The organism is Mesorhizobium sp. M1027 (assembly GCF_040318745.1).
Classification (GTDB): Bacteria; Pseudomonadota; Alphaproteobacteria; order Rhizobiales; family Rhizobiaceae; genus Mesorhizobium.
Genome location: NZ_JAMYMW010000004.1, coordinates 342,883 through 386,657, shown reverse-complemented (window position 1 = coordinate 386,657; position 43,775 = coordinate 342,883). Strand labels below are relative to the sequence as shown.

41 protein-coding genes and 1 tRNA gene (1 of these 42 running past the window's edge) are annotated in these 43,775 nt (G+C 62.3%); 21 read left to right on the top strand and 21 right to left on the bottom strand.

Annotated features, from left to right (window positions below):
• Positions 1 to 424 precede the first annotated feature (424 nt).
• A complete protein-coding gene (locus tag NKH50_RS10935; protein ID WP_352878548.1) occupies positions 425 to 790 on the top strand; it encodes a VOC family protein in 366 nt (121 codons plus the stop codon).
• Between the two features lie 76 nt (positions 791 to 866).
• Here NKH50_RS10935 and NKH50_RS10930 read toward each other — a convergent pair whose 3' ends face one another.
• A complete protein-coding gene (locus tag NKH50_RS10930; protein ID WP_352878545.1) occupies positions 867 to 1,340 on the bottom strand; it encodes a hypothetical protein in 474 nt (157 codons plus the stop codon).
• 107 nt (positions 1,341 to 1,447) lie between these two features.
• On the opposite strand from NKH50_RS10930, the gene NKH50_RS10925 reads away from it, so the two are divergent.
• A complete protein-coding gene (locus tag NKH50_RS10925) occupies positions 1,448 to 2,332 on the top strand; it encodes a sigma-70 family RNA polymerase sigma factor (protein WP_352878542.1) in 885 nt (294 codons plus the stop codon).
• 150 nt (positions 2,333 to 2,482) lie between these two features.
• Here the strand turns inward: NKH50_RS10925 and ggt (NKH50_RS10920) are convergent, their stop codons facing one another.
• The 8 genes from ggt (NKH50_RS10920) to NKH50_RS10885 form a co-directional block, all read right to left on the bottom strand.
• Positions 2,483 to 4,075 carry a gamma-glutamyltransferase gene (gene ggt, locus NKH50_RS10920; protein ID WP_352878539.1) on the bottom strand — a complete coding sequence of 531 codons (1,593 nt, stop codon included), beginning with the start codon at positions 4,073 to 4,075 and terminating at the stop codon, positions 2,483 to 2,485.
• Between the two features lie 21 nt (positions 4,076 to 4,096).
• A complete protein-coding gene (locus NKH50_RS10915) occupies positions 4,097 to 4,816 on the bottom strand; it encodes an ABC transporter permease (protein ID WP_352878537.1) in 720 nt (239 codons plus the stop codon).
• A complete protein-coding gene (locus NKH50_RS10910; RefSeq protein WP_502906847.1) occupies positions 4,813 to 5,526 on the bottom strand; it encodes an ABC transporter permease in 714 nt (237 codons plus the stop codon). Before NKH50_RS10910 ends, NKH50_RS10915 begins: the two co-directional genes overlap by 4 nt.
• 69 nt (positions 5,527 to 5,595) lie before the next feature.
• Positions 5,596 to 6,441, bottom strand: coding sequence for a transporter substrate-binding domain-containing protein (locus NKH50_RS10905; RefSeq protein ID WP_352878574.1), 846 nt, complete (start codon positions 6,439 to 6,441; stop codon positions 5,596 to 5,598).
• 83 nt (positions 6,442 to 6,524) lie between these two features.
• Positions 6,525 to 7,232: a GntR family transcriptional regulator gene (locus NKH50_RS10900; protein WP_352878531.1), complete on the bottom strand. Its 708-nt coding sequence runs from the start codon at positions 7,230 to 7,232 to the stop codon at positions 6,525 to 6,527.
• A 508-nt stretch (positions 7,233 to 7,740) separates the two neighbouring features.
• The gene (locus tag NKH50_RS10895) at positions 7,741 to 8,115 is read right to left on the bottom strand and encodes a VanZ family protein (RefSeq protein ID WP_352878528.1); all 375 of its coding nucleotides are present in this window, start codon (positions 8,113 to 8,115) and stop codon (positions 7,741 to 7,743) included.
• A 640-nt stretch (positions 8,116 to 8,755) separates the two neighbouring features.
• On the bottom strand, positions 8,756 to 9,022 hold the full coding sequence (locus tag NKH50_RS10890) for a DUF6894 family protein (RefSeq protein WP_352777886.1): 267 nt from the start codon (positions 9,020 to 9,022) through the stop codon (positions 8,756 to 8,758).
• Between the two features lie 102 nt (positions 9,023 to 9,124).
• Entirely contained in the window at positions 9,125 to 9,316 is a 192-nt protein-coding gene (locus tag NKH50_RS10885) for a DUF3606 domain-containing protein (RefSeq protein WP_254820019.1), read from the bottom strand.
• Between the two features lie 418 nt (positions 9,317 to 9,734).
• Here NKH50_RS10885 and NKH50_RS10880 point away from each other — a divergent pair, with 418 nt between their 5' ends.
• The 3 genes from NKH50_RS10880 to NKH50_RS10870 all read left to right on the top strand — a co-directional run bounded on the left by NKH50_RS10880 (position 9,735) and on the right by NKH50_RS10870 (position 11,133).
• Positions 9,735 to 10,034: a DUF1236 domain-containing protein gene (locus NKH50_RS10880; RefSeq protein WP_352506214.1), complete on the top strand. Its 300-nt coding sequence runs from the start codon at positions 9,735 to 9,737 to the stop codon at positions 10,032 to 10,034.
• Between the two features lie 136 nt (positions 10,035 to 10,170).
• On the top strand, positions 10,171 to 10,620 hold the full coding sequence (locus NKH50_RS10875) for a hypothetical protein (protein WP_352878523.1): 450 nt from the start codon (positions 10,171 to 10,173) through the stop codon (positions 10,618 to 10,620).
• Positions 10,621 to 10,791: 171 nt separating this feature from the next.
• Positions 10,792 to 11,133 (top strand): hypothetical protein, encoded by a 342-nt coding sequence (locus NKH50_RS10870; RefSeq protein WP_292663955.1) that lies wholly within the window; start codon positions 10,792 to 10,794, stop codon positions 11,131 to 11,133.
• Between the two features lie 90 nt (positions 11,134 to 11,223).
• Here NKH50_RS10870 and ggt (NKH50_RS10865) read toward each other — a convergent pair whose 3' ends face one another.
• The 3 genes from ggt (NKH50_RS10865) to NKH50_RS10855 all read right to left on the bottom strand — a co-directional run bounded on the left by ggt (NKH50_RS10865) (position 11,224) and on the right by NKH50_RS10855 (position 16,749).
• Positions 11,224 to 12,960 (bottom strand): gamma-glutamyltransferase, encoded by a 1,737-nt coding sequence (gene ggt, locus NKH50_RS10865; RefSeq protein ID WP_352878520.1) that lies wholly within the window; start codon positions 12,958 to 12,960, stop codon positions 11,224 to 11,226.
• A 279-nt stretch (positions 12,961 to 13,239) separates the two neighbouring features.
• Positions 13,240 to 14,532, bottom strand: coding sequence for an L-rhamnose catabolism isomerase (rhaI, locus tag NKH50_RS10860; RefSeq protein WP_352878517.1), 1,293 nt, complete (start codon positions 14,530 to 14,532; stop codon positions 13,240 to 13,242).
• A 114-nt stretch (positions 14,533 to 14,646) separates the two neighbouring features.
• Positions 14,647 to 16,749, bottom strand: coding sequence for a bifunctional rhamnulose-1-phosphate aldolase/short-chain dehydrogenase (locus NKH50_RS10855; RefSeq protein ID WP_352878515.1), 2,103 nt, complete (start codon positions 16,747 to 16,749; stop codon positions 14,647 to 14,649).
• A gap of 187 nt (positions 16,750 to 16,936) precedes the next feature.
• Here NKH50_RS10855 and NKH50_RS10850 point away from each other — a divergent pair, with 187 nt between their 5' ends.
• The 7 genes from NKH50_RS10850 (at position 16,937) to NKH50_RS10820 (ending at position 24,235) form a co-directional block, all read left to right on the top strand.
• Positions 16,937 to 17,746, top strand: coding sequence for a DeoR/GlpR family DNA-binding transcription regulator (locus NKH50_RS10850; protein ID WP_352878513.1), 810 nt, complete (start codon positions 16,937 to 16,939; stop codon positions 17,744 to 17,746).
• A gap of 54 nt (positions 17,747 to 17,800) precedes the next feature.
• A complete protein-coding gene (rhaS, locus tag NKH50_RS10845) occupies positions 17,801 to 18,796 on the top strand; it encodes a rhamnose ABC transporter substrate-binding protein (protein WP_352878511.1) in 996 nt (331 codons plus the stop codon).
• 83 nt (positions 18,797 to 18,879) lie between these two features.
• Entirely contained in the window at positions 18,880 to 20,421 is a 1,542-nt protein-coding gene (locus NKH50_RS10840; protein ID WP_254820008.1) for a sugar ABC transporter ATP-binding protein, read from the top strand.
• Entirely contained in the window at positions 20,418 to 21,395 is a 978-nt protein-coding gene (locus tag NKH50_RS10835; protein WP_352702254.1) for an ABC transporter permease, read from the top strand. The genes NKH50_RS10840 and NKH50_RS10835 overlap by 4 nt, the downstream gene beginning before the upstream one ends.
• A 145-nt stretch (positions 21,396 to 21,540) precedes the next feature.
• Complete coding sequence (locus NKH50_RS10830) at positions 21,541 to 22,551, top strand: ABC transporter permease (protein WP_352878508.1); 1,011 nt, start codon at positions 21,541 to 21,543, stop codon at positions 22,549 to 22,551.
• Positions 22,551 to 22,868, top strand: a complete 318-nt coding sequence (gene rhaM, locus NKH50_RS10825; RefSeq protein ID WP_352470130.1) for an L-rhamnose mutarotase — start codon at positions 22,551 to 22,553, stop codon at positions 22,866 to 22,868. The genes NKH50_RS10830 and rhaM overlap by 1 nt, the downstream gene beginning before the upstream one ends.
• Positions 22,865 to 24,235, top strand: coding sequence for an FGGY-family carbohydrate kinase (locus NKH50_RS10820; protein WP_352878506.1), 1,371 nt, complete (start codon positions 22,865 to 22,867; stop codon positions 24,233 to 24,235). The genes rhaM and NKH50_RS10820 overlap by 4 nt, the downstream gene beginning before the upstream one ends.
• 36 nt (positions 24,236 to 24,271) lie before the next feature.
• Here the strand turns inward: NKH50_RS10820 and NKH50_RS10815 are convergent, their stop codons facing one another.
• Together NKH50_RS10815 and galE are read right to left on the bottom strand one after the other, a co-directional pair.
• Positions 24,272 to 25,522: a D-amino acid dehydrogenase gene (locus NKH50_RS10815; protein ID WP_352878503.1), complete on the bottom strand. Its 1,251-nt coding sequence runs from the start codon at positions 25,520 to 25,522 to the stop codon at positions 24,272 to 24,274.
• A 43-nt stretch (positions 25,523 to 25,565) separates the two neighbouring features.
• Complete coding sequence (gene galE / locus NKH50_RS10810; protein WP_352448657.1) at positions 25,566 to 26,561, bottom strand: UDP-glucose 4-epimerase GalE; 996 nt, start codon at positions 26,559 to 26,561, stop codon at positions 25,566 to 25,568.
• A gap of 265 nt (positions 26,562 to 26,826) precedes the next feature.
• Between galE and hemA the strand changes: the two genes are divergently transcribed.
• Positions 26,827 to 28,104, top strand: a complete 1,278-nt coding sequence (hemA, locus tag NKH50_RS10805; RefSeq protein ID WP_352448656.1) for a 5-aminolevulinate synthase — start codon at positions 26,827 to 26,829, stop codon at positions 28,102 to 28,104.
• A gap of 32 nt (positions 28,105 to 28,136) precedes the next feature.
• Here hemA and NKH50_RS10800 read toward each other — a convergent pair whose 3' ends face one another.
• A complete protein-coding gene (locus NKH50_RS10800; protein WP_352566442.1) occupies positions 28,137 to 29,303 on the bottom strand; it encodes a pyridoxal phosphate-dependent aminotransferase in 1,167 nt (388 codons plus the stop codon).
• 111 nt (positions 29,304 to 29,414) lie between these two features.
• On the bottom strand, positions 29,415 to 29,837 hold the full coding sequence (gene mscL / locus NKH50_RS10795) for a large conductance mechanosensitive channel protein MscL (protein WP_352566443.1): 423 nt from the start codon (positions 29,835 to 29,837) through the stop codon (positions 29,415 to 29,417).
• A 231-nt stretch (positions 29,838 to 30,068) separates the two neighbouring features.
• Between mscL and NKH50_RS10790 the strand changes: the two genes are divergently transcribed.
• On the top strand, positions 30,069 to 33,557 hold the full coding sequence (locus NKH50_RS10790) for a PAS domain-containing hybrid sensor histidine kinase/response regulator (protein ID WP_352566445.1): 3,489 nt from the start codon (positions 30,069 to 30,071) through the stop codon (positions 33,555 to 33,557).
• 3 nt (positions 33,558 to 33,560) lie between these two features.
• On the opposite strand, the gene NKH50_RS10785 is transcribed toward NKH50_RS10790, so the two are convergent.
• A complete protein-coding gene (locus tag NKH50_RS10785) occupies positions 33,561 to 34,223 on the bottom strand; it encodes a response regulator (RefSeq protein WP_473556440.1) in 663 nt (220 codons plus the stop codon).
• Positions 34,224 to 34,343: 120 nt separating this feature from the next.
• Positions 34,344 to 34,775 carry a hypothetical protein gene (locus tag NKH50_RS10780; RefSeq protein ID WP_352488240.1) on the bottom strand — a complete coding sequence of 144 codons (432 nt, stop codon included), beginning with the start codon at positions 34,773 to 34,775 and terminating at the stop codon, positions 34,344 to 34,346.
• A gap of 125 nt (positions 34,776 to 34,900) precedes the next feature.
• Here NKH50_RS10780 and NKH50_RS10775 point away from each other — a divergent pair, with 125 nt between their 5' ends.
• Positions 34,901 to 35,251: a DUF952 domain-containing protein gene (locus tag NKH50_RS10775; RefSeq protein ID WP_352488239.1), complete on the top strand. Its 351-nt coding sequence runs from the start codon at positions 34,901 to 34,903 to the stop codon at positions 35,249 to 35,251.
• Complete coding sequence (locus NKH50_RS10770; protein ID WP_352488238.1) at positions 35,248 to 36,324, top strand: quinone-dependent dihydroorotate dehydrogenase; 1,077 nt, start codon at positions 35,248 to 35,250, stop codon at positions 36,322 to 36,324. The genes NKH50_RS10775 and NKH50_RS10770 overlap by 4 nt, the downstream gene beginning before the upstream one ends.
• 3 nt (positions 36,325 to 36,327) lie before the next feature.
• Here NKH50_RS10770 and NKH50_RS10765 read toward each other — a convergent pair whose 3' ends face one another.
• Entirely contained in the window at positions 36,328 to 37,752 is a 1,425-nt protein-coding gene (locus NKH50_RS10765; protein WP_352488569.1) for an MATE family efflux transporter, read from the bottom strand.
• Positions 37,753 to 37,802: 50 nt separating this feature from the next.
• Between NKH50_RS10765 and NKH50_RS10760 the strand changes: the two genes are divergently transcribed.
• On the top strand, positions 37,803 to 38,705 hold the full coding sequence (locus tag NKH50_RS10760) for a histone deacetylase family protein (RefSeq protein ID WP_352878497.1): 903 nt from the start codon (positions 37,803 to 37,805) through the stop codon (positions 38,703 to 38,705).
• A gap of 62 nt (positions 38,706 to 38,767) precedes the next feature.
• Here NKH50_RS10760 and NKH50_RS10755 read toward each other — a convergent pair whose 3' ends face one another.
• Positions 38,768 to 39,070, bottom strand: a complete 303-nt coding sequence (locus tag NKH50_RS10755; RefSeq protein ID WP_254816341.1) for a DUF6460 domain-containing protein — start codon at positions 39,068 to 39,070, stop codon at positions 38,768 to 38,770.
• Positions 39,071 to 39,163: 93 nt separating this feature from the next.
• On the opposite strand from NKH50_RS10755, the gene NKH50_RS10750 reads away from it, so the two are divergent.
• A tRNA-Gly gene (locus tag NKH50_RS10750) sits at positions 39,164 to 39,237 on the top strand.
• A gap of 314 nt (positions 39,238 to 39,551) precedes the next feature.
• On the opposite strand, the gene NKH50_RS10745 is transcribed toward NKH50_RS10750, so the two are convergent.
• On the bottom strand, positions 39,552 to 40,541 hold the full coding sequence (locus NKH50_RS10745; RefSeq protein ID WP_352482475.1) for a LysR family transcriptional regulator: 990 nt from the start codon (positions 40,539 to 40,541) through the stop codon (positions 39,552 to 39,554).
• A 316-nt stretch (positions 40,542 to 40,857) separates the two neighbouring features.
• Here NKH50_RS10745 and chvE point away from each other — a divergent pair, with 316 nt between their 5' ends.
• The 3 genes from chvE to mmsB form a co-directional block, all read left to right on the top strand.
• Positions 40,858 to 41,922, top strand: a complete 1,065-nt coding sequence (chvE, locus tag NKH50_RS10740; protein WP_023719486.1) for a multiple monosaccharide ABC transporter substrate-binding protein — start codon at positions 40,858 to 40,860, stop codon at positions 41,920 to 41,922.
• Between the two features lie 99 nt (positions 41,923 to 42,021).
• A complete protein-coding gene (mmsA, locus tag NKH50_RS10735; protein ID WP_023719487.1) occupies positions 42,022 to 43,554 on the top strand; it encodes a multiple monosaccharide ABC transporter ATP-binding protein in 1,533 nt (510 codons plus the stop codon).
• A protein-coding gene (mmsB, locus tag NKH50_RS10730; protein ID WP_292659525.1) for a multiple monosaccharide ABC transporter permease crosses the window boundary here: on the top strand, positions 43,551 to 43,775 show its start. 1,068 nt of this gene lie beyond the right edge of the window; only the first 225 of its 1,293 coding nucleotides appear in the window; the start codon lies at positions 43,551 to 43,553; its stop codon lies off the right edge, out of view. The genes mmsA and mmsB overlap by 4 nt, the downstream gene beginning before the upstream one ends.

The window sequence follows — 43,775 nt, the reverse complement described above, 5'->3', positions numbered from 1 at the left end:
CACGGCATCAACACCTCCCGGCAAAAACCGAAAAGTGTTACCTATGTGTCCGGTACAAATCGTCACCTATGTCTCGGGCCGCTCACCGGTCCATTCTGGACACATAGGTTACGGTTTATACCGGAGACATAGGTAACACTTTTGGCCCGAAAGGGTTTTGGAGTGGTTCGAGCCTACATGTCTCATCGTCGAAATAGCCCAGATCATAGTCCACGAAACTGACCAGCCAGATATGGTCCTCGACCTGTTTGATGCAGACGGTCTGGCCTGCGAAGACCTGGCCGAGGTTGATCTTCTTGTCCAAAAACCTCATCCGACTTTTTCGGCTGGCATCCAGAAAGCCCGCTTCTGCACTCAGCTCCACCGACAGGGAAACCTTTGCCGAAGTTGACTGTTGTAGCTCCAAGACAGAGGAGAAGGTTGAATGGCTTCCGTCCGATACATCGTTGCGGACGTCGATGAGGCGGCCGCATTCTATCGAGACTATCTCGATTTCAAGATCGAAATGCACAATCCGGGCAAGTTCGCCGCGCTGCTGCGTGACGACTTGACGCTGTATCTCAGTGCCCCAGGTGCGGGGAGCGGTGGTCAGGCGGGCGGCGATCCGAAGCCGGGCGGGTGGAACCGATTTATGATCGTTACGAAGGGACTCGATGTGCTCATTGAGCGGTTGCGTCGGGCTGATGCAAGATTCCGCGGCGACATCAGCGACGGCGGTGCCGGTCGCGCCATCTTGCTCGAAGATCCATCGGGCAACGTGATCGAGCTATTCGAGTTCAAGAAGGACTGAGCTTGGACAAATAGCTGGTGGTTGAGCGAATACGAATTCCCGCGATCAATGTGGATGGCCCCGCTTTTGCGAGTTATTACGCCATAGTTCGACCCAGAACCACGCAGAGGAGCGCGAGCCCAAGCACGGCCGTAGTCACGAGGTTGACCCTTTCGGCTTTGGCGATTGCTGTCGCCACGTCGCTGCCCTGGTCTCCTGTTGCAGAGCCCCGGATGTTCCTGACCAGGTGGACCCACTTCCTCTCGGCGATCCGATTGGCCGATGCACCGAGAAACAGCGCCAGTATTGCCAAGCCTACGCTGAGCGTCGTCCACACGCCGCGGGCAGCGGCCACGTACATCCATACGCCGGTCGCAACCGTCAGAAAGGCCAAGACGGCGTAGAAGGGGCCGGTGCCGTAGCGCCGCGCGAGCGTCTGCAGGAATCCGACGCCGGACGGCCCCGCTTGAACGACGGCGGGGCCTATGACCACCACATAAAACACGGCTGCGCCGAACCAAGTCCCGAGCAAGGCAACAAAGATCGGAATCAGTGGGTTGGTCGGTTCCATGATGATATCTCCTTTGTCTCACCCCAAGCCGTTGAAAGGGGAGTTGTCACATCGGATGAGCCTCCTCCGTCATCACTGTGACGGACAGCGATGGGAAAATGTGACAGATGGAACCGGATCAATGGCTGGCAGAGCGCTTCGAAGCTGACCGCACGCGTCTGCGGAAGGTTGCATACCGCCTGCTCGGTTCATCGACAGAGGCCGACGATGCAGTGCAAGAAGCGTGGCTGCGCCTCAGCCGCTCAGATGCCCGGAGCGTCGACAATCTTACCGCTTGGCTCACTACTGTCGTTGCGCGCGTCTGCCTTGACATGCTGCGGGCGCGCAAATCACGCGCGGAGACTCTGCAGGCGCTCTCCGCGTGGGGCGCGGATTCGGGAGACGCCGCGGACCTCGACATGGAATTAGCGATTGCCGATTCGGTCGGCCTTGCGTTGAGTGTCGTACTCGAAAAGCTTGCTCCTGCCGAACGTGTCGCCTTCGTGCTGCACGACGTCTTTGATGTGCCCTTCGAAGAGATTGCCCCTATCGTCGGCCGCACCCCGGTCATGGCGCGGCAACTGGCAAGCCGAGCTCGTCGTCGCATACGGGGTCAGCCCACTGTTTCCGCTGCTGAATTGAACGGGCGGCGGCGGCTTGTGGATGAGTTTCTTAACGCAGTTCGTTCCGGCAACATTGATGCGATCGTGGCCCTCCTCGACCCGGACGTCGTTATCCGTGTTGATTCGTCTGCGGCTCCTGACGGAAGAGCGGTGGAAGCACATGGGTCCACAACAGTTGCGAGGGGGGCTCTTGCCTTCGCGGCACGTACGCAATTCGCGACGCCAATGCTTCTGAACGGGGCGCCAGGGATTGTTGTGGCGCCGACCGGACGTGCGCGATATGCACTGACGATAGACGCGGCAGGGGAGAAAATCCGAGCCATTGAAGTGATCGGCGATCCCGCTCGCCTGAGTCAGATCGATTTTGCCACGCTCAATTCACCAGATTAGCACAAGTCGCGACTTATGATTTGTCGCTACATTCAGCTGCCTGCCGTTGTCGATGGCGTGCGAGAATTATCTGGACCATGGCGCCGGCGACGCCGGTCAAATGTCGATGAAAAACGTCTTCGGCATCTCGGATCCCGCTCTGGCCACAACCTACAGACCGAGGGCGCAGCCGTCCTTGCGCGGTTCAGAACCGCCCAGCAGGGTCCCGTTTGCCCAATCGATGCGAATGGCCTGCGCACCTCCGATCGGGTCCGTGGCAGGAATGATTTCGAAACCGCGTCGGCTAAGTTCAGCTAGGGTTTCGCCAGCGAGCCCGTGTTCGGCCTGGACCTTCATCGTGCCGCTGACGGGGGCGATCCGCGGCAGATCGATCGCCTCCTGCAGATCCATCCCGAAGTCGAGCACTTTCGTCAGCAGGTGCGCATGGCCCATTGCCTGGTAGTAGCCACCCATAACACCGAAAGGCATTTCTGCCCGGCCGCCTCTCGCAAGCATCCCGGGTATGATGGTATGCAAAGGTCGCTTGTTCGGTGCCACTGCATTAGGGTGCCTGGGGTCAAGCGAAAAGCTTTGCCCGCGATTGTGCAAGACGACACCGGAGCGTGGCGAGACCAGGCGCGAGCCAAAGCTGTCGAAGACCGAGTTGATGAAACTGACCGCATTGCGATCCTTGTCGACAACCGAAATATAGACCGTGTCGCTGTGCAGCGGCATATCGAACGCCGGCAGATCCGCGCGGGCGCGCTTTAGGTCAATCATGCCGGCCAGACGATCGGCCCAGGCATTCGACAACATGTCGGCCACCGGGACCTCGGACGCGTCGGGATCGGCGACGAGCAGGTCACGCGCGGCGTAAGCGAGGCGTGTTGCTTCAATTTCCAGGTGAAGCCGGTCCGCAGATTGCGGATCGCCGTGGGCTTCGAAGCGCGAGAGGATGTTTAGAATCAGCAGCGCGATCACACCCTGGCCATTCGGCGGACATTCGAACACATCGTAGCCTCGAAACGCCGTGCTGATCGGGGTAACGTACTCGCCTGTTGCCGAGGCGAAATCTTCGAGTGTGTGCAATCCGCCGAGCCCACGAAGATAGGCGACCATGTCTTCGGCCACAGGGCCAGTGTAGAAGGCCTCTCGTCCCTTCTTGGCGATCAGCCGCAGCGTTGCAGCCAACTCAGGCTGGCGATGCACTTCGCCAACGCCTGGCGCGCGGCCGTTTGGCAGGAAAATCCGTTTCGCCGTAACATCAGAGGCCAGAAGTTCTTCCTCCAACGCCCAGTCACGATGGACCCGCGGTGAAATGGCGTAGCCTTCCTCGGCGAAACGTATAGCGGGGGCCAGGATTTGATCGAAGGGCATATGCCCGTGATCAGCGTGCAATCTGGTCCAGGCATCGATCGCCCCCGGGATGGTGACGGAGCCAGGAGAATTACGGGCCACCTCCGCCATGCCACGTTCAAGGAACCAGTCAATTGTCAGGGCGGCGGGTGTCCTGCCCGATCCGTTGTAGGCGATGACCTCGCCGGATCCGTTTCGCGACAGAAGAGCGAAGCAGTCGCCTCCAATGCCGGTCGAGGCTGGCTCGACGACACATTGCACCGCGCAGGCTGCGATGGCGGCATCCATGGCGTTGCCGCCGGCCGCCATGATCTCCACCGCCGTCAGGGTCGCCGACGGATGAGAGGTGGCGGCCATGGCCTCGCGTGAAACGACAACCGAGCGCGTTGGTTTCTCAAAATTTCGCATGCTATGCCCTTCTGGTCGTGCTCAAGAGGCGGCGTCGCTCATCGTCGAGGGGCGGTGCCGCAGATGCCGCGACATCCAGTATTCGAGTGCCGCCAAGGCACGGATGATCGCGAAGTTCAAAGTGAGATAAATGGCGCCCGCGCAGATGAAGACTTCAAAGGCGCGGTAGGTCTGGGAGATCAATCCCTGGGCAATTCCAGTCACCTCCATCAAGGTCACGATGGAAGCCAGAGACGTGCCCTTGATCATGAGGATGATTTCATTGCCGTAACTCGGCAGCGCCTGGCGAAAGGCCAGCGGCAGGATAACGTGCCGATAGGTCAAACAGGTGGACAGGCCGACAGACCGGGCCGCCTCGACAAGGCCGCGTGGCACCGATTGAATCGCGCCGCGGAGGATTTCGCTGCCATAGGCGGTGGTGTTGAGTGTCAGCGCGATGATTGCGCACCAGTAGGGTTCGCGGAAAACGGCCCATAATCCAATTGCCGACAGTTGGTGCCGGAACTGACCAAGGCCATAATAGGTCAGAAAAATCTGCACCAGCAGGGGCGTCCCCCTGAACACGGCAACGAAGCCACGGATCGGCAGGACGACGAAGGGCGATTCCGATTGCTGGGCAAGCGCCAATGTGGCGGCAAGAACGAAGCCGGCAACGATGGAAGTCAGGGCCAGTTCCATCGTGAGCGGCAGGCCGGCGAGTAGTTTCGGCAGGATTTCGAGGAAAAACCTGAAATCTATCATGCCGACCGGACGCGCCACGGCGCCTTTCGTTCCAGACGGTAAAAGGCATTGCCCGTGACGGAAGCGATAGCCAGATAGAGCAAGGCTGCAGCAATGTAGAAGATGAACGGTTCACGGGTCGAACCGGCGGCGATCTGTGCCTGGCGCATCAGTTCAACGAGGCCGATTACCGATATCAGCGACGAGTCCTTCAGAACCAATTGCCACACATTGCCGAGGCCTGGCAGCGCGTATCTCACGAGCTGGGGAAAAATAACCTGGCGCAGCCGCTGCAGCCGATTGAGACCAAGCGCGCAAGCGGCATCGTGCTGTCCCTGGTCGATGGCGAGGTAAGCCCCTCGATAGACCTCGGCTTGATAGGCGCCCGAGATGACCGCGATAGCCAAGGTTCCAGTGGCGAAGGCCGGAACGCCGACGAATCCGGACCCTCCCAGGCTATGACCAAGCGAGGTCAGGGCGACACTACCTCCATAGTAAAGCAGATAAATGGTCAGAAGGTCGGGCACGCCCCTGAAAACCGTGCAATAGCCAACGGCCAAGAACCTTAGCAGTTGGGAGTTGTAGAGACGCCCGGCCGCTGCCAGCCCGCCAAATACAGCGCCAAGCGCAAAGCCCAGCACAGACAGGAGCACTGTGACCGAGGCCGCCATGAGAAGAGCAGCCCCCCAACCTCCGTTCTGGAAACCAAGCAGCCGGAATGCGTCAACCATTGATACCCCCGGCAGGACGAACGGCTCAGCTCCGGAACGGGTCAGGAATGGCCGTTCGCCGGCAAGCGCCTACTTGACTGGAGTGACGTCGCTCTTGAGCCATTTAAGCGACAGGGTTTTGATCGTGCCGTCGGCGATCGCGGCGTCGATGGCGCCGTTGAGCATGTCTTTCAGCTTGGTGTCCTCTTTGCGGATCCCTGCCCCGGAGCCAAGACCGAAGAGACCCCCGACAAATCCTGGTCCCGCAAGCGTATAGTCGCTGAACTCCGGTTTGCTCAGCGTGGCAGCCAGCGCTGTCTGCTGTGCGAAGAGCGCGTCGATGCGACCCGCGGCGAGATCGAGATCGTGTTGCTCGGTGGTCTTGTATTCGCGAATCTCGGCGACGTCCGAGAAGTATTTTTTCACAAATTCCAGGTTTGCCGTCGCAGCCTGAACTCCAATGATCTTTCCCTTCAGCAATGGCCTGAGCCTGTCGATTGCCGCCTGCGCAGAGGCTTCATTGTCCAGCTTGAACCGCTCGTTGGAAATGCCGAGCTTGCCCAGTTCGCTATCCTTGGCGACCGCGAAACCTGAGGGATCCACCGCATATGGCTGGGTAAAATCGATGACCTTCAGACGTTTTTCAGTGATGAACATGCTCGCCATGATCACGTCGAACTTGCCGACGGTCAGCGCGGGGATCATGCCGTCCCAATCCTGTGCGACTATCTTGCACTCGATCTTCATTCGCCCGCACAGATCATTGGCGAGATCGACCTCGAAGCCGTCCAGTTTGCCGTCGGCCGTTGTGAAGTTCCAAGGCGCGTAGGCACCTTCGGTGGCAATGGTAATTGCCTTTGGCGTTTCTTGTGCGACAGCGGCCTGGACCAGGCCGAACAGGACCGACGCAATGGCTGCGATGCGGCTAATTTTCATGTCAATCTCCTCTTTTGCCGGTATGGCAGTTCCCTTTCGTCGTGCCGGATTGTCTTCCGGCTTCAACGATTTAGATGGTATTCCTAGCGGCGGCCGGGACTTGCAAAGCTAGCCAGAAGCGGCGCTGTCTCGACGATATGATCCCGCATGACGATCTCTGCCTTGCCGGCATCACCTGATCGCAACACCTCGATCAGGATCTCGTGCTCGGCGCGCGCGCTGGCGGGTTTGTCGACATAGTCGAACCAGATGCGCAGGTAGGGCTCGATCACGACGTGCAGGCTGGCAATCTGCCGGACCAGCTTGGGTCTGTTGCTCAATTGGCAAATCTGCAGATGGAAGGCCTGATGGCGCACGACCCAGTCGCTGCTGCCGGTCTGGCTGGCGCGCTCCATCCGGTCGAGCTGGCGTTCCAGTTCTTCAAGCACTTCGACATCGATGTGCGGCATGGCAAGCCTCACCGCCAGCCCTTCGAGCACTGAGCGTATTTCAAAGGTTTCGTAGATCTCATCGAGGGTAAGCCCGGCGACGATGCAGCCACGGTTCGGGCGAATGACCACAAGACCTTCCGCGGCCAGTTGGCGGAATGCTTCGCGAACCGGCATGCGGCTCATGCCGATTTCCGTCGCGATCTCTTCCGGGATCAGCCGGTCCCCGGCCCGGTAACGCCCCATCCTCAGGGCCCGCTGAATGTGGCGATAAGCCTCCTCCTCGGCGGTCGTGATACCCAACGGCTCGATTGCGTCTGCTGCCACGTCCTTGGTCCGCTCAAAGCGTATCTGTGTATCCACTTATCCAGTTGTCGAGACCTGTGTCAAGCACCGAAGCTTGCGCGCGTTAGAATTTCTGTTGTGAGAATAAGCACTTGATCGGGGAAATCGGGCAAGCGCACCGTGGTGAGCTAAGCCGCTGATCGGCCGCTTTTCGACGCCCGCGCGTCGGAAACCTTCAACGCCACCGAACTTTACAAAAAGGCCCGCCGCTCCATTTGCGAAGCGGCGAGGCCCCATATTCGGGGACGATCGCCGGAGTGTTCCCCGGCATTGCTTCCAGTGCAATTCAGGTGCCAGAATTGTTGACCCAAAACGGGTCACCGCACCGGAGGCGCGAGCGCGGACATTCCGCGATCACGCTACTGCCGCGCATCGCCATTCCTGCTACGTTATTTTGCGGCGGACCTGATTTTTCCGCCTGGCCGGCGCTCGATCAGGCAACTTACCCCAACGCGCCCCCCAGTGGCGCCGGCCATTTTCACAACCTTGGAGCGCGGGTGCGCCGGCGCCGTTGAGCTGTCAGCACCTATGGCAATCCGCCAGCGAGCCGCTTTGTCCAGCCTGCAACCATCAGTCCGCACGCAATTCCCACGCAGTCGGCAACCCAGTCGAACAGATCCGGGTCGCGCCCTATCAGTTGCACGGCCTGAAGCCCCTCGATCGCTGCGCCCGTGAGAACGAGCAGTACGATCAGCTTCGCCTTGCGTTCCGGCCAGCCGAGACTTCCGAGAGCCGCCAGGACGACGAAGGCGGCGGCGTGATTGAGCTTGTCGTGATCAAACGTGAAAGCCAGGCCAAGACCCAGCAGGAACTGCTCCGGCAAAAGGGCGAACAGCAGAACGCCGGCAAACGCGGCCGGAAAGGCAATCCTTGCCACGATCTGATAGGAATCCAGGCGCAACAAGGATAAAATGGCCTTTCGTCCGAAATCTGCGGGGGAACACCACCGGCCAGAGCGAGCGCGGCGTCCAATTTCCGCCGTCGGGGCGTCCGGTGCATCGTCAGAATGAATGAATGCCTCGGGTCAGCCGCTGCACAGGCGGGCTCGTGGCGAGTGCAATAGGCCAGCGGCAGCTTCCGCGATCACGCAATTCCCTGCCGCGCTGACCCGGCTACTATCTGGCTGCGGCGGACCTGATTTCCGCTTGGCCGGCGCTGCGTCGGGGCACCTCACCCATGCCACACGAATCGGCGCCGGCCAGAATTCCACCGATTGCGCACAGCGTCAAAAGCCCGCCGCCCTGTCGGACGACGGGCTCCGTTGCCTGGGCGCCAGGGCGCCGCGGTAGCGATTGATGCTACGAATGCTCCCGCAGGTCTCCAATATGCTGCTGCCGAACGGCGTTGCGCATCGGCTAAACAAACGAAGCCCGCGCCTCTGGCGGAGGGCGCGGGCCGACCGGGTTTGCACCCCGATCTGCAGCAGAAACCCGGGAGGTTCCCGCTGCTTAGGATAACAATTAGAGACTTCTAATGTTCCAGTCTAGGGAAGATGCGGCTGCACCAGAAACCTCATGGTCGGCGCGATAACGATCGAGGCGTCAGTTCGTGCGCAAGTCGATCTGGAAAATACGCTCGTCGAAATGCTGCGTTTCGACGGCAAAGGTCAAAGCCACTTCGAGGACCATACCGCCACGGTCGTCCCGGACCTTGACTGCAATCCTGCGGTGAGGAAGGCCATCCCTGGCCATCTCGGCCAATGTGCGAAGGGCTTCTTTCCTGACCAGCGGGAAATCGTCATATAAGGTTCCCTGATCGTCGGAATAGACGATTCCGTCTTCATCGGAATCAAAGAAGTAGTGGGGCATTGCGCTTGGCCGAAGCTCGGCATCCGGGCACGTTGTCGGCAGATGGCCGCGATCTCGGCCAATCGCGATCAGTGCCTCTCCACCGTTGGCTTCGCCGCCATCTCACTTGCGCTCGCGCAATGCCTTCACCGCCTGCGAGAGGATCATCCGGTCGCCGCCGGTCCTTTTGATCAGCTTGCTCACCTGGCTGGGCGAAACACCATTTTCCCGCGCGAAATATTCGACCTCGTAATACTCATCCACCGAAACACGCTTGCGGTCGCTGAAGTCTCGCTTGCTCTTGTCGTCGGCCATTTCTGTTCTCCTCGCCCCTTCTCTTCGCTTCCGGGGGTCAGCTTTGACGCACGCAGCAATTTGAGGTTTCGCTCGCCACAAAGTGACGGGCGAACCTATCGGCGCAGGAAGGGACAGGCTGCGCAGCTGTCGGGTTCGATCGGAGTGGAACAGCCAAGATCGGTGCGAGCAACCGTCGACTTTTCCATGGAATCCTCCCGGCACGTGCAGCCCGAAACGGCCACGCGCCGCCACGGTTCCGGGTCACGCGGCAAACCCACCCTTTGCGCGCACGGATCAGACTTAGGTCCTGCGGTAACACGTCGGTTGGTCCCTGCCGGGCAGGACCGAAGCCCCGTCGACGGAACGTTTTCAGCTGCCTTCCGTTCGAGTGAGCCTTGGCGTGAAGAGCGGACCGAGTTCGCAAAGGAGACGATCCATGAGAATGCATTTTTCCACCGCAGTGGCGGGATTTCTGCTGCTGGCAGGCGTCGGAGCCGTTGCGGCGCAAGACGTCGTCATCGAGCCGGAGCAGGAAACGGTCATCAAGGAGTATGTGAAGAAGCAGCCGCTGGCCTCGGTGAAAATCCCTGGGGTGGAGCTCAATATCGGCTCAACGCTTCCCGATACAGTCGAGCTTCATGAAGTCCCCAACGTCAAATACCGCTATGTCGTCGTCGACAACCGCACCGTCGTCGTCGATCCCGGCACGCGCAAGATCGTCAAGATCATCGAGTGAGGTGAAAATTCAGGCAGCCGTCACCCGCCGCTCAGAATGAGCGGCGGGTGACGTTTGCGTTAGGCGGCTCCGCGGCGTCGTCGCTCGGCAGGAACCCGCCGTACATGGACGGCCGGGGGCCTCACAGGCAGTTTCAATGCGAACAATCAGCAGACTTTTCGATTCCCATGACCAGGCGGCGCGTGCCGTCGAAACGCTTCAGGCGGCAGGAATTGCGCGCCACCAGATCAGCGTCATCGGACCCTACGATGATGAAATCGGCGCCGTGTTGCGCGGTCCAGGCAGCGGTGCCGCCCTTGGCGCGGCGGCGGGTTTGTTGGCCGGCCTCGGCGCCTTTGATATCCCAGGCATCGATCCCGTCGGCGCGGGATGGCTGGCATCTGCCCTCGTCGGTGCAGCCTTGGGCTGCGTTGCCGGCAGGCTTTTCGACACATCGTCCGATAGCGGCAAGCAGCCAGGCAAGCCGGATTCCGCACAAGGTGTGATCCTGGTGCTGGCGCATGTCGATGAAAGACAGGCCGACACCGCACAGGCGGTGCTTGGAGCTTCCGTTCAGGCAACGCAGTCTTTGGCCAGGGCGGCCTGAACTCCTGCAAAGCGCTTGACCAAGCCGCACAGCGGGGCGATCAAGGCACGCACCCAAAAATCTCTGGCAAGCCGCCGCCAGAAAGTGTTGAACACCGTGCCGATCACATTCGGCGAGCGGTTGCGCTCGGCGAGGCTTGATGATTTGCTGTCGGTTTGCGGAGAACGAATAATGCATGAGCCTGTCGGTCAAGACGAATATGGGTCGACCAGCCCGTTCGATCCGGACGATCTGTCGAGGTTGAACGCAATCGGCCCGAGCGCCGGCAGCAACGATTTCGAAAAATACGCCGTCGCCGTGATCATCGTGTTCGGCGCTCTGATCATCGGCGGCCTGATGGCTGCGGGCTTGAGCTTCGGGCGCCGCAGCACCTTCTTTTTCGCCCTTGGCGGCGCCACCGCGGCATGGATATCCGGCAATGCGCTTCTGCTCGACCGGCCGCGCATCTATGCGCTGTTCGTCGGCATCGCGGCGCTGATGCTGATTGCGTCGACGATCGCGCTGGTCACCTGAAGCAAGGCGCAATCTTCTTGTTGACCATGATCTTATCCGAAACCGGTTCCCACTTTTTGCTGCGCTGACCCTTCGGTTCGGGATCATCGTCTAATACCCGATGGCCTCGCCGGCTGCGGCGCGGCTGTCGATGGCGCCATTGTAGCGGGCGCCGCCACCTTTCTCGATTTCCGCCAGGCTCTTGCCGCCGACCAGGATGCCAGCCGCCTGGCCCCAGGTCGTGTCGGCAATATCGAGGCGGTAGCCCATGCCGGTAAGCAGCTTTTCAGTATCCGGCGACAGGCCGAAGGGTTCGATATAGACCGTGTCGGGCAGCCATTGGTGGTGGATGCGCGGCGCGTCGATCGCCTCCTGGATGTTCATGCCGTGATCGATGACGTTGACGATCGCCTCCAGCGTGATGGTGATGATGCGTGAACCGCCGGGGCTGCCGATGACCATGAACGGCTTGCCGTCTTTGGCGAGGATGGTCGGGCTCATCGACGACAGCGGCGTCTTTTTCGGCGCGATCGCATTCGCCTCGCCCTGGACCAGGCCATAGAGATTGGGTACGCCGGGTTTCTGCGTGAAGTCGTCCATCTCGTTGTTGAGCAGGAAGCCGGTGCCGGCGGCGACGACGCCGGCGCCGAAAGAGCCGTTCAGCGTGTAGGTCACCGCGACGGCGTTGCCGTCCTTGTCGATGATCGAATAATGCGTCGTCTCGCTGCTCTCGCCAAAGCCCTTCGGCATCAGTTCCTGCGACACCTCGGCCCGGAACGGATCGATCTTTTCGCGGATTTCCCTGGCGTAATTCTTGTCGAGCAGTTTTGCGACCGGATTGTCCACGAAGCCGGGATCGCCGAGCGCCGAATTGCGGTCGACATAGGCGTGGCGCATCGCCTCGACCATGACGTGAACCGTCTCGGCCGAACCGGCACCTAGATAGGACAGCGGGTAGAACTCAAGCACGTTGAGTATCTCGCAGATGATGACGCCGCCGGAGCTTGGCGGCGGCGAGGAAATGATCTCGTAGCCGCGATAATTGCAGGTCACCGGTTTGAGCTCGCGCACGGCATAATTTTCGAAATCCGCCTTGGTCAGAATGCCGCCCTTCTCGCCGCTAGCCTTGACGATGGCGTCGGCGATCGCACCTTTATAGAAGGCATCCACGCCGCGTTCCGAAATCGCGGCAAGCGAGGCCGCGAGATCGGTCTGGATGAGGCGCTCGCCGACGGCATAGGGCTTGCCGTCCGGCTTGAGGAAAATGGCGGCCGCCGCTGGGTCCCTGGCCAGCCGCTCGGCGCCGCCCAGGAGCGAGGCCACATCGCCCTGCTCCAGCACGAAACCGTCCTTGGCATAGCGGATAGCCGGCGCCAGCAAATCCTGCCGCGTCAGCGTGCCGTATTTCTCCCGCGCCATCTCGAAGCCGACCACCGAACCGGGCACGCCGACCGCCAGATAGCCGTCGAGACTGGCGCCCTTTACCGGCTTGCCGTCCTTGTCGAGATACATGGTTTTGGTCGCGGCGAGCGGCGCGCGCTCGCGGAAATCGACGAAGGTCGAACGGCCGTCCTTGAAGCGGATGGTCATGAAGCCGCCGCCGCCGATGTTGCCGGCGGTCGGGTAGACGACAGCCAGAGCGTAGCCGACAGCGACCGCTGCATCGACCGCGTTGCCGCCCTTCTTCAGCACCTCGACGCCGACTTCCGACGCCAGATGCTGGGCGGTCACCACCATGCCGTGCTCGCCCTTCGCCGGCTGCGGCGAGGCGGCAAAGGCGAGGAACGGCACGAAGGTCAGGGTGAGGGAAAGGGTGACGGCGATTAGGGTTTGGCGGGTGTTGTGCATGGCCGTTCTCCGAGGCGTGGGTTGGCCTAGGAAACGCGCTTGGAGAGGTTGAGTCTACTGACATTAATGGGAAGATACGGCGACGCTTGCACCTTCTATCGACACCATTCATGGCACCCATTCATGGCGGAGAGGAACCCAAGCTGAAATGAAGCCACGATCCAACGCTGACAAGCAATTTTGTTCTTGCTTTGTGCCGGCAGCTATGCTACTAATTTGGGTATGGTGCTATTTGGCTCCAACGACCCGCCTCAGGCGGGTTTTTCATTTTCACCAGCATCAAACAATCCCGCCGCCGACGCTCGCCACCGCCGGCCGTTCCGCTGCAACCTTCGCCCGGTAGCCGGCGGCGCGGTAGGCGGCGACCGGATCGATGGCGCCGCCTGTCTTCAGCCGTGCCGTGGCAAGTATCGGCTCGACATCGGTGCGATAGGCTATCTTCAGCGCCTGCGTCGCCATCAGCGCGTCGTTGGTATCCTGGAAGCCTTCGAGCGCCCTGCGGTCGACCAGCAGCGCCTGCGCATAGGCGCGCTGCACTTCTATCGCCGACAGCATCAGGCTTTCGATCGGATCGGTGATGTTGTGGCTCTGGTCGAGCATGTGGGCCGGATCGAAGCCTTCGGAGCCTGAAAGCTCGGCATCGACCAGTTCGTTGAAGACCAGAAAGAGGCGGTAGGGATCGATCGAGCCGGCGTCGAGGTCGTCGTCGCCATATTTCGAATCGTTGAAGTGGAAGCCTCCGAGTTTTTTGAACTGGATCAGCCGCGACACGATCATCTCGATATTGACGTTGGGGGCGTGATGGCCGAGGTCGACCAGGCAGAACGCCTTGTCGCCAAGCTCTTTGGCGATGATGTAGTTGGTGCCCCAATCCTGCACGACGGTCGAATAGAAGGCCGGCTCGTACATCTTGTGCTCGGTGAACAGCTTCCAGTCGTCCGGCAGCCCGGCATAGATCTCCTTCATCGCGTCGATATAGCGCTCGAATGCCTTGGCGAAGTTGACCTGGCCGGGGAAGTTCGAGCCGTCGCCGATCCACACCGTCAGCGCTTTCGAGCCCAGCGTCCTGCCGATCTCGATGCATTCGAGGTTGTGCTCGACCGCCTGCCGGCGTGTTGCTGCATCGGCATGTGACAGCGAGCCGAATTTATAGGAAAGCTTCTGGTCGCTGGCGTCGGAGAAGGTGTTGGAGTTGATGGCGTCGAAGCCGAGACCGAAGCGGGATGCCGCCTGCTTCAGCCGGTTCGGATTGGCCTTGTCCCAGGGAATATGCAGCGAGACGGTCGGCGTCGCCTGCGTCAATTGCCGGATGACGGCGCAGTCCTCGATCTTGTCGAAAATGTCGCGCGGCTCGCCGGCGCCGGGAAAACGGGCAAAGCGGGTGCCGCCGGTGCCGACGCCCCAGGACGGGATCGCCACGGCGAATTTCTCGACCTTGTCTCTGACAGCGTCGATGGCGATGCCGCGGCGGTCGAGGCGCTCGCCGAGAGAGTCGTAATCGCGCTTGAGGTCGGCGTTGCGCGCGGCATTATGCTTGTCGACGAGGTCGACGGAGATGATGGTTTCGGACATGGTTCCTCCCAAATGCGTTCGGTTGGCGCTGCCCCTTATCCGCCTGCCGGCACCTTCTCCCCGGGGAGAAAGGTAAAGCTCCGGCCTCGGCGCCAACCCCTCAAAGACGGTCGCTTATCGCGTAAAACTCTGCGCGTTGCCGGCGTCGACGTTGATGATGTTGCCGGTCGATTTTGCCGACATATCGGAGGCGAAGAAATAGATCGCTTCGGCGATGTCCTCTGGGAATACCGAGCGCTTCAGCATCGAACGCGAGCGGTAATGCTCCTCGAGATCGTCGGTCGACATCTTGTAGGCGGCGGCGCGCTGTTCCTTCCACTCGCCGCTCCAGATCTTCGAGCCGCGCAGCACGGCGTCGGGATTGACGACATTGACCCTGATCTGTGCTTCCGCGCCTTCCAGCGCCAGGCAGCGCGCCAGATGGATCTCGGCGGCCTTGGCCGTGCAATAGGCGGCGGCGTTGGGCGATGCGGCAAGCCCGTTCTTGGAAGCGACGAAGACGACGTTACCGCCGATCTTCTGCGCCCGGAACAGCCGGAACGCTTCGCGCGAAACCAGGAAGTAGCCGGTCGACAAGATGTCCATGTTCTTATTCCACAGCGCCAGCGTGGTTTCCTCGATCGGCGCCGAGGAAGCCAGGCCGGCATTCGAAACGAGGATATCGATGCCGCCGAATTCGACAGCCGTCTCGGCAAAGCCGGAGATCACCTGGTCCTCGGACGTGACGTTGATGACGACGGGCCGCACGAAATCCTTGCCATAGGCCTTGGCAAGCTCGTCATTGGCGCTGGCAAGGGCTGCTTCGTCGATGTCGGCCAGCACGACGCAGGCGCCTTCGCGCAGCAGCCGGTTGGCGGTGGCCCGGCCGATGCCGCCGGCGCCGCCGGTGACCAGCGCGATCTGGCCGGCAAGGGCCTTTGGTTTCGGCAGGCGCTGCAGCTTTGCCTCTTCGAGCAGCCAGTATTCGATGTCGAAGGCTTCCTGGTCGGGCAGGCCGACATAGGCCGACACCGTCGAGGCGCCGCGCATGACGTTGATGGCGTTGACGTAGAATTCGCCCGAAATGCGCGCCGTCGCCTTGTCGCCGGCGAAGGTGAACATGCCGACGCCGGGCACCAGATAGACGACGGCGTTGGGATCACGCGCCGGCGGCGAATCCGGGTGCTTGCAGCGGTCATAATAAGCTTGATAGCCGACGCGATACTCCGCCACGTCATCGGCAAGACGGGCAATGACGGCATCGACATCGGGATTTTGAGGGTCGAACTCGATGACCAGCGGCCGGATCTTGGTGCGCAGGAAATGGTCTGGGCAGGACGTGCCGAGTGCCGCCAGCGGCCGCAAATCCCTGGAATTGACGAATTCGAGCACGGCAGGCGAATCATCGAAATGGCCGAGCTTGTGGCTGTTCTCGGAGATCAGGCCGCGGATCCTCGGCATCAGTTTTGCGGCCACGGCGCGACGCGCCGGCGCATCGAGGGATTTGACGACTTCGCCGCCGAAGATCGGCTTGCCCTGGCTCTTGCGCTCGAACCAGTCGATTGCCTGGTTGATAATCGAGATCGTCGTCTCGTAGCATTCCTTCGGCGTGTCGCCCCAGCTGAACAGACCATGGCTGGCCAGCACGACGCCCTTGGCGTCGGGGTTCTCGAGGCAGAATTTCTCCAGCCACAGGCCGAGTTCGAAGCCCGGACGTTTCCATGGCAGCCAGCCGATCGTGTCGCCGAAGATCTCCTTGGTCAGCGCCTGCGAATCCTTGGCGGCGGCAATGGCGATGATGGCGTCGGGATGCATATGATCGACATAAGGCTTCGGCACGAAGGCATGCAGCGGCGTGTCGATCGAGGCCGCGCGCGGGTTGAGATTGAAGGTGCAGTGAGGCAGATAGCCGACCATCTCGTCTTCATGTACGAGGCCGCGATAGAGACCCTTCAGCGCCCGCAGTTTATCCATGTACAGTGTGGCGAAGCCGTCGAGCTTGATCGAGGCGCTGTCGCCGCCCGAGCCCTTGACCCACAGCACTTCCACGCTTTCGCCGGTGAGCGGATCGTTTTGCCAGATCTTGGAGGAGGTGTTGCCGCCGCCATAATTGGTGACGCGCTTGTCGGAGCCAAGGACGTTCGAGCGATAGACCAGACGTTCCGGTTCGCTCATTGCTTGCGCTTTTGCGTTATCCCAAAGATTGGCGAGGCGCGTGCCGGAGCGCTTGTCGAGCATAGGTATCCTCCCTTTGGGACACGCAAACGGCGCCGGTCCCTTTTGTACGAATTTCTACGCAAGCGGCTGTCTTGTCAATCACAAACGATCAATATCAGTCATATTGCATTGCACAATGAAATTATCTGATCGGAAATGATTGACACTGCGCGCTTTGGGTGCCTAGATGCTCAAGCAGGGAGGAACCATGCACGAGAAAGAGCGCCACAGGATCATTCTGTCCGCCGTCCAGGAAAAACCTGTGGTGACGGTGCAGGAGATGGTCGACCTGACGGAGTCGTCCGAGGCGACGATCCGGCGCGACATCGCGGCATTGCACGTGCAAAAACGCCTGCGCCGGGTGCGCGGCGGTGCAGAGGCGCTTTCGCCGCCGCAGTTCATCGGCCTTGCCGGCAGGCCCTTTTCCGTCAACGAGACCATCAACGCTTCGCAGAAGCGGGCAATCGCGCGGGAAGCCGTGGATCTGTGCAAGGACGGCGAGCCGATCATCATCAATGGCGGCACCACCACCTTCCAGATGGTGCATTTCCTGACCGGCCGCCGCATGCCGATCTTCACCAATTCCTTCCCGATCGCGGAGCATTTGCTCAGGCACTCCAAGAACACGGTAATGCTGTCGGGCGGCACGATCTACCGCGAGCAGAACATCATCCTGTCGCCCTTCGACAATGACGTGACACGCAATTTTTACGCGCGCCGCATGTTCATGGGCGCGCAGGGACTGGGACCACTCGGTCTGATGGAAGGCGACCCGCTGCTGATCCAGGCCGAGCAGAAGCTGATCGACCAGGCAGACGAGTTGGTGGTGCTGGTCGATTCCTCGAAGTTCCGCAAACGCTCGAGCCTGATCCTGTGCGGCCTGTCGCGCATCGCCACGGTGATCACCGACGACGGCATCGAGGATCGCGAAGCCAAGATGCTGGAGACCGCCGGCGTGACGCTGATCATCGCCCGCACAACGGCAGGCAATAAGGAAGAATCTTCGCTGCAGGCCTGAGAAAACTCACGCCCGCAGCGGCGATGGAATGCAACGCTCAAGGGAGGATATTCGATGAGCTTCTTTAGGAAATTGATGGTTACGGCGGCGTTCTCCGCCGCCATGTTCGTGAATGCCGCCTATGCCGAGAACGTCAAGATCGCGCTGGTGGTGAAGTCGCTCGGCAACGGCTTCTTCGACGCCGCCAACAAAGGCGCCGAAGAGGCGGCCAAGGAACTAGGCGATGTCGACATCATCTACACCGGCCCGACCAAGGCGACCGCCGAAGCGCAGATCGAAGTGGTCAATTCGCTGATCGCACAGAAGGTCAACGCCATCGCCATTTCGGCGAACGACGCCGACGCGCTGGTGCCGGTGCTCAAGAAGGCGATGCAGCGCGGCATCACCGTCATCTCGTGGGATTCGGGCGTCGCGCCGGAAGGACGCCAGCTTCACCTCAACCCCTCCGACACCAAGCTGATCGGCGAGACCATCATCAAGCTTGCCGCCGACTACCTGCCTGAAGGCGGCGACGTCGCCATCCTGTCGGCTTCGTCGACGGCGACCAACCAGAATGCCTGGATCGACGCGGCCAAGAAGGTGCTGCCGGAGAAGTTCCCCAAGATCAAGCTCGTCGCCACCGTCTATGGCGACGACGACTCGGCCAAGAGCACGGATGAAGCCAAGGGTCTTTTGAAGTCCTATCCGAACCTCAAGGCGATCATCGCACCGACCACGGTCGGCGTCGTTGCCGCCGCGCAGGTGGTTACCGACGAAGGCCTGATCGGCAAAGTCAACGTCACCGGCCTGGCGCTTCCGTCGGAGTTCAAGAAGTTCATCGACAATGGCGCCAGCCAAGCGGTTGCGCTGTGGAACCCGATCGATCTCGGCTACTCCGCCGTCTACCTCGCCCACGACCTGGCGGTGAAGAAGGAAGAAGCCAAGCCCGGTGCTACGCTGTCGATCGGCCGCGTCGGCAAGGTCACGCTTGACGACACCAACTCGGCTGCCATGGCTCCGCCCTTCCAGTTCGACAAGTCGAACATCGAAAAGTTCTCCAAGATCTATTGATCCTGGAGCCTTCGAAACCGCGCGGCGGGGCTCGGGTCCCGCCGCGCTTTCAAACGAACCTTGTTTCAGGGCTTGATACGATTATGGACACGACAGCCCAACACGAAATGGCGAAGGAAGCGCCTTTGTCTTCCGGACCGCGCCTGACGCTGTCCGGCATCTCGAAAAGCTTTCCCGGCGTACGCGCGCTGCACGACGTCGGCCTGTCGCTCTATCCCGGCCAGGTGACCGCGCTGATCGGCGAAAACGGCGCCGGCAAGTCGACGCTGGTCAAAATAATGACCGGCATCTACCAACCGGATGCTGGCACCATCAGCATCGACGGCCAGCCGGTCACACTGCCCAGCGCGCACGCCGCGTTCGGGCACGGCATCACCGCCATCCACCAGGAAACAGTGCTGTTCGACGATCTGACGGTGGCCGAAAACATCTTCCTCGGCCATGCGCCGCGCACGCGTTTCAAAACCATCGACTGGCGCACCATGCGCAAGAATGCCCGCGAGGTGCTCGACACGATGGGCGCCGGCCATATCGAAGCCGACGCCAGGCTGAAGGATCTCGGCATCGCCAACAAGCACCTCGTGGCGGTTGCCCGCGCCATGTCGATCGACGCCCGGATCGTCATCATGGACGAGCCGACGGCAGCGCTTTCGATGAAGGAGATCGAAGAGCTTTTCCTGCTGATCGAATTCCTCAAGAGCGACGGCAAGGCGATCCTGTTCATCAGCCACAAATTCGATGAGATCTACCGCATCGCCGACCGCTATACCGTGTTCCGCGACGGCGAGATGGTCGGCGAAGGGCTGATCAAGGACGCCGGCCAGAGCCAGATCGTGCGCATGATGGTCGGCCGCTCGGTCGATCACATCTTTCCGCAGCGCAAGGCCGAGATCGGCGCGCCGGTGCTGGCCGTCTCCGGCCTGTCGCACCCGACCGAGTTCGACGACATAGGCTTCGAGCTGCACAGGGGCGAAATCCTTGGCTTCTACGGCCTTGTCGGCGCCGGGCGCAGCGAGGTGATGCAGGCGATATCGGGCATCACCCGCACCAGCCGCGGCACGATCACGCTGGAAGGCAAGGCGATCGCGCCGAAATCGGCGGCGGATTCGATCGATGCCGGCATCGTCTATGTGCCGGAGGAACGCGGCAAACAAGGTGTGGTGATCGGCCTGCCGATCTTCCAGAACGTTTCGCTGCCTTCGCTCAAACGGACATCCAAATCCGGCATATTGCGGCTGGCCGAAGAGTTCGCGCTGGCCCGCTCCTACACCGAGCGGCTCGATCTGCGCGCCTCTTCTCTCAGCCAGGACGTCGGCACGCTGTCGGGCGGCAACCAGCAGAAGATCGTCATCGCCAAATGGCTGGCGACCGCGCCCAGGGTGATCATCCTGGACGAGCCGACGAAGGGCATCGACATCGGCTCCAAGGCGGCCGTGCACGGCTTCATGGCCGAGCTCGTCGCGCAAGGCCTGTCGGTGATCATGGTGTCGTCCGAACTGCCGGAAATCCTCGGCATGTCCGACCGCGTCGTTGTCATGCGCGAGGGCCGTATTGCCGCGGTCTACGACAATAAGGGGCTCGACGCCGAAACCTTGGTCAGGACGGCAGCGGGGATCGCGTCATGAAGGCTTTTCTCAGATATCGCGAGGTCTTGCTGCTGGCGGCAATCGTCGTGCTGATCGGGCTGATCTCAACGCGGTTTCCAGGTTTTGCCGATCCGGCCAATCTGCGCCAGGTGTTCAACGACACGTCGATCCTGATGATCCTGGCGCTCGGCCAGATGGTCGTCATCCTGACCCGCTCGATCGACCTGTCGATGGCTTCCAACCTCTGCTTCACCGGCATGGTGGTGGCGATGCTGAACGCCGCGCATCCGGCGATCCCGATCCCGCTGCTGATCGTCATCGCACTGCTGGTCGGCCTGGTGCTCGGCGCCATCAACGGCCTGCTGGTATGGCGGTTGAACATTCCCTCGATCGTGGTAACGCTCGGCACCCTCACCATCTACCGCGGCGCTACCTTCGTCATATCAGGCGGCGCCTGGGTCAACGCCGACCAGATGAGCGCTGAGTTCATCGGCCTGCAGCGCGCGGCTTTCCTCGGCATTCCGGTTCTGTCCTGGATCGCCATATTGGTCATTGCATTGTTTTTCCTGGTGATGACGCGCACCGCGCTCGGCCGCTCGATCTATGCCATCGGCGTCAACCCGACCGCATCGGTCTATGCCGGCATCGATGTCGGCCGGACGAAATTCATCGTCTTCTGCATCTCGGGGATGATCGGCGGCCTCTGTGGCTATCTGTGGATCTCGCGCTACGTCATCGCCTCGGTCGAGGTCGCGAATGGTTATGAGCTCAATATCATCGCCGCCTGCGTCATCGGCGGCATTTCGATTGCCGGCGGCATCGGTTCGGTCGGCGGCGCGGTGCTCGGCGCGCTGTTCCTCGGCATCATCTCCAACGCGCTGCCGGTGATCAACATTTCACCCTTCTGGCAGATGGCGATTTCAGGCAGCGCCATCATCCTGGCCGTGGTGCTCAACGCACGCGGCGAACGCCGGCAAGGCCGCATCATTCTCAAAAAGGCGGAAGCGGCATGATGGACGCCTCGCTTCATTTCTCTGGGACGATTGGAATGTTGCCGTCCGCAACAGTCCCGTTTTCAAAGTGGACGCTGCCCCTCACCCTTGCCCTCTCCCCGTGCAGATACAAGGGGCAGCGCCAAGTTTCGGATGGTGTTGTCACATGACCGATATCGCCAACGCCCCTGCCGCACGCCACATTCCGGATCGGCTCGACAACCCTTTCACCGCGGCGGTCTTCTCCTGGGAGGCGCTGCTCGTCGCGGTGGCGGTCGCCATCTTTGCCGTCAACAGTTTTGCCTCGCCCTATTTCCTCGACGCTTGGTCGCTCTCGGACCTGACCTTCAACTTCACGGAAAAGGCGCTGATCGCGCTGGCCATGGCGCTGCTGATCATCTCCGGCGAAATCGACCTGTCGGTCGCCGCCATCATTGCGCTGGCGTCAACGATGATGGGCATGGCAGTGCAGGCCGGCGCCGGCACTCCGGCGCTGGTGGCAATCGGCCTCGTCGTCGGGCTCGGCTGCGGCGCCTTCAACGGCGTGCTCGTCACCAGGCTCGGCTTGCCGTCGATCGTCGTCACCATCGGCACGATGAGCCTGTTTCGCGGCATTGCCTTCATCATCCTGGGCGACCAGGCCTACAAGGGCTATCCCGCGAACTTCGCCTTCTTCGGCCAGGGCTATGTCTGGTGGGTGGTGTCGTTCGAACTGACGCTTTTCCTGATCGCGGCAGTCGTCTACTGGTTCCTTCTGCACCGCACGAGCTTCGGCCGCCGGGTCTTTGCCATCGGCAACAACCCGGTCGCGGCGCAGTTTTCCGGCGTACGTGTCGGCCGCATCAAATTCATCCTGTTTTGCCTGACCGGCCTGATGGCGGGCATCGCCTCGGTGCTGATCACATCGCGGCTCGGCTCGACCCGGCCGTCCATCGCGCAGGGCTACGAGCTGGAAGTCATCACCATGGTGGTGCTCGGCGGCGTCAGCATCCTAGGCGGCGCCGGCAGCATAGTGGGCGTGGTGCTCGCGGCCTTCATCATGGGGCTGGTGACCTTCGGCCTCGGCCTGCTCAATGTGCCAGGGATCGTTATGTCGATCTTCATCGGCCTGCTGCTGATCATCGTCATCGCGCTGCCGATCCTGTGGCGGCGAGTACGGCGGGAGCGCTTTGCCTGATGCCGGAGAAATACGCGTTCAAGATGAAGCTCAATCCGGGCATGAAGGCCGAATACAAGAAGCGCCACGACGACATCTGGCCGTCGCTGGTCGCGCTGCTCAAGCAGGCCGGTATCTCCGATTACTCGATCCATCTCGACGAAGAGACCAACACCTTGTTCGGCGTGCTGTGGCGCCGTGACGACCACGGCATGGACGAATTGCCGAAGCATCCGGTGATGCAGCGTTGGTGGGCCGAGATGGCGGACATCATGGAGACCAAGCCGAACAACGAGCCGGTGGCGGTGCCGCTGGAAACAATGTTCCATATGGAATGACCCGCCACGTCGCCGTCATCGATATCGGCAAGACCAACGCCAAGGTGGCGCTGGTCGATCTTGCCGCAGCAAGCGAAGTCGCGCTGCGCAGGATGGTGAACGAGCCGGTTCGGCAAGGCCCATACCCGCACCATGACGTCGAGCGGTTATGGGCGTTTATCCTTGGCAGCCTGGCCGAGATCGACCGCGAGCAGCGCATCGATGCGATATCGATCACCACCCATGGCGCAACGTCCGTGCTGGTCGACGCATCAGGCGAACTGGCGCTGCCGGTGCTCGACTACGAATTCGATGGTCCGGATGCCTTTGCCGGGGACTATGACACGATCCGTCCGGCGTTCTCCGAGACCGGCACGCCGCGCCTGCCGGCCGGTCTCAATCTCGGCGCGCAGCTGTTTTGGCAGCAGAAGCGCTTTCCGGCGGATTTCGCCAGAACCGCCGCGATCCTGATGTATCCGCAATACTGGGCCTTGCGCCTGACCGGCGTCGCCGCCAGCGAGGTGACTTCGCTCGGCTGCCACACCGATCTGTGGAACCCGTGGAAAGCGGATTTTTCGTCGCTGGTCGACCGGCTGCAATGGCGCCGGCTAATGGCGCCGGTGCGGCCGGCGAAGGACCGCCTCGGGCCGATCCTGCCCGCGCTTGCGACACGGACCGGGCTCGACCCGCAAACGCCGGTGTTTTGCGGCCTGCACGATTCCAACGCCTCGCTGCTGCCGCATCTCCTGTCCGACCGACCGCCTTTCTCCGTGGTCTCGACCGGCACCTGGGTGGTGTCGATGGCGGTTGGCGGCAACAAGATCGCGCTCGACCCGGCCCGCGATACGCTGGTCAATGTCAACGCGCTCGGCGATCCCGTGCCCTCGGCGCGCTTCATGGGTGGCCGCGAGTTTTCCGTGCTGACCGAGGGCCAATCGGAGAACTGGACGGAAGACGATGTTGCCACGGTGCTGGCGCGCAAGACGTCCCTATTGCCCTCGACCCAACAGGGTTCGGGGCCGTTTCCGCATCATACCGCATCATGGCTTAACGCGGACGGTATGAGCGTCGGCCAGCGCTTTGTCGCCATCTCGTTCTACCTGGCGCTGATGACCGCGACCTGCCTCGACCTGATCGGCGCGGACGGTCCCACCATCGTCGAAGGACCCTTCGCCCGCAACCGGCCGTTCACCCGCATGCTGGCTGCGGCGACGGCGCGTGGCGTCATCGCCTCCGAGGCCGCCACCGGCACCAGTATCGGCGCCGCCTTGCTGGCGTCGGACCAGGGGACACCGCAAGGCAGAGGCGAAAGGACCGAACCGTCGGCCGATCCACTCTGGACAAGTTACGTGCGCTCCTGGCGTTCAGCGGTCGACGAACGAGCCTGACCGCCGAGCTCATGGCGCCCTGATGTCCGGAGATGCCTAGCCCGCATAGAGCAATCCTTGCGGATCGATCTCCGGCTTGCGGCCGGCGACCACATCGGCAAGGAACTTTCCCGAGCCGCAGGCCATGGTCCAGCCGAGATGACCGTGGCCGGTGTCGAGGTAGAGATTGTCGTACCGCGCCCGGCCGATGACCGGCACAGAGTTCGGCATCATCGGGCGAAGTCCAGCCCAGAGCTCGGCCTTGCTCTCGTCGAAAGCGCCGGGGAACAGGTCCTTGGCGGTGTTCAGGATCGAGTTGAAATCGCGTGGCTTGAACGTGCGGTCGAACCCGGTGAACTCCGCCGTCGAGGACATCCGCAGCCGATTTCCCAGCCTGGAATAGCCGATCAGCCGGTCCTCGTCGGCGCCACCCATGATCGGCCCCTTACTTTCATCTTCCAGCGGAACAGTCACGGTATAGCCCTTCACGGGATAGACGGGCAGATCGATGCCGTAGCGGCGGCCGAGCAGACCGCTCTCCGGCCCCATGGAAATGACCACTGCGTCACCCGCCACCGGGCCGGCCGAGGTCATCACGGCGCGCACCCGGTCGCCGTCGATGTCGAGGCCTTCGACCGTGGTGCCGTAGAGGAATTGGACGCCGAGTTTCTCGGCGGCATAGGCAGCGAGGCGCTGCGTGAATTGGCTGGAGTCGCCGGTCTGGTCGATCGGCGAATAGACGCCGCCGGCTATCCTGTCCTTGGCGCCGGCAAGGCCGGGCTCGAGCTCGACCAGCCGGTCGCGGCCGACGATCTCGATCGGCAGGCCGTGTTCGCCGAGATAACGATAATTGTCGGTGCCGGTATCAAAGCTCTGCTGCGAGCGGAAGAAATACAGAATGCCTTTCTTGCGCTCGTCATAGTGGATGCCGGTTTCGGCGGAGACGGCGTTGATGCAGTCGCGCGAATAGAGCGCCAGACGCAGCTTGACGTCGGTGTTGGCGCGCATGCGCTTATGCGTGCACTGGCGCAGGAAGCGCAGGCTCCAGGCGAAAAAATACGGATCGAAGCGCAGCCGCACCTTGATGCCGAGATCGTGGTTGTAGAGGCCGCGCAGGAACGTCTTCAGCGCGGCGGGCGAGGCCCAGGCGGTGGCATCCCCGGGCGACACCAGGCCGGCATTCGACCGGCTGGTGCCGCGTGCCGCCGCCGGATGGCGCTCGATCACTATCACCTCATGGCCGGCGCTGGCCAGATAATAGGCCGCCGCCGTACCGACGACGCCGGCCCCAAGCACCAGGATTTTCATTCCGCCCCCAGCGCGCTGAACCAACCTTTGCGGAGAGCCCACTTCACCCCAGAGCCGAATTCTTGCTGGTCAGGATGCGCTCCCAGGCAAGCGCATCGGCAACGATCTGGTCGAGGTTGTCGCGCTGCGGGGTCCAGCCGAGCTCGCCGCGCGCCAGCTCCGAATTGGCGACGACCGCGGCGGCGTCGCCGGCGCGGCGATCGCCCATCCGTACGTCGAAATCATGGCCGAAGACGCGACGGACGCTGTCGATGACCTCGAGCACCGAATAGCCGTGGCTGTAACCACAATTGGCGACCAGGCTCGATCCGCCGGCACGCAGCCGCTGAAGCGCCAGCCGATGCGCCGCCGCCAGGTCGCTGACGTGGATATAGTCGCGCATGCAGGTGCCGTCCGGCGTCGGATAGTCGGTGCCGAACACCTGCATGAAGGGGCGCTTGCCGAGCGCCGTCTCGCAGGCGACCTTGATCAGATGCGTGGCACCGGGCGTCGACTGGCCGGTGCGGCCCTTCGGATCGGCGCCGGCGACGTTGAAATAGCGCAGCGCCGTATAGCGCAACCCATGGGCAATCGCCGCGTCGCGCAGCATCCATTCGCTCATCAGCTTGGACAGGCCATAGGGCGATTCCGGCGCAAGCCGGGCATCCTCGCGCACCGGCTCCAGGCCGGCGCCGCCATAGACGGCGGCGGTCGAGGAAAAGATGAAATTGGGCACGCCTTCGCGCACCGCGGTCTCGATCAAGGTGCGCGTCTTGCAGGTGTTGTTCTCGTAATAGGCAAGCGGGTCGGCGACCGATTCGGGGACCACGATCGAGCCGGCGAAATGGATGATCGCGTCGACCTTATTGTCGCGAATGATCGAGGCGACCAGTTCCCTGTCGGCGACGTCGCCGACGACGAGCTTTGCTTCCGGGGCGACCGCCCATTCAAAGCCGGTGGAAAGCCGGTCGAGGACGACGACGTTGTCGCCCGTGTCCAGCAATTCCCAGACCATATGGCTACCGATATAGCCGGCACCGCCTGTCACCAAAACCGTCATCCGCATCCTCGCTATTCATGATTTGTCGGAACTGTCTCAATCGTCGCCGTACTGGAAAATCTGCCGCCAGGCCATTAAAACCTGCGGTAACCAGTCTCATCGGCGCGTGGCATTGTCCTGAAACAAGATTGATCCACATCAAGGGAATAGGCCACGTTCCGTGGTCGTTAGGAACAGGCTCGGGGCGTGGCATTTTGACCAAAAAGGCCAGGTGGACGATGAATGGGCCAATGACTATGATCCCGCGCAAAACTGGGAAGGCGACATGAATTACCAGCGGTTTTTCGAGGAAGCGATCGACCAGCTCCATGCGGAGCGTCGCTACCGCGTCTTCGCCGACCTTGAGCGTATCGTCGGGAAATTCCCGCGCGCCATCTGGCGCGCCAATGGCCGCGCCGAGGAAATCACCGTCTGGTGCTCCAACGACTATCTCGGCATGGGCCAGCATCCCGACGTCATTGCCGCGTTCCAGAAGGCGGCAGGCAAGATGGGGTCGGGGGCCGGCGGCACCCGCAACATTTCCGGCACCAGCAACCCGCTGGTCGAGCTCGAACTGGAGCTGGCCGACCTGCACGACAAGGAAGCCGCACTGGTTTTCACCTCCGGCTTCGTTTCCAACGAGGCGTCGATCTCGACCATTGCAAAGCTGCTTCCCAATTGCCTGATCATCTCGGACGAGCTCAACCACGCTTCGATGATCGAGGGCGTGCGGCGCTCAGGCGCCGAGAAGAAGATCTTCCGCCATAACGACGTCGCGCATCTCGAAAGCCTGCTGCAGACGGCCGGCCGCGAGCGCGCCAAGCTGATTGTCTTCGAGAGCGTCTATTCGATGGACGGCGACATCGCGCCGATCAAGCAGATCGTCGATCTCGCCGAGCGCTACAACGCCATGACCTACATCGACGAGGTCCACGCCGTCGGCATGTACGGGCCGCGCGGCGGCGGCATCACCGAGCGCGAAGGGCTGGCCGACCGCATCGACATCATCGAGGGCACGCTGGCCAAGGCGTTCGGTACGCTTGGCGGCTACATCGCCGGCAACACTGCGGTGATCGACGCGGTGCGCTCCTATGCGCCGGGCTTCATCTTCACCACGGCGTTGCCGCCGGCGATCGCCGCCGCGGCAACCACCTCGATCCGCCATCTCAAGCGCTCGCAGGCCGAGCGCGATGCGCAGCTGCGTCAGGCGACACGGACCAAGCAAGTGCTGGCCGCGGCCGGCCTGCCGGTGATGGAGTCGCCTACCCACATCGTGCCCCTTCTGGTCGGCGATCCCGAGCTCTGCAAGATGGCCAGCGACCGCCTGCTCGGTGTGCACGGCATCTATATCCAGCCGATCAACTATCCGACGGTGCCGCGCGGCACCGAGCGGCTGCGCATCACGCCTACACCGTTCCATTCGGACGCGTTGATTGCGTCCCTGCAGGACGCGCTGGTCGAGACATGGGATGCGTTGGGGATTCCCTACGGTTCGGCGGGCCGACCGTCGGTCGCCAAGAGCGACCGCGTCATCCCGTTGCTGGTGCCGAAGTCGGGCGGCTGAAGCCCGAGTTGAAACTCGGGCTTCGAGGCAGCTCACACAGTCTTCATCCATTTCGCCAGCCGATGCGCGGCTTCTTCGAGCTGGTCGAGGCGGCGGTGGAAGCACAGCCTGAGGAAGGCTTCGCCGCCGGGGCCGAAGGCGGTGCCGGGAGCCAGGCCGACATTGGCGCGGTCGACCATGTCGAAAGCGGCAGCGCGGGAATCGGTGATGCCGTCGACCGCGAAGAATAGATAGAATGCGCCCTGCGGCACGGTGAACCGCGCCCTGCCGGTTTCGGCGAGAATGCCGCAGACCAGGTCGCGCGCCACCCTCGCCCGCTCCACCTGCTCGACGATGAAGGCGTCGCCCTCATCGAGGGCAACGACGGCGCCTCGCTGCATGAACTGCGCAACTCCGGAAGTCGAATACTGGACCAGGTTCTCGAACACCTGCTGCAAGGCGGGATGGATCTTGATCCAGCCGATGCGCCAGCCGGTCATCGCCCAGTTCTTGGAAAAGGAATTGACGAACAGGATGCGATCCTCATCGGCCATGATGTCGATGAAGGACGGCGCGCGGCCATGGCCGTAATGAAACAGCGAATAGATCTCGTCGGCGATGATCCACAGGCCCCTTTCGCGGGCAAGATCGAGGATCGCCTGCAGCGTCTCCCTGTCGGCGGTCCAGCCGGTCGGGTTGGACGGCGTGTTGACGAACAGCGCCTTGGTCCGTGACGTGATCGCCGCTGCGATCTTGTCGACATCGCAGGACCAGCCATTGCCCGACTGGTCGAGCGTGACCGCGACTGGAATGGCGCCCGCGACGCCGGCGGCGGCGGCGAAGTTCGGCCATGCCGGCGACAGGTAGACGAGTTCGTCGCCCTTGCCGGCGACCGCATCGATGGCCATCTGGATGGCGTGCATGCCGGAGCCGGTGACGATGAATTCCTCGTTGGCGAAAGTCTTGCCGAAATGCCTGGTGTAGTAGCGGGCGAGCGCCTGCCTGAGTTCAGGAATGCCTCTCTGCCAGGTATAGAAGGTTTCGCCGGCGGCCAGCGCCTTGGCGGCGGCATCGGTGATGAAGGCAGGCGTCGGCAGGTCGCCCTCGCCGGCCCAGAGCGGGATCATGCCGTCGCGGCCGCGGCCGCGGTTCATGACGGCGACAATGCCGCTTTCAGGCGCCGCCCGCGCTTCGACGCGCAGAGTATCGATCAGGGTCATGAATGGATCCGTTTTCGTTTGCTCGACTGCTAGCGTGTTTCAGGGCGGACGAAAACAGAAAACCCCGGCCGCAAGCGACCGGGGTTTTGGTCCAGAAAGTTGCCGCAGGCGCTACTTTCTGGCGAGGAGATCGCGAATTTCGGTGAGCAGCGCAACATCGGCCGGCGGCGGAGCGGCGGGGGCGGCCGGTTTTTCACGCTCCAGCCGCTGGCGCAGATTGTTCACCGCCTTGACCATCACGAAGATGATGAAGGCGAGGATGAGGAAATTCAGCGCCACCGTGATGAAGCTGCCATAGGCGAAGACCGCACCCTGTTTCTTTGCATCAGCCAGCGAGGTTGCATTCACCGCAGAAGACAGGGGTATGAAGTAGTTGTTGAAGTCCAGTCCTCCGAAGATCGCGCCAACAATAGGCATGATGATGTCGTCGACCAGCGAGGTGACGATCTTGCCGAAGGCAGCGCCAATGATGACAGCGACGGCCAGGTCCATCACATTGCCCCTGGAAATGAATTCCTGAAACTCTTTCAGCATTCGACGCCTCCTTGTCCTGACCGGCCGTTCTGCCGCTCCTCCGGCATCGACCGGCAGGCAGAATAGCAAAAACCTGCGGTTGCAACAGGAACAAAAGCTGGTTTCAGCCGGTCACGATTGCCCGACGTAGCCAATATAATACGCCGAAAGCCGCGATGGACTCGATTGCCAAGCTGTGATTGCGTCTGCAATGCCGGATGAAAAAGCCGGCGCAGGGAGGAAGTTCGAGGCGTGCAAGGCTGGTTCATCGTCATCATCGCGATCGCCTATGTGACGTTGCTGTTCGTCATCGCCAGCCTGGGCGACCGCCGCTCGACTTCATCCGGGGCCGGCCGCGCCCGGCCGTTCATCTATGCGCTCAGCCTTGCCATCTACTGCACCTCCTGGACTTTCTTCGGCTCGGTCGGCCTGTCCTCCGAGCGCGGCCTCGAGTTCCTCGGCATCTACATCGGACCGGTTCTGGTGTTCGTGTTCGGCTTTCCGCTGCTGCAGCGCATCGTCAGGCTGGCCAAGACCGAGAAGATCACCTCGATCGCCGACTTTCTCGGTGCCCGCTACGGCAAGAGCTTCGCTGTCGCGGCGATCGCTACGCTGATCGCGACCATCGGCGCCGTGCCGTATATCGCGCTGCAATTGAAGGCAATCTCCGGCTCGGTCAGCCTGATGGTCGAGCACTATACCGGCTCGCCCCCGTCGTTCGATCCGTTCGTCAGCGACATCTCGCTGGTCGTGGCCATGCTGCTGGCGCTGTTTGCGGTGCTGTTCGGCACGCGCCATGCCGATGCCACCGAGCACCAGGACGGGCTGGTGCTGGCTGTGGCGGTCGAGACCGTGGTCAAGCTCGCCGCCTTCCTGGCGATCGGCCTGTTGGTCATGTTTCTGATATTCGGCGGGCCAGGCGATATGTTCGACCGGCTCGCCGAAAACACGCAGGTGCGTCAGGCGATGGGCTACAACACCTCGCTCGCCACCTGGCTGGTGCTGACATGCCTGAGCGGCTTTGCCATCCTCATGCTGCCGCGCCAGTTCTACGTCACCATCGTCGAAAACCGCAGCGAGGCCGAGCTGCGCACCGCGACATGGGTGTTTCCGCTCTATCTGGTGGCAATCAACCTGTTCGTGCTGCCGATCGCGCTGGCCGGCCTGGAACTGGTCGGCACCAGAACCAGCAGCGACCTTTACGTGCTGTCGCTGCCGCTGTTCAGCGGCCACGACGTCCTGGCCATGGCCGCCTTCATCGGCGGCCTGTCGGCGGCGACCGCAATGGTGATCGTCGAAAGCGTCGCGCTGTCGATCATGATCTCCAACGACCTGATCATTCCGCTGTTCGTGCGCCGGCTGCTGCGGACCACGACCTCAGAGAGCGAGGACTGGTCGACGCTCATCCTCAATGTACGGCGGGCGGCGATCTTCATCATGCTGTTCATCGCCTTTCTCTACTACCGCGAGAGCACCAACAGCGCGCGGCTGTCCTCGATCGGCCTGATGTCGTTCGCCGCGATCGCGCAGTTCGCGCCGGCAATGATCGGCGGCCTGGTCTGGCGCGGCGCCAACGGCCGGGGTGCCGCGCTTGGCATGGTTGCCGGCATCGTCGTCTGGAGCTACACGCTGCTGCTTCCGTCGCTTGCCGCGCCCGATACCGGCATCCTCGTCCACGGCCTGTTCGGCTTGGATGCATTGCGGCCGCAGGCTCTTTTCGGCACCGTCGCCGAGCCGCTGAATCATGGCGTGCTGTGGAGCCTGTCGATCAACACGCTGTTTTTTGTGTTCGGCTCACTGTCGCGCGCGTCGGTGCCGTTGGAACGCATCCAGGCATCGATCTTCGTGCCGCGCGAGGCGGGGCCGCTGCCGAGCCTGCGCCGCTTCCGCACCACCATCACCGTCAACGACCTCAAGGACACGATCGCGCGTTATCTCGGTGTCGAACGCACCGAGCGGTCCTTCCAATCGTTCGAGAAGAGCAGCGGCACTTCACTGCACGGCAACGAACAGGCCAGCATGGATGTCATCCGCTTCTCCGAACAGCTTCTGGCCAGTGCCGTCGGCTCCTCTTCGGCGCGGCTGATCCTGTCGCTGCTGCTGCGCCGCAACGATCGCGAATCCAAGGACGCCTTCCGCCTGCTCGATGACGCCACCGAGGCGCTGCAGCACAATCGCGACCTGCTGCAGATCGCGCTCGACCAGATGGAACAGGGCATCACTGTCTTCGACCGCGATTTCCGGTTGATCTGCTGGAACCGCCAGTACCGGGCGCTGTTCGACCTGCCCGACGAGATGGGCCAGGTCGGTGTCTCACTCGATCGTATCCTGCGCCACCTTGCCGAGCGCGGCGACATACCGGCAGACCAACGCGTCACCATGCTCAACCGCCTGACCAGCTTCGTCAGCCCATGGCAGATGGAGCTGAAGACCAGCGGGCGCATCCTCGAATTGCGCTCCAATCCGATGCCGGACGGCGGCATCGTCGCCACCTATGCCGACATTTCCGGACGCGTCGAGCAGGATCTGGCGCTGAAGCGCGCGAACGAATCGCTGGAACAGCGAGTGAAGAGCCGCACCGCCGAGCTCACCCGCGTCAATGAGGAGCTGGCGCAGGCGCAGATGCTGGCTGAGGAGGCCAATCTCGGCAAGACCCGCTTCCTCGCTGCCGCCGGCCACGACATCCTGCAGCCGCTGAACGCCGCCCGCCTTTATTGCTCGTCGCTGATCGAGAAGACCGGCAAGGGACCTGCCGGCAAGGCGGCGATGAACATCGAATCGTCGCTGGAATCGGTCGAGACCATCCTCGGCGCGGTGCTCGACATTTCGCGCCTCGACGCCGGCGCGATGAAGCCGGACGATACGAGCTTCGGCCTCGACGGGCTGCTGCGCCAGATCGGCAACGACTTCCGGCCGCTTGCCGCCGAAAAGAAACTCGAGCTCTCGATCATGCCGTCGTCGCTCAGCGTCATGACGGACCGCAATCTGCTGCGCCGGCTGATCCAGAACCTGGTCTCAAACGCCATCAAGTATACGCGCCATGGCCGCATCCTGGTCGGCGTGCGGCGGCGCGGCGAACTGGCCGAGATCCAGGTGATCGACACCGGCATCGGCATTGCCGGCGACAAGCTGAACACCGTGTTTCGCGAATTCACCCGGCTGGACGAGGGCGCTCGCGAGGCGGAAGGCCTCGGCCTGGGGCTCTCCATCGTCGACCGCATCGCCCGCGTCCTGCGGCTCGAAATCCGGATCTTCTCCAACCCCGGCAAGGGCACACGCTTTTCCGTGCTGCTGCCGGTGGCAGCCGTGCAGGCACCGCGGCGGGAGGCCGAGGCGAAGCCCCCTGCCCGTGCCGCGGCCTCGCTTGCCGGGCTCAATGTGCTCTGCATCGACAACGACGCCCGCATCCTCGACGGCATGCGGCTCCTGCTCGAGGGCTGGGGCTGCAGCGTCGACACGCTTTCCGGCGCGGAGGACCTCGACAGGTCCGGCATGCATCGGCCGGACATCGTGCTTGCCGACTATCATCTCGACAACAGGACCGGCCTCGAATTGATCGCCCAGTTGCGTGCGATCCATGGCGAGGACCTGCCGGCGGTGCTGGTCACCGCCGACCGCTCCAGCGAGGTTCGCGCCGCTGCCGGCAGGCTCGACGTGCCGGTGATCAGCAAACCGCTGAAACCGGCAATGCTGCGCTCGATGATGGCCAGGGTCAGGCCGCTGGCGCCGGCGGCCGAATAGGAATCAGCCGGCCGTCTGCAGCGGGTCGCTGCCGATTTTGGACAAAAGGATGACCGCCTGGGTGCGGCTGTCGACGCCGAGTTTCTGCAGGATGGCCGACACATGCGCCTTGATCGTCGCTTCGGAGACCCCGAGCTCATAGGCGATCTGCTTGTTGAGCAGCCCTTCCGCCAGCATGCCAAGCACGCGCGTCTGCTGTGGAGTCAGCGCCTGCAGGCGCTTGATCAGGTCCGAAATCTCGGGATCGCGCTCGACGCCGAGATCGACCCCGGCGGGTGCGGCGATATCACCTGCGAGCACCGACTGCACCGCATTGCGGATCTCCTCCATGCTGGCCGATTTGGAGATGAAGCCGGAGGCGCCGAGATCGAGCGCGCGCCGGATCGTCACCGGATCGTCATGCGCCGAGACCACCATCATCGGCACCGCCGGATGGATGCCGCGCAACGAAATCAGGCCGGAAAGACCGCTTGCGCCCGGCATCGAGAGATCGAGCAGCACCAGATCGACATCCTCATTGGCCAGGACCAGCGCCTTGGCGCTTTCGAAATCGCCGGCCTCGTGAATGGCGGCAACGTCGCCGATGCCCGCGAGTGCCTCCCTCAATGCACCGCGAAAAAGCGGATGATCGTCGGCAATGACGAATGTGTAGCCCAACGGTGATATCCCTCCCCGAATCCCGTTGGCGATTTTCCGCCTTGCAGGATCTGAACGATCATAACGCAACGCCTGCTGTTCGGCGTGGCCGGCTTGCTATTCCCGCCCCAGGTCTTTTTTGCGAATTGCCTAGGTCTTTTGCGAATTGGGCTTGGCGCCGTCTTCGTCCTTGTCCATGTCCTTGACGATGTCCATAAAGCTGCGCAGGAAGCGCTCCATGTAGCCCATCGTCTTGTTGAAATCGTCCTCGCTGGGCAAAGTCGATTCGAAACGCGCGGCGAGCGAATTTTCGAGCTTGGCGACGCGTTCGTCGAGCGCCTTCACCGAATTTTTCAGCCGGTCGACCTCATCCTGGAAGGCGGCACGTTCGTCGGCCGCGGTCTTGCAGACAAGCTGACCGGAGCGCTCCTCACAGAGCGACATGGCGCCGGTTTGCGTATCCATGCGCACATAGCCATTTGCCGATTTTTCCAGCCGGTAGCGATCGGCCTCCTCGGAAAAGGCCGACGCCGCGACAAGCGGGATCAGTGCTGCGGGGATCAAGACGTGTTTCAGACGCATGTTTTCCTCCATGAGCCAGTTGGCTCAATCTATCACATGTTTGCGCCTGAAATGGGGAAGAGTTCGGAGCCTGCGAAACCCGCTTGCCCCTTCCCCGCATGGCCTGTTCGGACTATAGCGCAACGATGTCCGAGATCATCTACAAGATAGTTCCCGAGGCGCTGTGGCGCGAGGCTGAAAGAGAAGGCCGCTTCACCGGCGCGCCGATCGACGTCGCCGACGGCTTCATCCATTTTTCCACCGCCGGGCAGGTCCGGGAAACGGCAGCAAAACATTTCGCCGGCCAGGCCGGGTTGCTGCTGGTTGCCGTCGATAGCGCGCGCCTCGGCCATGCGCTGAAATATGAGGTCTCGCGCGGCGGCGCCTTGTTCCCGCATCTCTATTGCGGGCTCGGCCTCGATGCGGTCGTCTCGGTGCGGGCATTGCCGCTCGGCCCCGACGGCCGGCATGAATTCCCGGCGATGGGGGCCGAATGAGCGCGTTCGACCGGATCGGCCAGAAACTGCTGTTCACGCTCGATCCGGAAACCGCGCATGGGCTGTCGATTGCCGCGCTGAGATGCGGTCTGCCGGTCGCCGGTCGCCCGCCGCAGGACAACAGGCTAAAGGTCAGCCTTTGCGGGCTCGACTTCCCGAACCCGCTCGGCATGGCCGCGGGTTACGACAAGAATGCCGAAGTGCCGGACGCGCTGCTCGGCCTGGGCTTCGGCTTCGCCGAGGTCGGCACCATCACACCGCTGCCGCAGACGGGCAATCCGAAGCCACGCATCTTCCGGCTGCCTTCGGACGGGGCGGTAATCAACCGGCTGGGCTTCAACAATGAAGGCCACGCTGCCGCAGAGAAGCGTCTTGCCGCCCGAAAAGGCCGCCCCGGCATCGTCGGCATCAACATCGGCGCCAACAAGGACAGCGCCGACCGCGTCGGCGATTATGAGCGCGGCGTGATCCGGTTCGCGCGATACGCCAGCTATCTGACAATCAATATCTCCTCGCCGAACACGCCGGGCCTGCGCAACATGCAGGCGCGCGAACAGCTTGGCGAGCTCCTGTCGCGGGTCATGGCTGCGCGTGCGGCGGCACCGGCAAAACCGCCCGTCTTCCTCAAGATCGCGCCGGATCTGGTCGAGGGCGAGCTGGAGGACATTGCCGCCGAGGTCACTGAGAAGAAAATAGACGGCGTCATCGTCTCCAACACCACGATCGCGCGGGCGGGACTGCGCAGCAACGATTTTGCCGGCGAGGCCGGCGGGCTTTCGGGAAAACCGTTATTCGAGCGCTCAACCACCGTGCTGGCAAAAATGCGGAAACTGCTTGGCCGGGATCCTGCCGTCATCGGCGTCGGCGGCGTCGATTCCGCCGAGACGACGCTGGAAAAGATCCGTGCCGGCGCCGATCTCGTCCAGCTCTATACCGGGATGATCTATGCTGGGCCGGCGCTACCGGGGCGCATTCTTTCCGGCATGGCCCGTTTCATGGACAGTCAAGGGCTGAAGTCGCTGCGCGAGCTTCGCGACAGCCGCCTCGATCAATGGGCGGCGAAACCGCTTTAGCGATCAGCCAAAGGCCGTTCGCACCCGCAGCCGCAATATGGCGAGCAGGCTGAAGCCGCGTACCAGCAGGAAGACATGCAACGCCGCCCACAAGCCGTGATTGCCGAAGGCCGGCGCCAGGATCAGCAGCGCGGCGCTGAACGCCAGGAATGACACCAGCATCATGTTGCGCATGTCGCGCGACCATGTCGCGCCGATGAAAACCCCGTCCATCTCGAAAGCCAGCGCGCCGCTGAGCGCGGTGAACGCCGCCCAGGGCAAGTAGATATCGGCAATGGCGCGGACGTCCGTCGAGGTCGTGATCACGGCGACGAGATCGGTGCCCTCCAGCAGGAAGAAGAGCGTCGCCGCGCCTGCCAGACCGAGCCCCCAAAGCAGCGTCAGCCGCACCGCCTGGTCAAACGCCGTGGCGGCACGGGCGCCTATGGCGCGCCCGGCGAGCTGTTCAGCGGCGGTGGCGAAACCATCGAGGAAATAGCCGGCAACCAGGAACAGGTTCATCAGCACGGCGTTGGCGGCCAGCGTCAGAGTGCCGAATTGTGCGCCTTGTCGCGTGAACAGCGCGAAGGCGGCGAGCAGCGAAAAGGAGCGGATCATGATATCGCGATTGAGCGACATCATGCGCAGGAATGCCGGCAGATCGAGGACGCGGTGGCGCGGCAACCTGGGCGCCGCCCAAAAGCGCCGGCCGACAATGGCGAGACCAAGCAGCATGGCGACGAATTCGCCGGTGAGCGTCGCCCAGGCAACGCCGGCAACGCCCCAGCCGAGCTCCAGGCCAAGCAGGAAGCAGAGGGCGATGTTGATGCCGTTCAGTATCAATTGCAGCATCAGCCCGAGCCCGCCTTCGCCGCGCCCCAGCACGTAACCGAGGATGGCGTAATTGATCAGCGAGAACGGTGCTGCGAGCATCCTGGTGCGGATATAGACGTCCATCGCCGCGCTGACGCGCGGTTCGGCGCCAATGAACCATTGCCCGGCGGTGGAAACCAGCGGCGCAAGCGCGGCAAGCACGAAGCCGGCGACGACCGCGATCAGCACGGCGCGCCAGAACACCGCCTGCTCCTCCAGCGCATCGCCGCGCCCGAAGGCCTGGGCGACGAGGCCGGTGGTGCCGGAGCGCAGGAAGTTGAAGGTCGTGAAAACGACGTCGAAGATCAGGGCGCCGGCCGCCAGGCCGCCGAGAAGGGCGGCATCGCCGAACTGTCCGACCACCGCCGTGTCGACAATTCCGAGCAACGGCGTCGTCAGATAGGCAAGCGTCATCGGCACGGCGATGGCGAGCACCGAGCGGTTGGTGACGACGAATGCCCTGGCTTCGGTGGCGTGGACTTCGGTGGGTAAAGCCTGCTCCAAACGCGTGTCGCTTCCTGTTGCGGCTTGATCGGCTAGCCGATGTGCCCCAGTTTGCGGACCTCGCGCAACCATCCACCCCATTGTGGTCAACCGAAACCCGCCTCTGGTGCACCGGCCGCCCCATGCCCTTGCAGATCGTTCATCATCCCGACTACGACGCCGGCTTCGCCGTCAACCACCGCTTCCCGATGAGCAAATATCCGCTGCTGATGGACGCCTTGCGGGCACGCGGCCTGGCGCGGCCCGAGGCGCTCAACATGCCGGAGGCTGCGCGGCCATCATGGCTGAAGCTTGCCCACGCGGCAGACTATGTCGACCAGGTGCTCGCCTGCGACGTGCCGGTGAGGATCGAGCGCGAGATCGGTTTCCCCATTGGACAGCGGGTTTCGCTGAGGGCGCAGCTCGCCACGGCCGGCACGGTGCTGGCAGCGCGGCTGGCCTTGCTGAACGGCATCGCCTGCAACACCGCCGGCGGCAGCCATCACGCGCGGCGCGCGCAAGGCGCCGGCTTCTGCACCCTCAATGACGTGGCCGTGGCTGCGCTGGTGCTGCTCGCCGAAGCTGCTGTCCAAAACATCCTGGTCGTCGACCTCGACGTGCATCAGGGCGACGGAACAGCGGATATCCTGAACGACGAGCCGCGCGTGTTCACCTTCTCCATGCATGGCGACCGCAACTACCCCGCGCGCAAGATCGCCTCCGATCACGATATCGCCCTGCACGACGGAACCGGCGATGCAGCCTATCTGGAGCGGCTGGGCGCCATCCTGCCGGAGCTGTCGGCGCGAAAGCGCTGGGATCTCGTCTTCTACAATGCCGGCGTCGATGTCCATGCCGAGGACCGGCTCGGCAGGCTGGCGCTGTCGAATGACGGGCTGCGCGCCCGCGACGATATGGTGATCCGCCATTTCCGCACGCTAGGCGTCCCGGTGTGCGGCGTTATCGGCGGCGGCTATTCGACGGAAGTCGCAGCACTTGCCGCACGCCACGCCATCCTGTTCGAGGTGGCTGCGGGCTACGCGTGAAAGGCTGTTTGTTTGAGCATGATCTTTTCCGAAAGCCGGTTCCCACTTTTTGGGATCATGCTCTACTTCCTGAAATTGGCGATCCTGAGCAGGATGAAGGCCGGCACGACGATCGCGGCACCGAGCAGGATGTAGCCGAGGAAGCGGTCGATGGCGTGGAAGCCCAAATTCCACAGGTCGATGAAGAATTTGCGGATGCCGTAGAGCACGTCCATCGGCGACCAGCCGAAGGCGTTCATGACCAGGCCGACGAGGAACGACACCACAAGCAGCTTCAAGATCACCCGGAGCGGCGTATCGCCGAGAAAGCGGTTCAGTGCGGACAAGGCCTGTCTCCACAGTCGGGTGCCGCGATTCGGGCACATGCCCAGAAATACGCAGTTGACCGCCCGGCATCAAGCCGAGCCCTCAAACCGGATTGCGCATCGGCGCCGGGCCATGATATCGGAGGAACCAGCGCGGGTATGATGTAATGGTAGCTTGTCAGCTTCCCAAGCTGAACGCGCGGGTTCGATTCCCGCTACCCGCTCCAGCTTTTGCCACACGGGTTGCGCCTGAGTTGGCGATGTTGAAAACTTGCGGCTTTACAGGCAGTTTACAGCTCGGCTGGCCGTCCTTCATCTGTTTGGCCGATGTGCCAGTTCGTCGAATATCTCACATTGAGGGTCGGCGGGGCCTCGAATGACCCCAACCGGAATGTCTACCCTTGGCCCGCTGGCTTCTGCTGGCGGGCTTTTTTTGAGCATCACGCAGCAGTTGTAGCCGACTTGCATCGGCGCCGCTGCTGGTGGGCCTGTCTGGTCGTCTGGCCGGCCACGGGATGCGCCCCGCTACCCGCTCCAATCCTCAGCCCACCTCCCGCAAAATAAAATCGTGCAGCATCTTGGCCGCCGGCGACAGCGCGCGGTTCTTTACCGTGATCAGGCTGTAGGGCCTGACCTCGATGTCGAACTCGGTCTGGACGACGTCGATGGCGCCGTCGAGCCCTTCGGGGTTCTGAATGAACTTCGCGACCTGGATCGACACCGGCGCGATCGCGTCGGATTGCGCGACCATGACCAGAGTCAGTAACAGCGAGCTGGTGTTGAGGATGCGATCCGGCAGCGCGATGTTGCGGTTCAAAAAGTTGCTTTCCATGGCTTGGCGCAGCGGCGAGCCGCCCGACTGGAAAACCCAGTCATAGGCGGCGGTGTCTTCCAACCGCACTGCCTTGCCCTTGGTCAGCGGGTGGCCGCGGCGCACGATCAGGCAGGCCTTCTCGACGCCGATGACGCGGGCCTCGAACAGCCGCGGATTGAGGTCGTCGGGGATGCGGGCGATGATGAAATCGTGCCGAGAGGCGATCAGCTCGCGCGCCAGCACGTTCGAGGTCTCGACCTGCATGGTGATTTCGATGCGCGGATAGAGGCGCCGGATCTCGCGGATCGCCGGCACCGCCAGCTCGATCGCCGGTGCCGTGACCGCGCCCAGGAACACCGAGCCGCCCTTGCCCGCCTTGAGCTCGAAGATCTCGCGGTCGACCTCGCGCATCTCGAGCAGGATCGACCGCGCGCGCCGTGCCAACGCCTTGCCATAGGGCGTCAGCGTGATGCCACGCGGCAGCCTTTCGCAGAGCTTGACGTCGAGCACCGCCTCCATCTCGGCGATCATGCGCGAAGCCGCCGGCTGCGAGATGTTCATGACCTGGGCCGCGGCACTCACCCGGCCGTGCTCGTCGAGGGCTGCGATCATACGCATGTGACGCAGGCTCAAGCCGCTGCGCAGCAGGGTTCCGCCATCGCGCGGAATCTCATCGTAACCGGCTGATATTCCACCAGGATTTCGCAGCGCCGCCATGATTTTTCCCTACTCCTACGCCCGGCGCCCCAGCTGGATCCGGCAGCGTCGTCACTAGCCTAAGCCATATCAGTCGCGATATAGCAACCATCAAAGATCGCATTTGACAGTTATGGCAAAGCGACACACCCTTCGCGCGTCCTGAGACTTGACGATCGGTGACGAGAGAAAACTCGTATCGATTGAACCCAGAGTTTCGGGGCCGATTGGGAGGATACCGGAGATCGATGACGGCAGCGGCGCCTTTGGCGCTCCTGCACGATTGCGCGGCCCACGAAACCCAAGGGTACGCGTCCATCAACCAGGGAGAGTTAATGTGAAGATTATCAAGACACTGGCCGCCGTCGCGGCCCTAGGCATCGCGGCTATGACGCTGCCGGCGCAGGCGGGCGAAGGCCTGGTCGGCGTGCTGATGCCCACCAAGACCTCGCAGCGCTGGATCAACGACGGCGACGCCGTCAAGTCCCAGCTCGAGGCTTTGGGCTACACTGTCGACCTGCAATATGCGCAGGACGACATTCCGAACCAGCTCAGCCAGCTGGAAAACGAAATCACCAAGGGACCGAAGGCGCTGATCATCGCTTCGATCGACGGCACCACGATGGGCGATGCGCTGCAGAAGGCCAATGACGCCGGCGTTGTCGTCGTCGCTTACGACCGCCTGATCAAGAAGACGCCAAATGTCGATTACTACACCACCTTCGACAATTTCGGCGTCGGCGTCATCCAGGCAAAATCGCTGCTCAAGGGCCTCGGCTATCCCGAGAAGAAGGGTCCGTTCAACATCGAGCTGTTCGGCGGTTCGCCGGACGACAACAATGCGTTCTTCTTCTATAACGGCGCCATGTCGGTTCTTCAGCCGCTGATCGACGACAAGACCCTCGTCGTGAAGTCCGGCCAGATGGGCATGGACAAGGTCGGCACGCTGCGCTGGCTGGCGGCAACCGCCCAGGCCCGCATGGACAATCTGCTCTCCGCCAACTACTCGGACGGCAGCCGCGTCGATGGCGTGCTCTCGCCCTATGACGGCCTGTCGCGCGGCATCATCGCTTCGCTGCGTGCCGTAGGCTACGGCACTGCCGATCAGCCATGGCCGATCGTCACCGGACAGGACGCCGAGACCGCTTCGGTCAAGGCGATCATTGCCGGCGAACAGTATTCGACCGTGTTCAAGGACACCCGCGAACTCGCCAAGGCGACGGTCGAACTCGTCGACAAGGTGCTCTCGGGCGGCAAGCCGGAAGGCCTCGACACCACGACCTACAACAACGACGTCAAGGTCGTTCCCTCGATCCTGTTGACGCCGCATGACGTCGACAAGTCGAACTACCAGGCGCTGGTGGTCGACTCCGGCTACATCAAGGCCGAAGAACTGAAGTAATCGCGGTTACAAAGCCTGGGGTCCTGCGCAGGCAGGGCCCCTTTTCGTTGGCGAGCCAGCCCGGTATTGTTTGCGGACCTCGCAGGAGTGGTATTCTCAATGGCATCGACGATTTTGGAGATGCGCGACATCACCAAGACGTTTCCAGGCGTCAAGGCGCTGTCGAACGTCAAGCTCATGGTCGAGGAAGGCGAGATCCATGCCGTGGTCGGCGAGAACGGCGCCGGCAAGTCGACGCTGATGAAGGTGCTGTCGGGTGTGTATCCGTCCGGCACCTATGACGGCCAGATCATCTATCGCGGCGATGAGTGCCATTTTAAAGGCATCCATGACAGCGAGCGCAAGGGCATCGTCATCATCCACCAGGAGCTTGCGCTGGTGCCGATGCTGTCTATCGCCGAAAACATATTTCTCGGCAACGAGCAGGCCAAATACGGCGTCATCGACTGGAATGCCAACGAGACGCGCACCAGCGCCCTGCTCAAGAAGGTCGGCCTCAAGGAAGACCCCAACACGCTGATCACCAATATCGGCGTCGGCAAGCAGCAGCTGGTCGAGATCGCCAAGGCGCTCAGCAAGGAAGTGAAGCTGCTCATTCTGGACGAGCCGACGGCGAGCCTGTCCGAAAAGGACAGCCAGGCGCTGCTCGATCTGCTGCTCGAATTCAAGCGGCAGGGCATCACTTCGATCCTGATCTCCCACAAGCTCAACGAGGTGAACCGGGTCGCCGACAAGGTCACGATCATCCGTGACGGCCGGACCATCGAGACGTTGGCCAAGAAGGACATCTCGGAGGACCGCATCATCACGTCGATGGTCGGCCGTTCGCTCGACGACCGCTACCCGCCGCGAGAGCCGAAGATCGGTGAGACCGTTCTCGAAGTGAAAAACTGGTCGGTCTACCATCCCATCCATGCCGAGCGGCAGGTCATCAAGGGCATCAACCTCAACGCCCGCAAGGGCGAAGTGGTCGGCATTGCCGGGCTCATGGGCGCCGGCCGGACCGAGTTTGCCATGAGCCTGTTCGGCCGGTCCTACGGCCGCCGCATAACCGGCGAGGTGTTCCTAAACGGCAAGCCGATCGACGTCTCTTCGGTGAGCAAGGCGGTGGAACACGGCATCGCCTACGTTACCGAGGACCGCAAGACCTACGGTCTCAACCTGATCGACCACATCAAGCACAACATCACGCTGGCCAACCTGCCCGGCGTGTCGCGCCACGGCGTGATCGACGATTTGCGCGAGCTTTCGGTCGCCAACGATTATCGCGGCAGGACCAACATCCGCGCCTCGAGCGTCTACCAGATGACCGGCAACCTTTCTGGCGGCAATCAGCAGAAGGTGGTGCTGTCGAAATGGCTGTTCGCCAATCCGGAAGTGCTGATCCTCGACGAGCCGACACGTGGTATCGACGTCGGCGCCAAATATGAAATCTATACGATCATCGCGCGTCTCGCCTCCGAGGGTAAGGCAATCATCGTCATCTCGTCGGAAATGCCCGAACTGCTCGGCATCACCGACCGCATCTACGTCATGAACGAAGGACGCATCGTCGGCGAAATGGCGGCAAGCGACGCCAGCCAGGAAAAGATAATGCGCGCCATCGTCCGCGGAGAAGGAAAAGCATCATGAGCACCGAAAGCGCTCCCGGGCCGCAGACCGGCGTTGCCCAGGATCTACAACAGGGACCTCGCATTGCCGTCTCGGCGCTGGTCACCAATCTGCGCGAATACGGGTTGGTGCTGGCGTTGATCGCAATCATGGTGTTCTTCCAGTTCACCACGTCCGGAACGCTGTTCAAGCCGGTGAACCTCAGCAATCTCGTGCAGCAGAACAGCTTCATCATCGTGATG

Excerpts from the sequence above, each read along its gene's own strand:
- NKH50_RS10760 (WP_352878497.1), top strand. The coding sequence starts at position 37,803 with ATGCCCTTGCAGATCGTTCATCATCCCGACTACGACGCCGGCTTCGCC.
- mscL (WP_352566443.1), bottom strand. The coding sequence starts at position 29,837 with ATGCTGAAAGAGTTTCAGGAATTCATTTCCAGGGGCAATGTGATGGAC.
- NKH50_RS10925 (WP_352878542.1), top strand. The coding sequence starts at position 1,448 with ATGGAACCGGATCAATGGCTGGCAGAGCGCTTCGAAGCTGACCGCACG.
- NKH50_RS10755 (WP_254816341.1), bottom strand. The coding sequence starts at position 39,070 with ATGTGCCCGAATCGCGGCACCCGACTGTGGAGACAGGCCTTGTCCGCA.
- hemA (WP_352448656.1), top strand. The coding sequence starts at position 26,827 with ATGAATTACCAGCGGTTTTTCGAGGAAGCGATCGACCAGCTCCATGCG.
- NKH50_RS10835 (WP_352702254.1), top strand. The coding sequence starts at position 20,418 with ATGAAGGCTTTTCTCAGATATCGCGAGGTCTTGCTGCTGGCGGCAATC.
- NKH50_RS10910 (WP_502906847.1), bottom strand. The coding sequence starts at position 5,526 with ATGGTTGACGCATTCCGGCTGCTTGGTTTCCAGAACGGAGGTTGGGGG.
- galE (WP_352448657.1), bottom strand. The coding sequence starts at position 26,561 with ATGACGGTTTTGGTGACAGGCGGTGCCGGCTATATCGGTAGCCATATG.
- NKH50_RS10850 (WP_352878513.1), top strand. The coding sequence starts at position 16,937 with ATGCACGAGAAAGAGCGCCACAGGATCATTCTGTCCGCCGTCCAGGAA.
- NKH50_RS10855 (WP_352878515.1), bottom strand. The coding sequence starts at position 16,749 with ATGCTCGACAAGCGCTCCGGCACGCGCCTCGCCAATCTTTGGGATAAC.
- NKH50_RS10780 (WP_352488240.1), bottom strand. The coding sequence starts at position 34,775 with ATGCGTCTGAAACACGTCTTGATCCCCGCAGCACTGATCCCGCTTGTC.
- NKH50_RS10880 (WP_352506214.1), top strand. The coding sequence starts at position 9,735 with ATGAGAATGCATTTTTCCACCGCAGTGGCGGGATTTCTGCTGCTGGCA.
- NKH50_RS10870 (WP_292663955.1), top strand. The coding sequence starts at position 10,792 with ATGCATGAGCCTGTCGGTCAAGACGAATATGGGTCGACCAGCCCGTTC.
- ggt (WP_352878539.1), bottom strand. The coding sequence starts at position 4,075 with ATGCGAAATTTTGAGAAACCAACGCGCTCGGTTGTCGTTTCACGCGAG.
- NKH50_RS10815 (WP_352878503.1), bottom strand. The coding sequence starts at position 25,522 with ATGAAAATCCTGGTGCTTGGGGCCGGCGTCGTCGGTACGGCGGCGGCC.
- mmsA (WP_023719487.1), top strand. The coding sequence starts at position 42,022 with ATGGCATCGACGATTTTGGAGATGCGCGACATCACCAAGACGTTTCCA.
- NKH50_RS10775 (WP_352488239.1), top strand. The coding sequence starts at position 34,901 with ATGTCCGAGATCATCTACAAGATAGTTCCCGAGGCGCTGTGGCGCGAG.
- NKH50_RS10905 (WP_352878574.1), bottom strand. The coding sequence starts at position 6,441 with ATGAAAATTAGCCGCATCGCAGCCATTGCGTCGGTCCTGTTCGGCCTG.
- NKH50_RS10800 (WP_352566442.1), bottom strand. The coding sequence starts at position 29,303 with ATGACCCTGATCGATACTCTGCGCGTCGAAGCGCGGGCGGCGCCTGAA.
- NKH50_RS10890 (WP_352777886.1), bottom strand. The coding sequence starts at position 9,022 with ATGCCCCACTACTTCTTTGATTCCGATGAAGACGGAATCGTCTATTCC.
- rhaI (WP_352878517.1), bottom strand. The coding sequence starts at position 14,532 with ATGTCCGAAACCATCATCTCCGTCGACCTCGTCGACAAGCATAATGCC.
- rhaS (WP_352878511.1), top strand. The coding sequence starts at position 17,801 with ATGAGCTTCTTTAGGAAATTGATGGTTACGGCGGCGTTCTCCGCCGCC.
- ggt (WP_352878520.1), bottom strand. The coding sequence starts at position 12,960 with ATGCACAACACCCGCCAAACCCTAATCGCCGTCACCCTTTCCCTCACC.
- NKH50_RS10915 (WP_352878537.1), bottom strand. The coding sequence starts at position 4,816 with ATGATAGATTTCAGGTTTTTCCTCGAAATCCTGCCGAAACTACTCGCC.
- NKH50_RS10935 (WP_352878548.1), top strand. The coding sequence starts at position 425 with ATGGCTTCCGTCCGATACATCGTTGCGGACGTCGATGAGGCGGCCGCA.
- NKH50_RS10770 (WP_352488238.1), top strand. The coding sequence starts at position 35,248 with ATGAGCGCGTTCGACCGGATCGGCCAGAAACTGCTGTTCACGCTCGAT.
- NKH50_RS10820 (WP_352878506.1), top strand. The coding sequence starts at position 22,865 with ATGACCCGCCACGTCGCCGTCATCGATATCGGCAAGACCAACGCCAAG.
- NKH50_RS10745 (WP_352482475.1), bottom strand. The coding sequence starts at position 40,541 with ATGGCGGCGCTGCGAAATCCTGGTGGAATATCAGCCGGTTACGATGAG.
- NKH50_RS10830 (WP_352878508.1), top strand. The coding sequence starts at position 21,541 with ATGACCGATATCGCCAACGCCCCTGCCGCACGCCACATTCCGGATCGG.
- rhaM (WP_352470130.1), top strand. The coding sequence starts at position 22,551 with ATGCCGGAGAAATACGCGTTCAAGATGAAGCTCAATCCGGGCATGAAG.
- NKH50_RS10840 (WP_254820008.1), top strand. The coding sequence starts at position 18,880 with ATGGACACGACAGCCCAACACGAAATGGCGAAGGAAGCGCCTTTGTCT.
- NKH50_RS10930 (WP_352878545.1), bottom strand. The coding sequence starts at position 1,340 with ATGGAACCGACCAACCCACTGATTCCGATCTTTGTTGCCTTGCTCGGG.
- NKH50_RS10885 (WP_254820019.1), bottom strand. The coding sequence starts at position 9,316 with ATGGCCGACGACAAGAGCAAGCGAGACTTCAGCGACCGCAAGCGTGTT.
- NKH50_RS10765 (WP_352488569.1), bottom strand. The coding sequence starts at position 37,752 with ATGGTTGCGCGAGGTCCGCAAACTGGGGCACATCGGCTAGCCGATCAA.
- NKH50_RS10875 (WP_352878523.1), top strand. The coding sequence starts at position 10,171 with ATGCGAACAATCAGCAGACTTTTCGATTCCCATGACCAGGCGGCGCGT.